Raw genomic sequence first — 57,671 nt, 5'->3', positions numbered from 1 at the left:
GCGCGTAGGCGAAGAGGCGTCCGTGCTCCGGCGCCGCGATGACGTCGAAGGCGGCGTCGGCCTGCAGCGCGGCATGCCGCTCGCGCAGCGCCAGCACGGTGCGGACCCAGTGGTACAGCGATCCGTCGTCCGCCCGCTGGGCCTCGACGGTCGGCGCGTCGGGAGCCGGGTCGACCGGCAGGTACAGGTCGTCGGCATCGGCCGTGGAGAAACCGAGGTTGGGGCTCGCGTCCCACTGCATCGGGGTGCGGGTGCCGGTGCGGACATAGCCGCCCTCCTTGGTGGGCAGGTTGCGGTACCGCATGCCGATCTCGTCGCCGTAGTACAGGAACGGCACGCCGGGCATCGTCAGGATCATGCCGTAGGCGACGGCGAGCTCTTCCGGCGTCAGCCGCGGCGACAGCCGGGCCGTGTCGTGGTTGCAGGTGATCAGGCAGAAGTGGCCTTCGTCCTTGGTGGCTTCGTACTGCGGCAGGTACTGGTCGAGGAATCCGTGGACGCTGCCGCCGCCGTGCGCGGAGAAGTAGCTGTGGTCCCGCTCCCGGTCCAGCGGGTCGGGGGTGTTGCGGCAGAGCAGGTAATACCCGTTGCGGTCCCAGCTCCAGTCCAGGTAGAAGTCCATGTCGAATCCGGCCCGCAGCGCCTGCTCCGGCACGCCCCATTCGGAGACGAACGCGGCTTCGGGATACTCGTTCTTGACGGTGCCGAGCATCTGACGCCAGGCGGCGATGGTGGCGGTTTTGCCGGCGTCGTCGTTCTTGACCAGCGAATTGGCCATGTCCACGCGGAAGCCGTCGCAGCCCTGGCCGAGCCAGAAGCGCATGACGTCGACCATGGCCTGGCGGGTGTCCTCTGCGGCAGGGGAGTCCACGTCCATCTGCCAGGGGCGTTCGGGGTGTGCGAAGCCGTAGTTGAGCGCGGGCTGGCATTTGAAGAAGTTCAGCACGTAGGTGCCGTTGCGCGGCGCCTCCCCGCCGACGAACGGCAGCCCGTCCGCGCCCGACATCCACGAGTCGGTCCAGATGTAGCGGTCGGAGTACTGGTTGCGTTCCGCCCGGCTGCTGATCCGGAACCAGGGGTGCTCCTCGCTGGTGTGGCCGGGGACCAGGTCGAGCAGCACGTGCATGCCGCGTCGATGGGCCGCGTCGAACAGGGCGACGAGGTCGTCGTTGGTGCCGTAGCGTGGGGCGACCTTGAGGTAGTCGCGCACGTCGTAGCCCGCGTCCTTGAACGGTGAGTCGAAGCAGGGGTTGATCCACAGGGCGTTGCATCCGAGGTCGCGGATGTAGTCGAGCCGGGAGAGGATGCCGGGGATGTCGCCGATGCCGTCGCCGTTCGAATCGGCGAAGCTCTGCGGGTAGATCTCGTAGAATCGCGCGTCGGCGAGCCACTGGGGGCGTGGGAGGGTGCTGGACATCATGGATCCTTTCCGTCGGTCGGCGTCGGTGGGGTGCCGGTCGTGGGCCCCGTCCCTCGCCGGGGGTGTCGGCATATGCGGTATCGACGCCGTAGGGGCATCGGATATGCGAACGTTTACAACAGTGTAGGGCCAATCTCGGGAGAGACGTGCCGTAATGGCTGGAATTATTGGTGTAATCCTGATGGGAACATCCGGTTGCGAACGTTTGCAATATGGTGTATACTGTCAGGCAGCAACACGTCGTGTTGCCCCGCGTTTCCGAGTATGCCGTGCAATCGTTGTCATCCAGTATTGACGTCGAAACGACCGACGTGCCCGGGGGGGGGGTATTCGATGCGTTGCGGGTTCGGATACCGCAGTCAGAACCCGAAGAAAGGAATAAATCAACGATGATTGCGCGATGGAACAAGGCCTTGGCGGCCTTGGCGGCATGTGCGCTGTTCGCAGGAGGGCTCTCCGCCTGCGGCACGGGCGCATCCGCCAACGGAGACGCCGAGAACATCACCCTGGTCGTCTGGGCATCCCAGGAGGACCAGGCCAACGAGGACTCCTGGCTCCAGGAAATGGAGAAGGCATTCCAGGAGGAACACCCCGAATACAACATCACCTGGAAGAACCAGGTCGTCGCCTCCGCCGACGCCGCGGGCGTGGCTAAGCAGGACCCGACCGTGGCGGCCGACGTCTACTCGTTCGCCTCCGACCAGCTGGGCACCCTGCTGGACGCCGGCGCGATCGGCCAGGTCAGCGATCCGACGATGGCGCAGCTGGAGGAGCAGACCGAAGGCAGCGAGACCATGCTGGACACGGTGCGCGGCGAGGACGGCAACGTCTACGGCGTGCCGTTGGCCGGCAACACCTGGTTCATGTACTACCGCAAGAGCAAGTTCACCGAAGAGGACATCACGTCGCTGGACGCCATGCTGGCCAAGGGCAAGGTCTCCTTCCCACTGACCAACTCGTGGTACGTGCCGGCGTTCTACATGGGCGCCGGCGGCGAGCTGTTCGGCCCCGACGGCACCGACGGCGCGGCCGGCGTGCAGTTCGGCGGCGAGATCGGCGCGGCCGTGACCGAGTATCTGGTCAACTTCCGCAACAACCCGAACTTCGTGCTGGACCAGAACGGTTCCGGTCTGGCGGGATTGAAGGATGGTTCGGTGGATGTGGTCTTCACCGGCAATTGGGACGCCGCCACCGTGCGCGCGAACCTCGGCGACGACTGGGGTGTGGCGCAGCTGCCCTGCTTCACCCTGAACGGCCAGCAGGTGCAGATGAAGGCGTTCGCCGGATCCACCGTGTACGCGTGGAATCCGTACAGCAAGCACCCGAAGGCCGCTGACCAGTTCGCCGCGTTCCTGTCCGGCACCTACTCGCAGGAGAAGCACTACACGATGCGCTCGGTCATCCCCTCGGACGTCAAGGTTGCCGCGACCCCCGAGGTCGAGGCCGACGCCGTGGCCCAGGCGCAGATCGATACGATCGCCAACACGTCGGTGGTCCAGCCGTCCATCTCGGAGATGAACAACTTCTGGGTCCCCTGTGAGAACTTCGGCAAGGCCATCTACAACGGCGAGGTCACGCTGGACAACGCGGCCGAGCAGACCGAGCGGTGGATGGCGTCCTACGAGAGCCTGATGTGACGCAAGGAAGGGTTTGAACATGGAAGCAACCGTTTCGCCACGCCCCGCCAAGCGTGGCCTGATCCGCCGCAAGACAGACTATATCCCGCCGTCGCGCTACACGCTGCGCGCGGCCGCCAAGGACGGCGACGCCCTGACGCGCCTGTCGTTCCTGATCTTGGGCGCGGGCAACCTGGCCCGCAAGCAGATTGTCAAGGGCCTGCTGTTCCTGGCCGTCGAGATCGCCTACATCGTCTACATGGCGACGGTGGGCGTCGGCAGCCTCGGCACGCTCGTCTCATTGGGGTCGCGCACCCAGACCCGCCAGAAGATCGACGGCTACTGGTACTACGACGCCGGCGACAACTCCGTGCTGCTGCTGACCGCCGGCGTGGCCACGGTGTTCATCACCGTCCTGTTCGTGGTGTTCTGGTCGTACGCGGTGCGCAGCGCCCACAAGGCGCAGGTGCTCCAGCGCGAGACCGGCGCCGTGCCCACGCTGCTGGACGACTGGCGCAACCTGACCGACCGCAACGCGCAGGTCTCGATGATGTTCCTGCCGGTGGTGGGCATCCTGGTGTTCACCGTGCTGCCGACACTCATCATGATCTGCATCGCGTTCACCAGCTACGACTCCGACCACGTGCTGCTGTTCGACTGGGTGGGCTTCAAGAACTTCGGTTCGCTGTTCGCCGAAACCGGCGCGGTGACCGCCAACCAGTTCGTGCGTGTGCTCGGCTGGACGCTGATCTGGGCCATCTTCGCCACGTTCCTGAACTTCTTCTTCGGCCTGTTCCTGGCGATGATCATCAACCGCAAGACCACGCGCTTCAAGGGCATGTGGCGGTCGATCTTCTCCCTGTCGATGGCCGTGCCGCAGTTCGTCTCCCTGCTGGCCATCAACCAGATGCTCCAGCCGGAGGGCGCCATCAACAGCACGCTCGAATCCTGGGGCTGGATCACCGAACCGCTGCCGTTCTTCACCGATCCGACCTGGGCCCGCGTGACCGTGATCGTCGTGAACCTGTGGATCGGCATCCCGTTCACGATCATGCAGATCACCGGCATCCTGCAGAACATCCCCGCCGACCAGTATGAGGCCGCCAGGATCGACGGCGCCAACTGGTGGCAGACGTTCACCCGCATCACGATGCCGTATCTGGTGTTCGTGCTCACCCCGTACCTGATCACCACGTTCACAGGCAACGTGAACAACTTCAACGTCATCTACCTGCTGTCCGGAGGCAACCCGACCGCCGTCGGCGACACCGCCGGCTCCACCGACCTGCTCATCACCTGGCTGTACAAGCTCACGGTGGATCGCGGCGACTACAACCTCGGCGGCGTCATCGGCATCTTCACATTCGTGGTGCTGGCGATCGTCTCGCTGATCACCTACCGCAGCAGCGGATCCTATAAGAACGAAGGAGGCTTCCGGTGAGCCAAGCAACCCAGTCGGCCACTGTCAAGGCCGAAAGCAATCCGTTCCTGCACGACCAGCGCAAGCGGCGCATCGTGGGCGATGTGCTGAGCCACCTGCTGCTCGTGGTGCTCGCCGTCATCTGGATCATCCCGATCGCGTGGGTGGTCATGGAGAGCTTCAATGCGAACCCGGGACCGTACAACCCGTCGTTCTTCCCGGAGGAGTACACGCTGGACAACTACATCCAGCTGTTCACCGACACGCACATCCTGAACTTCCCGAAGATGTTCATGCACACGTTCATCATTGCGGTGATCTCGTGCCTGATCAACGTGTTCTTTGTGCTGTGCGTGGCGTTCTCGATGAGCCGTCTGCGCTTCCGCTTCCGCAAGTCCTTCATGAACGTGGTGCTGGTGCTCGGCATGTTCCCGAACATCATGTCCGTGGTCGTGATCTACTTCATCCTGAAGTCGCTGGGCCTGACCCAAGGCATCGGCGTCACCGTCGCGCTGATCCTGGTCTACTCCGCCGGCGCTGGCGCGGGCTTCTACGTGATGAAGGGCTACATGGACACCATCCCGATGTCCCTGGACGAGGCCGCCGCGCTCGACGGCTGCACCCGCTGGCAGACCTTCCGCCTCATCATCCTGCCGGTGTGCAAGCCGATGCTCGTCTACCAGGCCCTGACCGCGTTCCTCGGCCCCTGGCTCGACTTCGTGATGGCCAAGGCCATCTGCCGCACGCAGGACAACTACACGGTGGCGCTGGGCCTGTACCAGATGCTCAGCCGTGAGTACCTCAACTCCTGGTTCGCGCGATTCGCGGCCGCCGCCGTGATCATCGCCATCCCGATCGCCATCCTGACGATCGTCATGCAGCGCTACTACCAGGAGGCCATGTCCGGCGCCGTCAAGGGCTGAGCCGGCACATCCGATCACACATCCGCCAGGCGGGCGGAGGCGGGAACCCGCTCCCGCCCGCCGCGGAGGACCCGGGGCAACGGCCGTTGCCCCGGACCTGTACCATCGTTGTCATGCAAGGAGTTCCGATGACGCAACCCCGTGATTACCAACGTTCCACGGTCAATCCGATCTCCATGTTGTCCGCGTACGACGGCGAACTGGGCGCACGCCTCACCGCCGACGGCACGGCGTTCACCGTCTGGGCACCCACCGCCGAATCCGTGACGCTGCGACTGTTCGCCACCGGTTCCGACGACGAGTCGGGCGCACGCACCATCGCCGAGCGTCCGATGGCGTCCGGCCCGCGCGGCACCTGGCACGCGGAGATCCCGGAGCGGCTGGCGGGCGTCTACTACGACTTTCTGGTCGCCTTCCCCGACGGCACCGTGAACCGCGCCGCCGATCCCTGGGCGCGCGCGGCCGGCGTGAACGGCGCGCGCAGCATGGTCGTGGACCTGGCCCAAACCAACCCCGAGGGATGGGGCAAGGACCGCGGCCCCGATATCCCCGACGGCGAACTGGTCGTATGGGAGACTCATATCGGCGACTTCAGCAACGACCTGGACTGCGGGGTGCCCGCGGAACATCGCGGGCGGTTCCTGGCCTTCACGCACGATGGGACCCACATCACGGGCGATCCCGCATCGCCCACCTGCCTGAACTACCTCAAACGCCTCGGTGTGACCTGCGTGCAGCTGCTGCCGTTCTACGACTACGGCTCCGTAGACGAGACCCTGCCCGAGGACGGCCAGTTCAACTGGGGGTACGACCCGGTCAACTACAACGTGCCCGAAGGCTCCTACAGCACCGACCCCTACCACGGCGAGGTGCGGATCCGCGAATGCAAGACGATGATCCAGGCCCTGCACCGCGCGGGGTTCAAGGTCATCATGGACGTGGTCTACAACCACATGTACTCCGCCGACAACTGGTTCGAACGCATGGTGCCCGGCTACTTCTGCCGCCGCACGGACGATGGGGCGCTCGCCAACGGTTCCGGCTGCGGCAGCGACACGGCCAGCGAACACGCAATGTTCGGCCGGTACATCGTGGATTCGGTGACGTACTGGGCCCGCGAATACCACATCGACGGCTTCCGCTTCGACCTGATGGGCCTGATCGACGTGGAGACCATGAACGCCGTGCGCGCCTCGGTCGACGCGCTGCCGAACGGGCGGGGGATCCTGCTGTACGGCGAGCCGTGGTCGGCCACCGACTCGGCCGTGGAACCCGGGACGATCCTGGCGAACAAGGGCGGCGTGTCCCGGCTGGGCCGCCGCATCGGCTGGTTCTGCGACGCCACTCGCGACTCGATTAAGGGACACGTGCTGTACTCCGATCAGGCCGGGTTCGTCAACGGACTCGGCCGGGCGTTCGCCCCGTCCGTGCACAAGGCGGTGGACGCCTGGCACGGCGCGGTGGGCGAGCCGAAGGACCCGATGCAGCTGGTGCAGTACGTCTCCGCGCACGACGACCTGACGCTGTGGGACAAGCTGTGCGCCACGATGTGCCCGGGCGGGCCGACGGAGGCGGATTACGCGGCTTGCGGCGCGTGCGGCGGGGTGGCCGGGGAAGCGGCGGGTCCTGTCGGTGGCGGCGCGGCGGACGATGCGGTCGGCGGCGAAACCGGCGGATGCCACGGTGACGTCGCGGACATGATGGCGGCCAACGCCATGGCCGCGGGCCTGGTGATGACCGCGGCCGGCTTGCCGTTCCTGCTGTCCGGCGAGGAGTTCGCCCGCACGAAGCTCGGCTGCTCCGACTCCTTCGACCGGCCGGCCTCGCTCAACCTGCTGGATTGGCGGCGCGCCGTGCGGATGGCGCCGCTGGTCGACTGGTACCGGACGCTGATCGCGCTGCGGCGGTCGCATCCGGAACTGTGCCGGGGCGCGCACGTCCCGCTGCCGTCCGCGGACGATGTGGTGGCGTACCGTGTCGGCGATTTGGTGATGGCGGCCAACGCAGGGTACGGGGAGTCCGCGCTTGATATGACGGGCGGGGCCGCCTCGGACGGCGAATGGGCTGTTGTCGCCGATTCGACCGACGCGCTGGCCGGGCGGGCCACGCCGCCGGATGCCGGTGCCGAAACCGGGCACGGCGCCCGCGGGACGGCCACGGTGACGCTGCCGGCACGGTCGTTTACGGTGTGGCAGCGGTGCGTCGACGATGCACAATAGGAATGCCGGCATAGGGCGCGATGGACTGACGGACAACGTTGACGGAAGGACATGTGAACACGATGAACGAATCTGTGGCCGGGCATGATGCCTCGCTGGACAACGCCAAAGGCATCACCACGTTCGCGATGAAGATCGTCGCGCTGCTGCTGGTCATGCTCGGGTCGTTCAGCACCGCGGTGCTGCTGCCCGGCGTCGTCGACCTGGCCACGGCGGATATGGGCGCGCTGACCGGCGTGGTGGTGACCGACGCGTTCTCCTGGTGCGCGGTGCCGCTGTATGCGTGGATGCTGGTCAACGGATTCCGCCGCACGCACGCCGCCGGATGGTACCTGGCCAGACTGGCCGTGCTGGCGGCGGTGTCCGAGGTGCCCTACGACATGGCGACGTCGGGGCGGTTCTTCGATATGACCTCGCAGAATCCGGTGTGGGGGCTGTGCATCGCACTGATCGCGCTGATGGTGCTCCGCGCGTTCCAGGGGCGCCGCGACGTGGCGTCATGGGCGATCCGGATTGCGGTGCTGCTCGCGGCCACGTTATGGGCGTACCTGTTCAATGTGGGGTTGCGGCTCGGTCTGGTCGGCGAGGGGCTGATGACCCTGGTGTTCGCCGTGATCTTCTACACGCTGGCCAGGCGCGAGAACACGATGATGCTCACGGCGGGCGCGTTCGGCGCCTGCATGTTCATCCTGCCGGTGCTGGGCGTGATGCTGCTGCACTGGCGCTCGCGGAGGGAGGGATATCCCGCCCCGTGGGTCAAATGGTTGTTCTACGTGCTGTATCCGCTGCAGCTGCTGGCATTCGGGCTGGTCGGCATGGCGTAGCCATTCGCTTGCAAACGTTAGCATCATGCGGTAGGCTGTGGCGTGTACCTCCGAGAGTGTTGTGGCTTCGGTCGCAAGGCGTATCGGGCGGGTGTGATGTTCCGAGAAAACACGAAAAACATGGGATTGGTGACGGTTGCCCCTGACGTTTCGTCGATGCGACGCTCTAGAATCTAAGCGGATAGATTTATAATGCAAGCGCTAGCATCACGAGGCCGTCCTCGCTGGCGACGCATCATCACATCACTGCAGAAAAGGTGAGAACCGATGACTGATAGCAATGAAGCTCAGAATCAGACGCAGACCGCCCAACGGGAGGAAAGCCCGGCGCGCCTCAAGCGTCCGCTCATCCGCCTGGCCAAGGCGTGCGGCGTCTCTACGTCGTATATCGACCAGCTCGGGGCCTACGTCGAAATCCGTGACGAGGTGCTCGTCGCCGTACTGGCGTCGCTGGGCGTGGACGCCTCGAACCCCGCGGCCATCAGCAAGTCGCTGCTGGAAACCGAATGCCGTCAGCGCGAACAGCTGGTGCCCCCGACCGTGCTGGCCATCACCGGCCGGGCGAACAACGTGCCGCTGCGCTGCTCGGCGGACGCGCTGGTGGCGCTGACACTGGCGTTGGAGGACGGAACCGCCTACGCCGGCGACCTGCGCGCGAACCTGCGCGTGCACAAGGACGCCGACTTCGGCGAACAGCTGGAACTCACGCTGCCGGACGACCTACCGATCGGATACCACACACTCAACGTGCAGGTCGGCGGCGTGCAGCGTCGCGCCACGGTCATCGTCGCCCCGCCCCGCATCGAACTGCCCGAAGCGGTGCGTCAGCGGCAGCGTTGGGGGTGGATGACGCAGATGTACTCCGTGCGGTCGGCCGATTCCTGGGGTGTCGGCGACTACGGCGACCTGAAGCGGTTGGCCGCCGACGCCGGTGAGAAGTCGCACGCCGACTTCATGCTCATCAACCCGATCCACGCCGGCGCCCCGGTGCCCCCGCTGCAGCCCTCGCCGTACCTGCCGGAGTCACGCCGGTTCCTCAACGTCACCTATATCCGGCCGCAGGACATCCCCGAATACGCGGCGCTTGACGACGCGGCCCGCGCGCAGGTCGAGGCGCTGCACGCCTCGGTGGCCGCCGCCAATGACAGCGCCGAGCCGATGGACATCAACGCCTCGTGGGACGCCAAACGTCAGGCGCTGTGGCTGATTTTCTCCGCGCCGCGCTCCGGGGAGCGCGAGGCGGCCTTCGCCGAGTTCAAGCGCGCGGCGGGGCCGGACCTGGACGCCTTCGCCACCTGGTGCCTGGCGTTCGAGGTGTGGGGCGCGCCGTGGGAGGAGAACTCGTGGTTCTTCCGCACCGACAAGAACTCGCCGGCCGTGGCGGCCCTGGTGCGTGACCACCATGACATGTTCGAATTCCAGCGCTGGCTGCAGTGGATTGCCGACGAGCAGGTGGCCGCCGCGCAGCAGGCCGCCAAGGACGCCGGCATGGCGCTCGGCCTGATGCAGGACATGGCGGTGGGCGTGCACGCCCTCGGCGCCGACGTGTGGTGGAGCCCCGAACGGTTCGCCGACGGCGTGACTGTCGGCGCCCCGCCGGACTTCTACAACCAGCTCGGCCAGGACTGGGGGCAGCCGCCGTTCAGCCCGCAGTATCTGGAGTCGACCGGCTACCGCGTCTACCGTGAGATGGTGCACAACATGTTCGCGCACGCCGGCGCCCTGCGCATCGACCACGTGCTCGGCCTGTTCCGCCTGTGGTGGATTCCGCGCGGCTGCACCGCGCGCGACGGCGCCTACGTGACGTACAACCACGAGGTCATGCTCTCCATCCTGTCGATTGAGGCCTCCCGGGCGAACGGTGTGGTCATCGGCGAGGATTTGGGCACCGTACCCGAATACGTATCCAAGGTGCTGGCCGAACACGGCGTGCTGGGCACGGCCGTGGAATGGTTCTCCCGCGTGGACAACTCCCCGAACGCCGGCGATCCGTACGCCCCGCCGGAGGACTACCGCAAGTACGCGCTCGCCTCCGTGACCACGCATGACCTGCCGCCGACGGCGGGCTATCTGAAGCTGGAGCATGTTGACCTGCGCGAGGAGCTCGACCTGCTCAACGAGCCGGCCGAGCAGTTCCGCGCCGAGGTGCAGGCCGAAATCGATCAGATGCTGGCGCTGCTGGTTTCACGCGGATATCTGCCGCGGGAGGTGGCCGACGGGTTGAAGGCCGCCTGTGCGCCGGACGCCGACGATGCCGAGACGGCCGACCGCGAGGCGCTGATCCAGCGCGTGGTGGAGGCCATGCATGTCATGCTGCGGGATGCGCCGAGCGTGCTGGTGCAGGCCGCGTTGGTGGATGGCGTGGGCGAGCATCGTACGCAGAACCAGCCGGGCACCAGCTGGGAGTACCCGAACTGGCGCATCCCGCTGGCCGACGAGACCGGGCGCGTGGCGCATACCGAGGAGGTCTTCGACCTGCCGCGGGTGCAGTCGTTGGCCGCGGCGCTGAACCGCTGAGACGGGCTTCGCACTACCTCGGGTTTGAAATTTCAATCGCCGGAATATCAACCCTCCGGCATAGAAACCCCGAGGTAGTGCGAACCTGCCTCTGCGCTACTGGAGGTCTTCCCCCAGAAGCCAAGCCGCATATAAGGGAATGCTGCGGATACCGTTGCCGACACCGAAGTTACGTGCACTGACGCGCACGAGATACGGCGGATGGTAGCGTTCCCGGAATGATTCGAGGCTTCTGGCGGTGACGTTGCGTCCGGACTTGACCTCGATGGGGATGACGTCGCCTTGTTTGGCGCGGGCGATGAATTCGACCTCTGCTTTGCTGGTAGTACCCCAGTAATATACGGATGAATCCGAGGCGACGAGCTGCTGCAGCACATAGTTCTCGGTGATGCCTCCGCGGAATCCGGCTGCCTTGTCCGTCGCCGGTTCCAGATCCTGCGGGATGGCTTCATACTGCGCCGACAGCAATCCGACATCAGCTGTATATATCTTGAACGAGCTACTGTTCTCGAAGGTTTTCAGCGGTGCCGTGGCCTCGGTGACTTGGGTGCATCGCATGATGATGCCCGCAGCGTCCAGCCATGCGATGGCATTCTCGTATGTTGCAGCCCGGCCCCCCGACTTGATGAGCTTGTACTGAAATTTATGGTTCTCCTTGGCCAGTTGCTGGGGAATGCTGTTCCATACGGCCATGATGCGCGGCGTTTCCGTGGGTGTGGCGTACTTGGCCATATCCGCGAGATATGCCACGTTGATTTCCTGCTGCTTGTTGCGCGCAGATTCCATTGCGTCGATGCCGGGGGCATCATTGGCGACGTATGCCGAGACGATTTCCGGCATGCCGCCGATGAGCTCATATTCATGGACAAGCTGCATGGCGCGATCATGCAGGGCGAACGCCTGATCTGGGGCGTTCTCATACGCGTCGCGTATGGCGTCGGCCAGACGTGTTTCTCCGCGTGCCCACAGGAACTCTTCAAAACTCAATGGGCGCAGCTGCAGTAAATCGACCTTGCCGACGGGGAACGAGTACAGCTCGCGTTTGAGGGCGACGCCTAGTAAACTACCGGCTGCCACGACGTGGTATTGCGGTGCGTCATCGCAGAAATATTTCAACGAGGTCAACGCTCTTTCGCACAACTGTACTTCGTCGAAGACTATCAATGTGCGATCGGGGTCAATGAGGGTATGCAGAAAAACCTCCAGCTTGGGCACGAGCTCGGCTGGCGCGAGTGAAGCGTCGAATAAGGCCGCTGCTCGGGCGTCCCGGGAAAAGTCGATGTAGGCCAGAGAATCGTAGCGGTCTGAGGCAAGCTGTTTGATGGCGTAGGTTTTCCCCACCTGCCGTGCGCCGAAAATCACCAAGGGCTTGCGGTGCGATGACTCGCTCCATGCCTGAAGCTTGTGGCTGATGGCGCGACGCATGTTCGGCATGGGATCCTCCTTGGCTATGAACAGAAATTAGTGTAAAAGTATACACTTTTTTCCGTGAAAAAAGTGTAGAACTTGACATTATTTTCCGCTGAGGTGGTTGATGAAGTGGAGTAAATGAAGGCGGTGTTCGCACTACCTCGGGGCTGAAATTTCACGTGGCGGAATATCAACCCGCCGCCATTGAAACCCTGCGGTAGTGCGAACCTGCAACACGGATGATAACGTTTGCACTATTTGCTACACTGATACTCGGATTACGGTGCATTTGCGTCGGATCAGATGTTGACAGCGCTGTACATCATGTGTGGCCGAAAGGAGCTGTATATGACCCTGAACAACACCCATGCGGACTGGTGGAAACAAGCGGTGGTCTACCAGGTCTACCCGCGCAGCTTCAAGGACGTGAACGGCGACGGTCTGGGCGACATCGCCGGTGTGGCCGACCGTATCCCTTACTTGAAGGAACTGGGCGTGGACGCCATCTGGCTCTCGCCGTTCTATCCGTCCGAGCTGGCCGACGGCGGCTACGACGTCATCGATTACCGTGACGTGGATCCGCGTCTGGGCACCATGGACGACTTCGACGCGATGGCCGCCGCCGCGCACGAGGCCGGCGTGAAGGTGATCGTGGACATCGTGCCGAACCACACCTCCGATGGACACGTCTGGTTCCAGGAGGCGCTGGCGGCGGAGCCCGGTTCCCCCGCCCGCGACCGGTACATCTTCCGGGATGGCCGGGGCGAGCACGGCGAACTGCCGCCGAACGACTGGCAGTCGATCTTCGGCGGCGGCGCGTGGGAACGGGTGCCGGACGGCCAGTGGTACCTGCACATGTTCGCCAAGGAGCAGCCCGACCTCAACTGGAAGAACCCGGAGGTCCACGAGGAGTTCAAGAGGACCCTGCGCTTCTGGTCCGACCATGGCGCCGACGGCTTCCGCATCGACGTGGCGCATGGTCTGGCCAAGGACCTCGACAGCGCCCCGCTGACCGAGCTGGCGTTGAGGGGCAACCCGTTGGAGGGGCTGTGCCATGACGGCACGAATCCGTTGTGGGACCGCCCCGAGGTGCATGACATCTACCGCGAATGGCGCGAGGTCTTCAACGAATACGACCCGCCGCGCTTCGCCGTCGGCGAGGCCTGGGTGGTGCCCGAACACCAGCACCTGTACGCCTCCGAGGAGGAGCTGGGGCAGGTGTTCAACTTCGAGTTCGCCAAGGCCGACTGGTTCGCAGAGGACTTCCGCACCGCTATCCGCGAAGGTCTGGAATCCGCCGAGGAATCCGGCTCCACAACCACGTGGGTGATGAGCAACCATGACGTGGTCCGCCATGCCAGCCGATACGGCCTGCCGCAGGTGAAGACGCAGTGGTACCACCAGCTGGCCGATGCGTGGCTGTTGCGCAGCGGCTCGAACTTCATCGAGGACCGCACGCTCGGCACCCGCCGCGCCCGCGCCGCCATCATGATGGAGCTCGGCCTGCCCGGCTCCGTGTACGTGTATCAGGGCGAAGAACTGGGCCTGTTCGAGGTGGCGGATATACCGTGGGACCGCCTGGAGGACCCGACCCCGTTCCGCACCGACCACGGCCGTACGGCCAAAGGGCGCGACGGCTGCCGTGTGCCGTTGCCGTGGGTCGCCGCCGATACGCCGACCCCGGCGCCGTGGGACGCGAAGTTCGGCACCGGTGCCTCGTTCGGGTTCTCGCCTGCCACGCGCCCCGACGGTACGCCCGCCGCCGATCCGCATCTGCCCCAGCCGCTGTGGTACAAGGACTTCGCCGCTGACGTGGAGGATTCCGATCCGGACTCGATGCTCAACCTGTACCGCAGGGCCATCGCGTTCCGTCAGCGGATGCTCACGCCGACCGGCGACACGTCGATCCGTTGGATCGGGGAGTCCGAGTTCGGCGACAAGGCGGGCCAGGTGGTGGCGTATTCGCGCGTCAGCGCCGATGAGGGCGGCGACCGCTTCGCCAGCATCACCAATTTTGGGCCGGATCCCGTGGAGCTGCCGGCCGGCGAGATCATCTTTTCCTCGGAGCCGATCAGCGGGTTCATCCTGCCCGCCGATACCACCGTGTGGATGATGATCTGAGCCAGAGCGCTTCCCGCGCCCCGCGCGCTCAGGCGCGCGGGGCGGCGGTGGAGCTGCGTAGCATCAGCTGCACGGGTGCGGTGATGTGGCGGTGTTCGGGCGTCCTACCATTGATGAGGTCCAGCGCCATGCGCGCGGCGGTGGCCGCCATGTCCCGGGGGAGTTGGCGGACGGTGGTCAGCCCGACCTCCTCGGCGAAGTCGCTGTCGTCGAATCCGGTGACGGACAGGTCGTCGGGGATGCGGATGCCGTAACGGGGCAGGCGGAAGAACAACGGAATCGCCCAGGAATCCTGATGCACGCAGATGGCGGTCGGCGGGTTCGGCTGGCTGAGCAGCGTCGTGACCGCCACATTGGCGCAGTCGTCGCCGTGCCTGACGGCGATGGCGGTGCCGGTCACGCCATCGAGCTCGTCGCACAGCTGGGTGAACCCGGTGACACGCTGGTGGGAGCTGAACCGGAGCGGGGAGATGGCCTCCTCGTACAGGTAGGCGATGCGACGGTGGCCGAGGGCGACCAGGTGCCGAACCAGAATCTGGATGGCGGCGGTGTCGTCGATGCTGATTGAGGCATCGAACTCGCCCGGCGAGACCGCGTTGATGCCGACGATCGGGATACCCATGGCGTGCAGTCGGTCGGTTTCGTCCGGGCTGAGGTTGAACGAGGAGACGATGATTGCGTCGGCGTTGCGGCGCACCGGCAGCTGCTCGAAGAATCGCGCGCGCTCCTCGTCATGGGTGATGGCGTAAATCGAGAAGTCATAGCCGGTGTCGTGCAGCACCGAGTTCAGCCCTTCCAGAATCCGGGCGGAGAACCAGTCGATATGCCCGCCCGCCAGCAGTGCGATGCGGAAGGTTTGGCCGCGTTTGAGCGCAACGGCGGAGCGGGAGACGGAGAAGTTCAGCTCGTCGGCCACCTGCAGCACCTTCTTCCGGGTGCGTTCGGAGACCAGCTCGGGGCGGGTGAATGCGCGGGAGACCGTGGAGACGGAGACGCCGGCCCGTTCGGCCACATCGTTGACGCTTGCTTTCATACGTCCTCTTTGCAATCGGTGGCAATGCCGCTGCGGGGCAGTATGGCGCGGTATTGCGGACTTGGTTTATGCAGTGCATGGTTGGGTGACTGCATGTTGCAATTCTATCGTACGCGAGTCAAGGTGTAGCGGCGGGTGTCCGAGCGGTCTGCGGTGAGGTTCGGCGACGGGGGCTGCGGGTCGGGTCCGCCTTGGGTGGGATCCGCGCGAGGTCTGGGATTGACGCGGCGGAATGCTGAGGCCGTGTGCGGGATGCGATGGTTTCGGCGGAGCCTGATCCTTGATCCGCGGGCCGCAGGCTGTGTATGCAGGTGCGACACGCCGGAGGATGTGAGCCGAACCGGTTTTATGCCGAAGAATTTTCCAAGTATTGCAACGGGTTGCAGAACATAGTCAAATTAGTTGAGTAAAACAAGTGTTTCCAGTGGTTCAACCGGTGGCATATACTGGTGTTGTCCATAATGAAAGTCTTACGAAGGAGTAAGCGTCCATGAATATCAAACGCATGGTGGCGGCACTCGTTGCAACCGGTGGCATCATCGGTTTTGCCGGTTGCGGTGCCGCCGAAGACTCTCCTGTGGTCGATACCCAAGCGGACAAGGGCCTCGAGGTGATGGGCGACGCCATTACCTACGACCCCAACCATTTGGTTAATGACGGACAGCCGATCACCGTGGAGTACTGGACGTGGGGGCAGGCCGCCACCGACCCGATCTACCAGATGATTCAGCAGTACGAGAAGATCCATCCCAACGTCCGCATCGACGTCAACGTGGTGGCATGGGACGACTATTGGACCAAGCTGCCGCTCTCGCTCAAGGGCAACAAGAACGCCCCGGTGCTGTTCAACGTCCACAACTCCTATGACGCGCTGATCCGCCCGCATATGGAGCCATACGACATTCCGCTCGAGGACCTTGAGACCGACTACACATTCGTCGACACCCATGTCGACGAGAACGGCGAGGTCAAGTACATCGACTCGGTCATCAACACCGGCGCCATCTTCTACAACAAGGACCTGTGGGCCGAGGCCGGACTGACGGAAGCCGACATTCCGACCACGTGGGACGAGCTGATCGAGGTGGCGCAGAAGCTCACCAAGTTCGACGGGGACACGATGGTGCAGGCCGGTTTCAACATCAACGGCAGCTACAAGGCGGCCTGGCAGGGGCTGAACTACCAAAAGGGCGTGCTGATGTTCCAGGAGGACGGCCACACCGCCAACTACGATTGCGAGACCACCAAGGAGAACCTCGAATTCCTGCAGTCCCTGTACGACGAGTACCAGGTGGGCGCGGTCAACTTCGGCGATGACCGCGAACTGAGCTTCGGCAACAACCAGACCGCGATGATCTACGACTGGGGCTCCTACGTCGGCACGTTGGCCACCAACTATCCGGACGTGAACTACGGCGTCTTCCCCACGCCGGCGTTCAGCGAGGAGACTCCGTTCGCGTACGACCGGTACAACGGCGAGTCCACCCCCGGCATCAACGTCCACCAGAGCGATGAACAGAAGGCCGTCGCCCAGGATTTCATCCGTTTCATCCTGGCCAACGACGACTACATGCGCATCGCCTCCGACGTGTTGAATTCGTTCCCGGGCAAGAAGTCCCTGCAGGACGATCCGGAGATCCTCGACAACCCGATGATGGCCGCCATCGCCCCGCGCCTCGATCGTCTGATCTGGCCGGGCCCGACGCCCTCCACCCTGGAGACCAGTCCGCAGATCGCGTTCGAGAACGTGTTGCAGAAGGGTCAGGATGTCGATTCGGCCGTCGCCTACTCGCAGGAGCTGATCATGAGCGACATGGAAGACAGCGACTTCACCTCGATGGAAAGCCGCTACGCGCACTATGACGAGCGCAAGGACTAAGGAGGAACGCACATCATGACCAACGTCAATCACAGTGCGGTGCGCGCCGCACAGCCGGCCTCCGGGGAGGTCTCGAGCGCCAGGCGGATGCTGGGCCGCATCTTCACGATGCGCAACATCGCCGTGGTCTCACTCGTCGTCTACTTCGCCGTGTTCATGGCATACCCGATCTTCAGCGCCTTCGCGGGCAGCCTGCACGACTGGAACCCGCTGATCGACAAGTACGACTGGGTCGGGTTCGACAACTTCGTCAACGTGCTGACCGACGGCCTGTTCTGGAAGTCGCTGTGGAACACCGCGATCTACTCGTTCTTCTCCATCCTGTTCCGCGTGGTGCTGGGCCTGGCGCTGGCGCTGCTGCTGAGCTCCAAGCTCGTCAAGTGCAAGGACACGCTGCGCGGCCTGTTCTACATGCCGACGATCACCCCGCTGGTGGCGGTCTCCTTCGTGTGGATGTGGATGTTCGATCCGCAGTTCGGCATGATCGACAAGATCACCGGACTCGACATCAGCTGGCTCAACGATTCGCGCTACGCCATGCCGGCGGTCATCATCATGACCATCTGGAAGGATTTCGGCTACGCCACCGTGCTGTATCTGGCAGGCATCATGGCGCTGCCGCGCGACGTGTATGAGGCGGCGCAGATCGACGGCGCCAACTGGTGGCAGACCTTCCGGTCGATCACGCTGCCGCTGCTCAAGCCCACCACGCTGCTCATCGTCATCACCTCGCTGATCTCCTACCTGCAGGCGTATGTGCAGATCCTCGTGATGACCAAGGGCGGCCCCGGCACCGACACCTACACCATCAGCTACCTGATCTACGACCAGGCGTTCCAGAAGTACAACTTCGGCACGGCATCGGCGATGAGCGTCATCCTGTTCGTGCTGACCGGCATCCTGACGATCCTGATGTTCAAGGCGTCGGGTGACAATACGGAGGCGTGACATGTCCAAAAGCACCAAGAAGGTAATCTCCATCGTCGTCACCATCCTGCTGTTCGCGCTCTCGCTCGTCACGATCGTCCCGTTCATCTGGATGTTCGTCTCGTCGTTCGCGCCGAACAGCGAGATCGTCAAGATCACCGGCGGCATCTTCCCGGCGCCGACGACACTCGACAACTACGCCAACATCCAGAAGACCTTCAACTTCTTCCGGCTGTTCGCCAACTCGGTATTCATCGCCACGGTCAAGACGGTGCTCGTCATCTACATCAGCGCCGTGCTCGGCTACGTCTTCTCCAAGATGCACTTCCGCGGCCGCAACGTGCTGTTCGGCGCGGTGCTCAGCACGATGATGCTGCCGTGGGCCGTCACGATCATCCCCCAGTACGAGATGATGGTGCAGTTCGGCTGGCTCGACACCTACCGTTCGCTCATCGTGCCCGGCCTGGTCTCCGGCTTCGGCGTCTTCCTGTTCCGCCAGTCCATCGGCTCGATCTCCGACGAGATCATCGAGGCTGCCAAGCTGGACGGTGCCGGCGACGCCCGCATCTTCCACCAGATCATCCTGCCGATGAGCCGCAACAGCATCGCCGCGCTCGCGATCTTCACGTTCCTGTGGAACTGGGAGGACTATCTGTGGCCGTTCCTGATGATCACCGATAGCGACAAGATGCTGCTGTCGGTGGGCCTGAAGATGTTCAACGGCCAGTACGGCACCGACTACGGCGGACTGTTCGCGGCCACCTCGCTGGCGATTATCCCCGTGATCATCGTGTACATGGTGTTCCAGAAGCAGTTCATCGCCGGCATCGCCACCGGCAGCGGCAAGTAAGCCGCCCCTCCCAGGCGGATGGGGCGGGCCCAGGGATGGCCAAACACCGGAAGCTTAAGCCCCGCGGCCTCGGTCGGACGGGCGGACGCCATCCGGGTCCCGTCCCTTGTGTCCGAATCGGGGGATTCTTACGTTTTGGCCCTATGATTGCGCTAACAACGAAAGAATCCCCCGATTCGGGCACAAGGTGGGGCGGGCGTGCCCCGCTGTGACGGCCTTCACCGGAGGGCGCGGCAAGCGTGGCAATTTCTGCGCATGACAGTAAGGCGTGTTTTGCGAACGTTTGCACTATACTTGCGTGCAAGCGTAATCATCCATTGAAACACAATGAAACAAAGGAGTTGGAAGCACATGTCTTCTCAGGACTTTCAGGGTTTTGACCACTTCCTGCGGGGCATGCATCCCGCAATGAATCCGGCCACCACGCTGCAAGGTGAGCACTGGCGCATCGGACTGATCACCGAATCCCTGATCCGTTTGGAATGGTCCGACAGCGGCGAGTTCGAGGACCGAGCCACGCTGATGGCCGTCGACCGCGCCTTCCTGCCGTCTGGTGCCGTGGATTACACCACCGGCGAACGCGACGGGATGCTCGTCGTCGAAACGCCGGCGTTGCGTCTGACCTACGACCGCAAGCCGTTCAGCAAGGAGGGGCTGACGATCGTCGTCAAGGGCGTGCCGGACTCGCAGTTCAACACCTGGCATTACGGCGACGATCCCAAAGGCAATCTCGGCGGCACCGCACGCACGCTCGATGAGGCCGACGGCGCGATTCCGCTCGGACAAGGCGTGATCTCCCGCGATGGCTGGGCCGTGCTGGATGATTCCGCGTCGAACGTGTTCGTCACCGCCGACGCGGACGGCAACCTGCCCGACGGCGTCGTGGCGTACGGCGGCATCGGCGTTGCCCCGCGCGACCATCGCGAAACCGACATCTACTTCTTCGGCTACGGCCGCCGCTACCGTGAGGCCGTCCACGACTTCCAGAAGCTTTCCGGGCCGGCGCCGTTGCTGCCCCGCTATGCGTTGGGCAACTGGTGGAGCCGCTACTACCGGTACTCCGAGGAGGAGTACCTGGACTTGATGGACCGGTTCAAGCGCGAAGGCATTCCGTTCACCACGTCGGTGATCGACATGGACTGGCATCTGGTGAACGACGTCGACCCCAAGTACGGCTCCGGCTGGACTGGCTACACGTGGAACCCCAAGCTGTTCCCCGACCCCAAGCGCTTCCTGGACGGCCTGCACGAGCGCGGCCTGCGCACCACGGTGAACATCCATCCGCGCGACGGCATCCGCGCCTTCGAGAAGCCCTACGCCAAGGCCGCCGCCACGGTCGGCGTGGATGCGGAGGCCCGGGAGCCGGTCGAGTTCGACCTGACCAACCCGAAGTTCGTGCAGGCGTACTTCGACATGCACCACGACCTGGAGGCCGACGGCATCGACTTCTGGTGGATCGACTGGCAGCAGGGCGGCGTGACCCGCCAGCCCGGCCTGGACCCGCTGTGGGTGCTCAACCACATGCACTACTGCGACTCGGCCCGCGACGGCCGTTGGCCGCTGACGTTCTCGCGCTTCGCCGGCCCCGGCTCGCAGCGCTACCCGGTCGGCTTCTCCGGGGACACCGTGATCACCTGGAAGTCGCTGAAGTTCCAGCCGTATTTCACCTCAACCGCGAGCAACATCGGCTACGGCTGGTGGAGCCACGACATCGGCGGCCACATGTTCGGCTACCGTGACGAGGAGCTGGAAGCCCGTTGGTACCAGCTGGGCGCGTTCAGCCCGATCAATCGCCTGCATTCCAGCTGCTCGCCGTTCTCCGGCAAGGAACCGTGGAACTTCCACGAGCCGGTGCGTTCGGCGATGGTGGACGTGCTGCGGCTGCGCCAGGCGCTGATGCCATACCTGTACACGATGAACTGGCGTGCCGCCGTGGACGGCGATCCGATCGTCGAACCGATGTACTGGGCCAACCCGAATCTGGGCGAGTCCTACGAGGTGCCCGACGAGTTCCGCTTCGGCACCGAGCTGGTGGTGGCGCCGGTGGTCGATCCGATGGACAAGGCCTCGATGCGCGGTAAGGCCGATGCCTGGCTGCCGCAGGGCGACTGGTTCGATTTCTTCGACGGTCGCCGCTATACGGCTGCCGATCCGGCGGGCCGCCGCCTGGCGGTGTGGCGCACAATCGACCGGATTCCGGTGTTCACAAAGGCCGGCGGCATCGTGCCGATGCAGTCCGATCCGCTTTCGGATATGACCGTGAACCCGCGTGCGTTGGATGTGGTGATCTTCCCCGGTGCGGACGGCTCGTTCGCCATGCGCGAGGACTCCGGCGAGTTCTGCGATGTGTGCGCCGATGCCGCTGCAGCGCAGGAATCCGCCACGGCCGTGACCGCCATGACCTGGCAGTGGGATGATGGGCGCTCCCCGCAATTCGTCATCGAAGCGCCGACCGGCAACACGTCGGTGGTGCCGGAACGGCGTGACTGGACCCTGATCTTCCGTGGCGTGGCCCGTTCGGCCATGCAGGTGATCGTCGGCGGCGAAGCCTGGGACAAGGACCTGGTCGGCACCACGGTGGTGGATTACGATGCGGAGACGATGAGCCTGAGCGTGAAGCTGGTCGACGTGCCCTCCTCGGCGCGGATCCAGGTGCTGTTCCCGCAAGGGCTTGCCCTGGCCGAATCCCCGGTCGAGGCGGACTGCGAACGCATCCTGTTTGACGCGCAGATGCTGTACACCACCAAGGAGCATGCCATGGCGCAGATCAGCCGCTACGGTGTGGCCGCGATTCCGGGGCTGCGCACGCTGGAGCGCGAGCAGCGCAACGAGCGTGACTTCTTCCAGTCGCATATGCCCGAAAGCGTGATCGGCGCCTTGGAAGAGGTACTGCTGAGGGGTTGATCCCCAGCGGTGGTTCGCACTACCTCGGGTTTCACATTCAGGACCGGCGGAATTCCGCCGGTCCTGTTTTAAAGTTGGAGGTAGTGCGAAGCTGCTCCACGCTTCACAACGAGTTCTTTGACCGTTAGCTCCAAACGTCCGTGTTGTCGCATGGCTGCGACAACACGCCGTCTAGCGTTGTGCTGCCATTGTTCCAACCAGTTTTGGTGGTGGATTTGCCACTTTTCCAACTTTCAGTCGACGAGGACCGCAATCCCGCATGTAACACCGAGGCCCGGATACGTAGTCGCTTGCGGTTCATGGAGAGTTCGTCGCCCATTGCGATTGTTCACCATTGCGTGGCGATTCCGTCAGCTGGGCGACGGTTTGGCGTCCTATCGTGCGTGGTGGAGAAGCCGGAAGGGTCGGGAAGCCTGACATGACCGGAATCCCGAGGGCGGTCGTAACCCGTGGGGAACGCGGCCGGCCTCGTCGTGAAGCCAACGAAAAGAGGCATGAAGTGAACAAGCATCACGTGTTGAAGGGAACCGTGGCGGCGCTCGTCGCCACCGCCATGCTCGCTGGCGTCAGCGGCATGGCCTATGCGACCAACGGCAAGCCCGCCGCCGAACTGGCCGGCCACGGCGCCGCGCAGCGCATCGCCGGCATGTACGGCAACCAGAACGCCAAGAACGTCATCCTGTTCATCGGCGACGGCATGGGCGATTCTGAGATCACCGTCGCCCGCGACTACCTGCACGGCGCGAACGGCTCATTCGACGGTCTTGACAAGATCGGCCAGCCGTCCTCGTACGGCGACACCACCGTCGGCACCGGCCAGTACACCACGTTCTCGCTCGGCAACGGCATCCAGGACAAGGGCAAGCCGACCGTCACCCCGGTGACCGACTCCGCAGCCTCCGGCTCCGCATGGGCCACCGGTACCAAGACCTACAACAACGCGCTGGACGTGGATGTCTACGGCACCCCGCAGATGAACCTGACCGAGTTGGCCAAGGCCGCCGGCAAGGCCACCGGCAATGTGACCACCTCCGAAATTCAGGACGCCACCCCGGCAGCCCAGATGTCGCATTCCACGCTGCGCTCCTGCTATGGACCGCAGGGCAAGACCGACGGCTCCAGCAACAACGCCGCCGACCAGTGCGAGGTCGCCCAGCTCAAGGAGAACGGCGGCATCGGCTCGATCTCCGAGCAGATGCTCGACACCCGCGCCGACGTGACGATCGGCGGCGGCGCCAAGTATCTGCACCAGACCGTGCAGGGCGGCGAGTACGCCGGCATGACCGTGTGGGATCAGGCCAAGGCGATGGGCTATGAAACCGTGGAGAAGGACGTCGACGCGCTCAACGCCCTGCAGTATGACGGCAAGCCGGTGCTGGCCCTGATGGCCGACGGCAACCTGCAGACCCAGTTCGCGCCGAGCGTGGCCACCAAGAAGGACCCGGCCAAGGACGAGAACCCGATCAAGTGCTCCACCAACCCCGACTGGCTCGGCAACAAGAACGCCAACGGCAACTCCGCCTCCCTGGCCGACATGACGCGCAAGGCCATCGACCTGCTCGAGGCCAACCCGAACGGCCAGAGCAACGGCTTCTTCCTGCAGGTCGAGGGCGCCTCGATCGACAAGCAGGACCACAACGCCAACGCTTGCGGCCAGATCGGCGAGACCGACGACCTGGACAAGGCCATCTCCGCCGCGCTCGACAAGGTGGACCTGAACGAAACGCTGATCATCGTGACCGCCGATCACGCGCACACCAGCCAGATCGTGGAGGAGCAGCCGAACTACGCGCTGAGCACGGTGCTCAAGTCCCCGATCGACGGCGCCAAGATCACCGTGGCCTACGGCACCTCGCCCGACCAGATGTACGCCAACGATGATGCCCCGAAGTTCGACGAGGTCGAAAGCTCGATGTCCCACACCGGCACCCAGCTGCGCATCGCCGCCTCCGGCCCCGGCGCCCAGCGCGTCAACGGCCTGACCGACCAGACCGACAACTTCTACACCATCGCCAAGGCGTTGGGGCTTGCCTCCACCGCCGACGACTACAAGAACCTGTCCGCCGGCATGGATTACGCCGTCAACGTCAAGGACGGCAAGGTTTCGCTCGACGTGACCGGCCTGAACGGCGACGCCTCCTTCTCCTACGCGGTCACCGATGCCGCCACCGGCCAGGTGGTCGCCCAGTCCGTTGACGGCGACCCGGTTTCCGGTGAGCGCGTCCGTACCATGCAGACCACGTCGGTGGAACTGACCGACAAGGTCACGGAAGGCAAGACCTACAAGGTCACGGTGACCGGCCGCCAGACCGGTGTGGCGCTGGACAAGGAGATTCAGATTCCCGCCCAGACGACCTCCGAGGTCATCCCCGGCAAGCCGACCGGCGGCAACGCCAACGCCGCCGGGAATGCCTCGGCCGCGAGCCCGCTGGGCAAGACCGGTGTGGCCATCATCGGCGTGGTGGTGCTGGCCGCGGCTCTGGTCTCCACCGGCCTGGCGGTTCGGACGATCAAGTCCCGCCGCTTTGGTTCTGCCGAAAGGCGTTGATGGTTTCTGACTGTCCGTCTTGAATGCGCCCCGCGACCGTAAGGGTAAGGCCGCGGGGCGCATTCGCATCGAACCGTCGGATCGTGAGTCGGGCCAGGCGCGAACTGATGCCGCAGGGCTTTTCGCGCGCTTGGCCGGCAGCGGCACGCGCCGGACCGTCGTGTCCGCGCGAACGCCATGCAGGACGGCCCTCGCCTGGTCCGGTGGCGCGGTGAAGCGCTCGCCCGTGCGGATGCCGGAGCCGGTGAGGCGGACGGCGGTCTTTGCCGCCGTGCCAGAAAATTCCTCCCCAATCCGGGAATAAACACTTGCGCCGTAAAGTTGAGTGGTGTAGGCTCAAGTTTTGGAAGCACCCAGAACCTGGGCGTAGGACGTAACTGACAACGAATAAAGGAGCGAACATTATGGGACGTGCAGTAGGCATCGATCTGGGAACCACCAATTCCTGCATCGCCACGCTGGAAGGCGGTGAACCCACCGTCATCGTGAACGCCGAGGGCTCGCGCACCACGCCGTCGGTCGTGGCGTTCAGCAAGTCCGGCGAGATCCTCGTCGGCGAGGTGGCCAAGCGCCAGGCCGTGACCAACGTGGACCGCACCATCAGCTCGGTCAAGCGCCACATGGGCACCGACTGGACCGTCGAGATCGACGGCAAGAAGTGGACCCCGCAGGAGATCTCCGCGCAGATCCTGATGAAGCTCAAGCGCGACGCCGAGGCCTACCTGGGCGAGCCGGTGACCGACGCGGTCATCACCTGCCCGGCGTACTTCAACGACGCCCAGCGCCAGGCCACCAAGGACGCCGGCACCATCGCCGGTCTGAACGTGCTGCGCATCATCAACGAGCCGACCGCGGCCGCCCTGGCCTACGGTCTGGAGAAGGGCAAGGAGGACGAGCGCATCCTGGTCTTCGATCTGGGCGGCGGCACCTTCGACGTGTCCCTGCTGGAGATCGGCAAGGACGAGGACGGCTTCTCCACCATCCAGGTCAAGGCCACCAACGGTGACAACCGTCTGGGCGGCGACGACTGGGATCAGAAGATCATCGACTGGCTGGTCACCGAGGTCAAGAACAAGTACGGCGTGGATCTGGCCAAGGACAAGATCGCGCTGCAGCGCCTGAAGGAAGCCGCCGAGCAGGCTAAGAAGGAGCTGTCGAGCTCGACCTCCACCACCATCTCCATGCAGTACCTGGCCATGACCCCGGACGGCACCCCGGTGCACCTGGACGAGACCCTGACCCGTGCCCATTTCGAGGAGATGACCTCCGACCTGCTGGGCCGCTGCCGCACCCCGTTCAACAACGTGCTGGCCGACGCCGGCATCGGCGTGAGCGGCATCGACCATGTGGTGCTGGTCGGCGGTTCGACCCGTATGCCGGCCGTCAAGGACCTGGTCAAGGAGCTGACCGGCGGCAAGGAAGCGAACCAGTCCGTGAACCCGGACGAGGTCGTGGCCGTCGGCGCCGCCGTGCAGTCCGGCGTCATCAAGGGCGACCGCAAGGACGTCCTGCTGATCGACGTGACCCCGCTGAGCCTCGGCATCGAGACCAAGGGCGGCATCATGACCAAGCTCATCGACCGCAACACCGCCATCCCGACCAAGCGTTCCGAGGTGTTCTCCACCGCCGAGGACAACCAGCCGTCCGTGCTCATCCAGGTCTACCAGGGCGAGCGTGAGTTCGCGCGCGACAACAAGCCGCTGGGCACCTTCGAGCTGACCGGCATCGCCCCGGCGCCGCGCGGCATCCCGCAGATCGAGGTGACCTTCGACATCGACGCCAACGGCATCGTGCACGTGTCCGCCAAGGACAAGGGCACCGGCAAGGAGCAGTCGATGACGATCACCGGCGGCTCGGGCCTGCCGAAGGACGAGATCGACCGCATGGTCAAGGAGGCCGAGGCCCACGAGGCCGAGGACAAGAAGCGCCGCGAGGACGCCGAGACCCGCAACCAGGCCGAGTCCTTCGCCTACCAGACCGAGAAGCTCGTCAACGACAACAAGGACAAGCTCTCCGACGACGTGGCCAAGGAGGTCACCGACAAGGTCAACGAGCTCAAGGAAGCCCTGAAGGGTGAGGACATCGAGGCCATCAAGACCAAGCAGACCGAGCTGATGACCGCCGCCCAGAAGATCGGCCAGGCGCTGTACGCCCAGCAGGGCGCCGCGGATGCCGCGGGCGCGTCGGGCGCCGCCGACAACGGTGGCGACGACGACGTGGTGGACGCCGAGGTCGTGGACGACGACAAGGACAACAAGTAATAAGGGCCGGTAATCATGGCTGAGTTCAACAAGGACGATTACCTCAACGACCTGCCGGACGCCGACGACTTCGCGGACAAGACCGCGGCGTCGGCCCCGGCCGGGTCGGCCCCCGCCGACGGCACGGCCCCGGTCGACGGCCAGGCTGCGCCGGGTGCGGGCGATGCCGGAGACGGCTCCGAGACCGGGGCGTCGGTCCCGGCCGACGGCGACGCGCAGACCGAGCAGGATGCGGCCGCCGGTGCCGACTCCGGCGACAAGTCCCAGTCCGAGTCCGGATCCGAGCCCGCCGAGGACACGCTGACCCCGCTGGGCAAGGCCAAGCAGGAAGCCGCCGAATACCTGGAGGCGTTGCAACGCGAGCGTGCGGAGTTCATCAACTACCGCAACCGCGCGGCCAAGGAGCAGGAGCGCTTCCGCCAGCACGGCATCATCGACGTGCTCACCGCACTGCTGCCCGCGCTCGACGACATCGACCGCATCCGCGAGCACAGCGAGATGGACGACTCCTTCAAGGCCGTCTCCGCCAAGATCGACAAGGCCTTCGAGAAGTTCGGCGTGGAGAAGTTCGGCGAGAAGGGCGAGGACTTCGACCCGACCCGTCACGACGCGATCCTGCACAGACCGGACCCGACCGCCGACAAGGAGATCGTGGACACCGTGGTCGAGGCGGGCTACCGCATCGGCGATCGAGTGATTCGCGCCGCGCGTGTGGTGGTCGCTTCTCCACAGGCCTGAGTGATCGGCAGGGCGGCCGCTGAGGCGGATGACCCGTGCGGCCGGCCCTACCGCCCCTACTGATTTACGCTACGTGTGGCCGGGCGCCTCTCCCATTCGCGGGGCACCCGGCATCTGTACAAACTCATGATTTTCGCAACGAAAGGAGGCAGCGAGAATGGCTGAGAATGAATGGCTCTCCAAGGATTTCTACAAGGTCCTCGGTGTCTCCAAGGACGCCAGCGACCAGGAGATCACCAAGGCCTACCGCAAGCTCGCTCGCCAATACCATCCGGATCTGAACAAGACCAAGGAGGCCGAGGAGAAGTTCAAGGACATCTCCGAGGCCTACGATGTGCTGAGCAACAAGGACAGCCGCCAGAAGTACGACGCCATCCGCCAGTTCGGCATGGGCGGGGCGCGCTTCGCCGGCGGTGCCGGGGGCGGCGGGTTCGATGCCGGCGGCTTCTCCGACATCTTCGGTTCGATGTTCGGCGGCGGCAACGGCTCGCACATCCGCTTCCAGACCAACGGCGGAGGCCCGACGAACATCAACGACATCTTCTCGATGTTCGGTGGCGGTGCCGGACCTGCCGGCGGCGCCTATGGCGGGTCGCCGTACGGTGGGTATCAGGAGGCGTCTCGTCCCGAGAACGGCGAGGACCGCAACTCGAAGGTCACGCTGACGTTCCGTCAGGCGGTCAAGGGCGCCACGGTGTCCCTGAGCGTGGACGGCAAGAAGTTCAAGACGCACATCCCCGCCGGGGTCAAGGACGGTCAGAAGATCCGACTGGCCGGCAAGGGCAAGCCCGGCCGTAACGGTGGCAAGGCCGGCGACCTGTATCTGGAGTTGAGCGTCAAACCCGATGACCGCTTCATGCTGCGCGGCCATGACCTGGTCATGACCTTGCCCGTGACCGTGGGCGAGGCCGTGTGCGGCGCCAAGGTCGAGGCTCGGGATATCGACGGCGAATCGGTGACCTTCAAGGTTCCTGCCGGTTCATCGAGTGGCACGGAGGTTCGCGTGTCCGGCAAGGGCGTGCAGGCCTCACGCGGCACCGGCGATCTGATCGGCCGCGTGGAGATCCGTGTGCCCGCCAAGCCCGGCATGGGACTCAAGCGGGCGGCCAAGGAATTCGACAAGGAATCCGGCGGTTTTGCGGACGAACTCGCCTCGCAACGGTAAGTAACTAGGAGGGCGTATGGCACGGGTGGCGCAGCAGGTGCGGCAGCTGTATGAGATGTGCGCCGTGGCGCTGGTCTCCGGACGCGCGCACCTCGACGGTGCCAGCGAGGTGGGGTTCGATGTCGAGCTGCCTGTGTTCACGGTCGGCCGCGCCGCCGAACTGGCCCACATTCACCCGCAGACCCTCCGCCAGTACGACCGTCTCGGACTCGTGGTGCCGCAGCGGACCGATGGCGGCGCCCGTCGCTACTCCCTGCGCGACGTCTCGCGTCTGGCGCATGCGCAGCAGCTCAGCCAGGATGAGGGCATCAACCTGGCCGGCATCACCCGCATCCTCGAGTTGGAGGAGGAGAATCGCGAGCTGCGCCGGCAGGTGGCCCGTCTGCGCAAACCCTCCGGCTCCAGCGTGTTCGCCGCGGACGCGGACGGCGGCATCGTGGAAATCGAACGCAGCGGCAGTGCCCGTCGGTGGCGTCGGCAGATTCACGTCGACCCCCGGGCGCTGCCCGCGCGCCGCGAACGGTATGACGACGGTGGGACGGACGACGGCAGCGGGTCCCAGGCCGTGGTCGTCTGGCGCATGGCGTAAGCGGTGGAATGCGGGCAAGCCGCGAACGCGGCGTGAATGGGACTTACCTTCGAATATGCGATTAGTTGCGGATCGGCAACCAATCGCATATTGCGTATGCAATGCAATGTTTTTGGGCGCGATGGTGCCACCCGCCCTGCGGCGAATCGTCCCGGACCTCTGATGAGATGGCGTTGAGAACACGAACATCGGAGGGCAATGATGGAGCTGAAGGCCGTATTCTGGGATCTGGATGGCACCCTGATCGATTCGGAGCCGCTGTGGCATCAGGGTGAGATCGAGATCGCCCACGCCAACGGCGGTGAATGGAACGAGGACGACGGCTGGGCCGGTTCCGGCACGCCCGTTCCCGACGTGGCCCGCCGCATGATCGCCAAGGGATGCACGCTGTCCGTCGAACAGATTGACGTGCAGCTCAAACGGTACGTCTACGAATCCGAATTGAAGGGTCTGCCGTGGATCGACGGCGTGCTGGACGTGCTGCATGCGCTGAAGGATGCTGGCGTGCCGTCGATGCTGGTATCCACCTCGCCCAGGCCGATTGTGGAGAACGTCATACGCCAGTCGGAGGGGCTGTTCGCCGGGTACGTGTGCGGCGACGACCCCGTGGCGCATAAGCCCGATCCCGCGCCGTATCTGGAGGCCGCCAGCCGTCTGGGACTGAGCGCCGACGATATGCCGCGTTGCGTGGTGTTCGAGGATTCATCCTCGGGCCTGCGTTCCGGCGTGGCGTCCGGCGCCACCGTCATCGCGCAGACCGGCTGGATTCGCACCGATACCTCCGGCCTGGGCCAGTTCCTGTCCATCGACTCCTACGACGGCATCGACGCCGCCGCACTGGACGTGATCGTGCGCAGGCGGCTCGCCACGCGGTGAGTCGCGTCGCATGCTGAGAGTTAATGAGAGTTATGAAGACCTTATTGACAAGTTCTCATCTAAGTCGAGCTCGACGCATTTGCTAGAAGTTCAACGGTGTCCTATGATTCCCTCGACTGCAAACGTCTAGCGAGGCGTGGGATTGGGGCGAAGAATCTCCGGATTCCGTTGTTGACGGGGATTCTTCGGCACCTATAATCTCCTGTGGGAGTTAAGACTTAATTCTCCATGTACACGAAAAAGAAGGCGATGATGATGGTTCGAGAGAACCGCGGGGATGGGCGGATTCCGAATCGGAAGACGCCTCGCACTTGGATTCGTGTGGGCATCTCGACGCTGGTTTTCATTGTGCTGCTTGCTCTCGTCGAATTCATGCAATATGGCGGCGCATTGTTTACGGTCAGGGGAATTGCCGGTCTGATTGTCAAGGCCGTTATATTCGCCGTTCTTGTGGCCAGTGTCGGCGGAACTGACTTGTTCGATGTCAAGACATCGCATCCCAAAGGTTAGCGTGAATAATGCTTGCGATGGAATTGCTCCACCGCAAGCCGTGCTATCAACATGCGCAATCGTATCCACTAGAATGGCGCTGTTGGCTGAGGCGCCGCTAACTTCCCCAAATCAGGTGGGCATGCACGATGTTCGGGGATGGCTGAAACCGGTCGGCATCTTTCGGTATGCCGCTTGTATGACAGGCGTTGGGCCGGTGTCTTCGGACACCGGCCCTCTGCGTCAAAACCACCGTGTCACGCCTACCGTCTCAAGTTCAACCCAATATTAGGCAAACACGTTCAGTTCCTATATGCCCATATAGGCCGTTCCTACGGGTTTTTCCGCCCATCAAGTCTCATCGGCTGCGACCATAACATGCGTTTTCCGCCGAGACACCGCCAGCCCCGCGTGCGACAACACGGCCTTCGGACCGTAGCGTAGAAGAGGCCCGATTAGGCGGGTATTATCACGCGTGTTTCAGTGAGGCGTATGCCGCCGTTTCCGATGTTCTTGCCCGTACGAACGATCTGCTCCTGCTGAAGGAACAAGGTCAAAGTCTTCTGATTGACGGTCTTCTGCTGACGTTGCGCAACACGGACCGGCCGACCGTCAGCGAGGACGATTTCAAGAACCTGTCCGGTGCGGGGACCTCCAGCGCAAGCCGATTTAGGGATGGTGAGCTGGCGGAGGCCGCACTCGACTATCTCGCAAGGAACATCAACACGGATGTGTTCCCTTGGGTGGCTTCCGGCATGGAACCGACCGACGAGCAGCGTCATGCCGCTTGCGTCGCGATCGCGGCACTGGTGGCCGATCAGAAGACGAAAACGTATATGCGCGGCGGATCAAGCAAGGCGCAGGAAAACATCGTCAGGGAGACATTGGTGTCGGAATGCGGCATGAGTCCTGTCGAAGGACATGATTTCCGTCTGTCTGCCGATGGGCCCGCACGCGGGCAAGTGTTCGAGCGGGAGACGAAGGTGGCGGGGACCAAGGCGGACATCGTGCTCGGCCTTTTCGACGGTCGCATCATGTGCCTTGAATGCAAGGTGTCGAACAGCGAGGTCAACTCGTTCAAACGGTTGAATCACGAGGCGGTGGACAAGGTATTCAAATGGCGTGCCGCATTCGGGGAGCAATGTGTGTCCGGTGCCGTCCTTCAGGACTGTTTCAAGACGGCTAATCTCGTCTCCGCACAAGATGCGGGCGCGTTCCTGTTCTGGTCATCGGATTTGTCTCCGTTGGTTGAATTCGTCAACTCGACGCGATTGTGAACCCAGCGATACCGCTATGCGGCAGATATGCGGTGGCGCGTGCATGCCAAGAAACAGCCGAACGGCGGAACCTGTGTAGAAGGCTGCGGAAGACGGCCGTTTCCTGATGTTCGTCGCGTACCTATACGTGTACTTGAACTCTTCAGTCGTGTCAATATTGCGAATATGTGAGTAGCGATACATCCGGCTTCTGCCTGAGGGGAGGATTGCGGTGGGCATGTGGAAAAAGAAAACCCTCCGGGGTGGAATCCGGAGGGTCCTCGTGGAGCTGATGGTAATCGAAACCACGACCTCTTCGATGCGAACGAAGCGCTCTACCAACTGAGCTACAGCCCCGTGGATGTTGTCTTGCTCCGCAGGACAACATCGGCAACTATAGTGCTACCCCTGCCCAAATGCAAATCCGCAGCGTCGTGGCGTCGTCCCTCGGACTTGGATCTATTGTGACCGTGAACTATTCCCGATAAATCGTGGGATTGGATTGTGAAGATAGGGGAGGAGTAAGAAATGCATCGCAGTCCAGGCAAGGCGGCGTGGCCGGGTGTGGCGGTGCGAAATAAGGCGGGGCTCCCGGTTGAACGTCCGGGAGCCCCAGAGGAAGGAGGGAGATGAAGTCTGCGGTTGCGCCCGTTACAACGAGGCGCTGCTGTTGACGTAGGTGGGCTGCTCCATGGCCTTGGCCGGGTCGGAGAATTTGTCGAACGCCTTGAGGAACACCAGCGACTTGGCATAGGTGATCCAGGAGAAACCGAAGATGACGGCCAACACGCGCACGAACGGCACGAAGAAGAAGATCGCCAGGAAAGCGACCTCGATGACCACGATGACGAACGTATCGCGCTGTGCGGTCCAATCGGCGATGGTGCGGTAGAGCGCCGTCGCCTGGGCGTCGTACCGGTTGACGGCGATTTGCAGCGACCAGTACGCTCAATAGTCGGCGAGTGTGCGGAACGGGTAGAAGCCCGCGGAGTACATGTCCGTCATGCCGTATCGCTCGATGAACGCGGCGAACAGACGCTTAAACCTGGGGCCGTTGTAGGCGAGTCCCGCTGCGGTCGACAGCACCGCGCCGGCGCCGATCAGGATGTGGTCGGCGCGGCGCAGCGCGTCGCGTGCGGCGGCGAATGCGGGATCGGACGGGATCTCGTTCCTCGCCGCAGGTGCCGCTTCGAAGGGTGACGTCGAGGTTGGGTCAACGGTCAAGCAGGTCATGATAGAGCTCCTCATCGCGGTCGGTGAATACGGTGAAGATGACGAACGGCACGCCGACCTCGTCACCGTGGAAGCCGGCGTGGGCGGCGCGTCACTGGCCAAGGATCCCGCGGATATCACCATGCTCGATGTGTTCCGTGCCGTCGATTCGCTGGATGGCGGCAACCTGTTCGACTTCCACACCCATCCCAACCCGGACTGTCCGGTCGGCGGCCATATCCACGAGGTGCTGGACGGAGAGCTGGCCGACGCCCAGGCGGCGTTGGAACACCGTCTCGCACAAACCACACTCGCCGACCTGTTGAAACGCCTGAACTAGCTCACGTCGAGCAACGACCGCGGGCCGGCGCATCGACCGGTTGCGGGATACTGGATGGTATGGAAGACGTGCAGCACCTGACATATGCGATGACCCCCGACGGTTCCGACGACTCGGCCGCAGCCATGGACCATACGACTGCCATAACCGGTACTGACGATTCCGCGGCCGACGTTGGCGACTCCCGGTCGTCGGAACGCACCGCGACGCGTGCGATTGCCATTCCCCGGGGCACCGTGGTGCTGGCCGCCACGCCGATCGGCAACGACGGCGACGCCTCCGCGCGTCTGATCGCCCTGCTGGAGCACGCCGACATCGTCGCCGCCGAGGACACGCGACGGCTGTACGCGCTCGCCAACCGTCTCGGCGTGCACGTCGGCGGCCATGTCGTCGCCTACCACGACCACAACGAACGCGAGAAAGCCGACGGCCTGCTCGACCGGGTGGAATCCGGCGCCACGGTGCTCGTCGTCTCCGATGCGGGCATGCCGACGATCAACGACCCCGGTCTGGCGGTGGTGCGCCGGGCCATCGAGCGCGGTCTGCCGGTGACCTGCGCGCCCGGCCCCTCCGCGGTCCTGGACGCGCTCGCATTGTCCGGCCTGCCGACCGACCGGTTCTGCTATGAGGGATTCCTGCCGCGGAAGCACTCGGAGCGGATGCAGTACCTGCGCACGATGCGCGCGGAACGCCGCACGATGGTGTTCTATGAGACGTTGCACCGCATCGACGAGTCGATGGCGGACCTGCTGGAGGCGTTCGGACCGGACCGTCCGATGGCGCTGTGCCGCGAGCTGACGAAGGAATACGAGCAGGTGCGGCGCGGCACGATCGGCGAGATTCGGCAGAGCGTGGTCGATGACCCGCCTCGCGGGGAGATGGTGCTGGTGGTGGGTGGCGCATCCGAGACGGACGTGCAGGCCGCCGCTCCGGCGTCGCTGTCGGTGGCGGATTTGGCGGTGTTGGCGGTCGACCGCGCGCTGGAGGACGGGCTGCGCATCAAGGACGCCATCATGCAGGTGGTGGAGGAGCATCCGCTGCCGGACGGCTCCTTGGCGAACCGCAAGCAGGTGTATGCCGCGGTGCTGGCGATGAAGTCGTGACGGGACCGGGCTCAGGTCTCATGCGAGCGAGGCGAGCAGGATATCCAGTGAGCGCCTGACATGGGGGCCGCCTTGCTGCGAGATGTATTCCAGGAGATCGGCGTCGGCATTGGGGTTGGCCACAATCCAACGTCGCAGCTCCGGATGGCTGCGGGCTATGGCCCACAAGGTCTCAACCGGCGTGTCCGGTGCGCAGGCGATGGCCGGCGTGGGCTGCAACGGCGGCGGGGGAACCGCGGCCGTTGCCTGTCGGATGCGCTGCAGTGTGAGGGCGTGCAGCCGTTCTTGTGTCGTAGATGCGCTGCGCTGCTGCGTGTGCGTCTGTAGTCGTGCAAGTCGGGCGGTCATGGGGGGCTTCGGTGCTGTATGCGGTCGGGGGTGGTCGGGCGTAGTTAGAAACAGGGTGCGAGATATTCGAAGAATGTGCGGGCGCGAGGGGCGTTGGCCCAGTAGCGGTTCTCGTCGAGGATGTCCAGGCAGTCGCGTGGTTTGCAGCGTCCGGAATCCATCATGGCGTAGATCATGGCGGCGGCTTCCCTGCCGGGGTGCTCGGTGGCGGGGAGCAGCGCCAGATCGCATGCCGTCCGCGCCGGCGTGGTGACCTGCAGCGAGCCTATGGTGGCGATGTGGTCGCGCGGGGCCTTGCGGTTGAACACCCGGACCCGTCGTCCGCGTATCGGGGCGCGGTAATGCGAGGTGGAGATGACGTCGATGGTGTCGGGGAAGCGACCGCCCAGCCAGACCCACGCGGCGCTGACGGCGCAGGACACCGTATTGAACGGCTTGAGGATGTTGGTGATGTTGGCCCTGCCGAACAGCGTCTCCGCGTCCTCGGACAGGTAGGCGCTGTCGTCGTCGAGCTGGTGGATCGCGCCGATCTCGGCGAGTCGATGCATGCTCATGGGGCCCGGAAGCGCGTCGTCGCGGAGCAGCGGGAACATGGCTGCCGTGGTTGGTGATGTCGTATCCATGGTTCGACGGTACGCGTCGGCAGTGGTCGGTGCCAGCGCCGGAGGGAAAGTTGTGGATATGTGGATAATCGCCGGTGGACCGCGCTGTATGGTGCGTAAGTCGGGGTTGACGAACTGTCCGCGCTGAGCCTGATAATCGGGGCTATGACTCATGTACTGGTGAATGTTGCCTGGCCGTATGCGAACGGCCCCCGCCATATCGGCCATGTGGCCGGATTCGGCGTCCCCTCGGACGTGTATGCGCGCTATGAGCGTATGAAGGGCAATGACGTGCTGATGGTGTCCGGCACCGACGAGCACGGCACCCCGATCCTGGTGGAAGCGGAGAAGGAGGGGCTGAGCGCCCAGGAGCTGGCGAACCGGTACAATCGCGTGATCGCCAAGGACCTGTGTGACCTGGGCCTGAGCTACGACCTGTTCACCCGCACCACCACCGGCAACCACGAACGGGTGGTGCAGGAGCTGTTCAAGCAGTGCCTGAAGAACGGATACATCTATAAGGGCACCCAGAAGGTGGCGATCAGCCCCTCCACCGGGCGCACGCTGCCCGACCGCTACATCGAGGGCGAATGCCCGATCTGCCACACCGACGGCGCGCGCGGCGACCAGTGCGACGCTTGCGGCAACGAGCTGGATCCGGACGAGCTGATCAACCCGGTCTCGAAGATCAACGGCGAGACCCCGCGCTTCGAGGAGACCGAGCACTTCTTCCTGGACCTGCCGGCGCTCGCCGAGGCGAACCTGGCGTGGCTCAAGACCCGCACCGACTGGCGCACCAACGTCATCAACTTCTCGATCGGCCTGTTCAAGGAGGTCAAGCCCCGCGCCATCACACGCGACATCGACTGGGGCATCCCGGTGCCGGTGGATGGCTGGATCGACAACCCGAACAAGCGCCTGTACGTGTGGTTCGACGCGGTGATCGGCTACCTGTCGGCCTCGATCGAATGGGCCCGCCGCTTCGGCGAGACCCCGGAGGACTGGCGCAAGTGGTGGTGTGACCCCTCCACGCCCGGCTACTACTTCATGGGCAAGGACAACATCACCTTCCACTCGCAGATCTGGCCCTCCGAGATGCTCGGCTACAACGGTGCCGGCTCCAAGGGCGGCGAGGCCGGCAAGCTCGGTCCGCTCAACATGCCCGAACAGGTGGTGGCCAGCGAGTTCATGACGATGGAGGGGCGCAAGTTCAGCTCCTCGCGCGGCATCGTGATCTACGTGAAGGATATCCTGGCGCGCTACCCCGTGGACGCCGTGCGCTACTACATCTCGGTGGCCGGTCCGGAGACCTCCGACGCGGACTTCACCTGGAGCGAGTTCGTGCGCCACAACAACGAGGAGCTGGCCGCCAGCTGGGGCAACTTGGTCAACCGCGTGGCCAACCTCATGCACAAGAACTTCGGCGAGATCCCTGCGCTGGACGAATCGAAGATGACCGACGAGGACCGTGCCCTGCTGGAGGAGACCCGGACCGCGTTCGCCACGGTCGGCGACCTGATCGAACGCCACCGCCAGAAGAACGCGCTGACCGAGGCGATGCGCGTGGTCGGCGACATCAACAAGTACATCTCCGCCACCGAACCATGGAAGATCAAGGACGACCCGGCGCGACTGGGCACCGTGCTGCACGTGGCCGCGCAGGCTGTGTCCGACGCGAACCACCTGCTGGCCCCGTTCCTGCCGCACTCCGCGCAGAAGGTGTGGGAGGCGCTGGGCGGCACGGGCGTGTTCTCGCCGCTGCCGCGCATCGAGGAGGTCGAGGATCTGGACAAGCCCGGCTTCACCTATCCGATCATCACCGGCGACTACAAGCTCGGTGAGACCGTGCGCCCGTGGGCCAGCGAGCCGATCGTTCCCGGCACCCCGGTGGCCAAGCCCACGCCGATCTTCGCGAAGATCCCGAAGGAGGCCGTCGAGGAGGAGCTGGCGCGCTTCGAGTCCGAGCTGGCCGCCCGCCGTGAGGCCGAGGCCCAGCGCCTGGCCGCCGAGAAAGCCAAGCTCGCCGCCGAGTGAGTTTGGCGGGTGGTTGACTCCGGTCGTCCGTCGTGCAACGGATGACCGATCGACGCTGCTACGCCGTCGGCGTAACGGTAGTCAGTTGTTAAAAAGGTGGCGCTGGACCCTTCGTCCGCGCCATCTTTTCAACAGTTCACTTGTTTGGACGACGGAATGACGAAACCGCTACGGAGAACAGGTGGCTGATGTGGCGGTGTACATCCGTTACAGTTTGATGATGCGGTCGGCGTCCGCGGCGTCCTCTTCGTTATGCGTCGTGTAGATTACGATTGCCCCGTCGTCGGCGAAGCGTCGTAGGTGATGCATGACCACGGCCCGGTTGTCCGCGTCCAATGCCGCGGTCGGCTCGTCGGCCAGCACGATGCGCGGCGAACGGATGACGATCCGCGCGATGGCGACGCGCTGCTGCTCGCCGCCGCTCAACGTGTACACGAGCCGCTTGTCATACCCGTCCAGATGGACGACGTGCAGCGCGCGTCGTATGAGCCGGCGTCGTTCGGACGCTGCCACGCCGACGCAGCGCAAGGCCAGCTGCAGGTTCTGAGCGACGGTCCATTGTTCGACCAACGCGTAGTTCTGGAACATGAACCCCATGACGTTGCGGTGCATGAGCCGCCGTGTCCGAGGGCTCCCGTCGGTCAGGTCGCGTGTGCCGTAGGTGACGACCCCGCCGGTGGGCCGTTCCAGCAGACCGAGCACGTTGAGTAGTGTGGTCTTACCGCAGCCACTTTGGCCGGTGAGCGCCGTCATCTGCCCGGGCAGGAATTCCAGATTGAGACCGGACCACAGGACCCGTTCGCCCATGCGTTTGGTTAAGCCGCGCACGGCTAGGGTTTTGTTGGGAATCTGTGATGCTGCTGACATGGTGATGCTTCTTTCGGAATATAGTGATGTGAATTGGCAGGATTGCCGTGGGGCAGACGTGTCCGGTCATGCCGACTCCGGCTGGCCCGGCATTACGGATGCTTGATGCTGTCTGCACGGAGCCGTGAATCGTAAACCATGGTGGTGGCCATCGTTGTGATGGCGAAGGCGACTGGGGCCGCCACCAGACAGATGACGTTGAGCTGCATCAGCGCACACGGCAGCACCGCCGCCGCGCAAAGAGCCAGCATCAGCAGTACGATGGCGCTGTACCGTAGCCGCGACGTGGCACCGTGAATAAATTCGACGAACATGACTTGACGCCGCAAGGTGCACATGATCAGTGCCAGCATGACGCCGATGCCGAGGGAACAGGCGAAGGCGATCGCTGCGACAATGGTGAAGAAGATCGTCTCTTGTTGATCGATGGCCAGTTGGTTGGCAATCTCGTCGCGGGGCCGAATAGCCGACGATACCAGTGGAAGCGTGTCGGCGTCGCGCAATGCCGCGATGATGGCCCGGCGGGATTGATAAGTGAACGTCATGCCGCCAGTGCTGGCCATCGCCGTCGTGGTGCTCCCGCTGAGCGATTGCGCGTCTAGGACGACGACTGGGACGCCGGTGGTACGGTCTTCCGGCGTTGCGTTGAACGCCCATGGCGTCGCCTTTGTGGGCATGGTTGTGACGGTTACGTCCTGTGTAGTGATGTCCGGCAGAGATTGATGGTTGCTCGCTGCGACTTCCTGTTCAAATGCATAGGAAAATAGTGCATTGGTCTTGACAGATGAGGGGACATAGGTGCCTCCCGTAGGCATGAGCACGGTGACCGGTGTTCTGTCTGACGGAGTAAGGAGATGCTGTTGCTCCGCTGTGTCCGGATCCATGATGATGCATGTCGAATTCGGCATCTGCCCGCCATCGATCCATGTGCATCCCGTTTGGAACGAGGAGAACCGTATCCGTTTGGCATTGGCTGCATGATCAATGAATGTATTCCACTTGGGCATATATTGCGCTTGTGTCTGATCGCTGACGAACCATAGCAAAAGCTGGAAACCTGGCTGTGATGTACGTAACTGCGTCAGAGATGTTGACTCTGCCTCAGTGTTAGCGCGTTGTGTGATGGCGTTGTTCATGCTGGTCATAGTCAAACTCAGCACCACTACAGTGGCTAGACAGCTTGCCACCATAAGAAAACGCAATGGGCGCTTTCCATTGATTTGGGCGATGATGCCGGGTACGGCGAGTCGGACAATGATGATGGCCGCAAGTGCTGCAAGCATTGTGAGCATGGTGGTTATCGACATGATGCCTAGGAACACTCGGCCGGCAAAAACGAATGGTGAAGCGTGCGGCCAACAGATAAGCCCGATGCCGATCCACACCAGCCATCCGATGAGCATGGTCCCTAGCGCAAACAGCATATGCCGCAATCCTTGACGGGCAATGACACTGATGTGCCGCCTGCCGTGGAACTCCTGGACCACGCTGATTCTGGACGAGGCCGACGCGGATACCGCCGCGGCGATGAACGTCATGACAATCCCGGCGAAGATGATTTGCGAGATACTGTTCGAGAAGAAGCTCCCGATTCGCTCGGAAGCGCTGATGGCGGTGCGGTTGACGAATTCAAATCCCCTGGCGTGGATTGCGTCGGCGGCTTGCTGCGCATCGTCCGCCTGGCCATAGATGAGCCAACGACCGAGCGGATTGGTAAGGTCATCGCCCTTTCGCACAACGGTGTGAGCATTGAACCCGTAATCCGGATATGTTGCTTTCTTGACAAAAGAGGCATACGTATCGGAGGGCCCGAATATCGTTATCTGTCGTTCGAAACCGCGTTCCGCATTGGATTCCGATGTGACCTTGGCAAGCATGACGTGGTTCTTTTTCGCTATGTTCAACATGTCGGACAGCGTGTGGCCGTGTGCATCGGAAATGCCGATGCACTGGCTAGGGCCCGAAGGGTAGGTGTCCTCGCAATTTTGCGCATACAACCCGCCTGTCGCAATGACGAGAATCACAGCCAGAATCGAAGCGATCTTATACACCCAATGCATATTGGATTACTGTGCCTTTCGTTGATGGGTGCGACCTTGTGGTCGTGGTTACCGACGCTAATGGTCCGCGGTTGCGCGAGAAAGCCGGTGTGACGGGAAACGTCACAGTGGTATGGTTGGGGCGAATGCCGGAAAGCGATGCGATAGGGGGCGTATGGAACGAGATCGTAGTTCGGGATTACGTATCGCCGTGGTGGACAACGACCGCTGTTCGGCCGACATGATGACGCTGTTGATTGGCAGGGCATTGCATGGTGATAGGTTGTTGTGGTCTACGGACAACCCTGCGCTGGCGTTGGAGCGATGCCTGTTCGACGTCGTCAAACCGGACGTGCTCATTGCCGACCTGATCATGGACGGGCTGGACGGGGTGCAGCTGACGGCACGGCTCCGCCATCGCGAATCGCCGATCGCCGTATTGATCGTCACCTCGTATGATCCGTCGGCCTACCGGGAAGACATCGTGGCGTGTGGGGCGCAGGGGATGATCCCGAAACGGGACTTCGCCCGTGATGCGTGGCGCGCGATCCGGGCCATTGCCTCCGGATCAACGTACCCGAGCGATGGTGGTTTTCCGAATGTGTGCAAGGCGAACCGTCTGGCCGTGGACGCGAATGGGAATGGCGGTTTACTGGAACATCCTCCGTTCTCAGAACGGGAGCTGTCAATACTCCGCCTGTACGGCCGCAGACTATCGACGACGCAAATTGCGGACCGGCTTGGTATCGGCGTTGAAACTGTGTACAGCCACGTCAAACGCGCCATGCGCAAGATCAATGTGGCGAATCGCCGCGAACTGCTCGATTACTGTGACCGGTACCATGTGCTGTGACGCGAGCAGACGAAGGAGTCTTCCCGCGAGCGGGCGCGTGCGCGGTTCCACGGACGACGGTGATCTGCGTGTCGTCATGCTCGCCTGCACGTTGTTGGCTGCGATCGATTCGGCAATCGAGCTGTTCGCCGCGCCGGTATTCGACTGGCGTACAGCCGTCGCCGAGGCGGTGCTGCTGGCCGCGATGGCGGCGGGTATCGCCCGGCCTGTGGCGGGCAGCGTGCTACTGGGGGTCACGTGGTGCGTGGCGTTCCCGTTGCCGGTAGGGTTGTCGATGTCCCTGAGCGTGGTGATTGCCCTGCCGTTGGTCGTGCTGTCGTACCGGCGCACGGTGTGGGGCATTGCGTTGATGGGGGCTGCCATGGCGTCGCGGATTGTGCAACTGTGCAGCTTAGACGCGTTCCCGGATCGACCGATGTGGTGGCGGGTGCTGACGGTGATGCCGTGGTTAGCGATGCCGCTCGTCGTGCCCGTGATGGCGGGGGTGCTACTCAGATGGCGGCGCATCCGACGGCAACGTGCGGCGGAGGCGCGCCGTCGCACCGAGGCTATGGGCGTGGCGGCCAGACTGCATGATTCGACGACCAACGAATTGTCGTATCTCATCATGGACATCGACCATCTCTTGGGGACGCCGGAGGCTGGAGCGACGGTGGCCGATTCCCTGCGACGGATGCGCGCGACGGCCGGTCGTGCGCTCGAACAGACCCACGCCGTCATTGCGATGCTCCGGGAGGGCTCCGCTGACACGGGTGGTGTGGTCGGGGCGGGCGATGATTCCCTACGTGAGGGTCCGGCGTCTGTCAGTTCAGGGGAGGGTGCCGGGGCGGTATCGGCGAGGGGACGGGCGGATTCCGTGCGAGGCCTGGTTGACCGATGCCGGCGGGATGCAGCGGCGCTCGGCATAGCCGGCGAAACGGTGGTGACCGATCCCCGGTGGTGCCTGGATCGCTTGGATGCGGCGACGGGGGAGCTGATCCGTGCGGTGATTCGGGAACTGTTCGCGAACATCATGAAACACGCCAATCCCGCTGCCGGCTACGTTGTGGCCGTCACCGCTGGTCTTGACAAAGTGTGCGTCTCCTGTGCCGATGTTCCCCAGCGGGACGTGGGTGGGAATGACGTGGCGACGCAAAACAATCGTGGAGGTCTGGGCATGGGCTTCGGCCTCGACCATCTTCGAGCCAGCGTAGAGGCGCGCGGAGGACGATTCGAGGTCCGAGATGATGCGGGGTATTGGAGTTGCGCGGTAACCGTGCCGTTCCTGACGGGGCGTGAGGTTCGTCAGGAGCGTGGGGCCTCGCTCGCTGGCGGCCCTGCCCCTCGCGGCCGGCTGGGAGGGGCAGAGGCGGTGACTGGTCGCTGATGAGGCCGGATGCGTCGCTGAATGGAGCGGTGGCATTCGGTGGCAGCCGTCATTGTTCGGCTATGTTGGCGGTTCGTTTGCGATTGCCGCTGCTCGACTGTTGAAGTATTAGCGCTAACCGCCGTGTTTGCGGCATGTATTCAACTGTTGGGAAGTTGACGTCGGGTCGTCTGGGATTATCTGCCGGGGCACCTGTTGAAAAGTATGTGCCAACTGCCTCGTTTGCGCAGGGTATTCAACTGTTGAGATATTGACGCTGGGCCGACTACGGTTGTCCGGCGGATTACCTGTTGAAAGTATGCGCCAACCACGTCGTTCGCGCCGACGCTTCAACTGTTGGGAAAACGGCGAATCACACAGTGTCGTCGGCGTTGTCTGGCCCTCACATTCCCGCCACATTCCTCTCAGGGAGCTTTGAGGGAAACGCGGATTTTCCTCCAAGCAACGGGCGGTTATATGGATGTCGTCAGCAGTTACGGCTGGTGGCGAGGTTCCTGGCAGAACCCCATAACTGAACCCTTCTTCTCTCTTCTCTCTCACCCGGCGGCTCCCTCCGCCGGGTTTCTCTTTGTTTCAGTGGGATCCAACATAAACGCTACGCCGTTTGCGTGCAGCCGTATAGCTGCGATAGACTAATCTGCAAGAAATTAGTCTATATTCTAGTCTATGGGGGCTTATGATCAGGGATTTGTCGGAAATGCCAGCGCTTGTTCATTTCCTACTGGGGGATGTGGAAACCGAGGTTGTTGAATACAAGGAAGCAAAACGAAATTTTGATTTCGAGAAGCTGGGCAAATACTTTTCAGCGCTTAGCAACGAAGCGAATCTTCGCGGCATGGAGTGCGGATGGCTTCTATTCGGGGTGACCAATAAGAGGGAGATATGCGGCACTGCTTATCGGCAGGAGCAACGACATCCGAGTGTCGGGCTTCGTAGCCTTAAACACGAAATCGCGGAGAACCTCAACAACGGTCTTACATTCGAAGAGATTTACGAGTTCGACGTAGACGGGAAACGTGTGGTGGCGTTTCAGATACCGCCGTGCGAGTTTGCCTCTCCGACAACGTGGCGCGGTATTCCGTGGTCGCGGGAGAATAAGTCGCTTGTGCAGATGCCCCGGTTCAAACTGGAGGCGATTTGGGGACAGTCGCGCCCCGACTGGTCGAAAAAGGTGTCATTCGAGGCGAATCTCGACGACCTCGATCCTGAGGCGATTCGATTCGCATGCGAGCGTTACGTTGACAAGTACGCCGTGAAGCAACCTGCCGTAAAGTCGCTTGACGAGGGGGAGATGCTTCGCAAGATGGGTTTCCTCGTCCACGGCCACATCACAAACGCTGCGATTGTGCTTCTTGGACGCCCCGAGTCGACCGTCTTCCTCGGAGGGGCGGCCCCCAGAATCACGTGGACTCTTTACGCCTCCGATGGACGCGTGGAGACATATGAGCATTTCGATCCGCCGTTCATCCTTCAGGTGGACAAGGTGCTGGGGAAAATCAGGAACGAGCGGTACCGCTATTTCGATAGTCGGGTCACGCTATTTCCTACCCTCGCCAACAAATACGACCCTGAGGTCATCCGTGAGCTGTTGCATAACGCCATCGCCCATCAGGACTACCGAAATTCAGGCAAGATCAACGTGTTGGAATACGAGGACCGCCTCGTGTTCAAGAATGAGGGTTCCTTCATTCCCGGAACCATTGAAAGGGCGCTGGAACCCGGCTATAAGCCGCCGTATTACCGGAATCGCCTGCTTGCGGACGCGATGGTCGATACGGAGATGATTGATCAGAACGCTATAGGTATCAGGAACGTTTACGAGATCCAGCGTGGCAGGATGCTGCCTTTGCCCACCTACGACCTTTCGGAACGAAATCGTGTCTCGGTCACCATTTATGGCAGGGTTCTTGACGAAGCGTATACGCGATTGCTCGCTGCGGAGCCGGAGATGGACCTTGAGACAGTCTTCATGCTTGACCTCGTTCAGAAGAGAAGTCCTATCACTCGGGAACAAGCGAGGGTTCTTCGCAGCAGGGGCCTTGTCGAGGGCCGCTATCCGAAGCTTACGCTCTCGTCGAAAGTCGCGGGGATTATCGGTACCCATGAGGAGTATGTGCGGCGGAAGGGGTTAGACGCGAGCATCTGCAAAGAGCTCATCATAAAGTTTCTGCGTACTCGTCCATGCACGCGGGCGGAAGTTGTTTCCGCCATATCGCACGCACTCCCGGAAGACATGAACGACGCACAGCGCAAGAAGCATGTGAGCTATTTGCTTCAGGAACTACGCAAGGAGCGCCGCATCAGGCCTGACGGCGCACGGGGGAACGCACAGTGGATGTTAGACGAATAGACTAGAGAATAGACTAATAGTTTGCGTTTCCAGTCTGCTCGGCGGGCTCATCAAGCTGCATGCGTGCATTTCCTTCGCTATTTGGAATGTCATCGAGGCGTATTCCCAGATTGGCGCGTGTCCTCAGTTGACTCTGGCGGGCAAACCGGCGGTATCGTGTTTCGTCTTTTCGATGGAGGGTGGGTTGAAGAAAGGTAAACGATGTACTATGGTGGTGGGCACAACAGTGGGATATCGCAGCGGATACCGGCCCGACGATGAGGATTGGGGAGCGATTCCCGCATGTGAAAGGAACCGTACATGCAGTATCGTAACGTCGGCAAGGCCGGCATCAAGGTCAGCGAGATCGCGCTGGGCAGCTGGATGACCCGGCTCGAGGACACGGCGGCCGTGGAGAACGCGGCGCAGATCGTACGCAAGGCATGGGAGGCCGGCGTCAACTTCTTCGACTGCGCCGACGCCTACTCCGGCGGCGACGCCGAGATCTTCCTCGGCCGCGTGCTCAAGGAGTATCCCCGTGACGAGGTCGTGGTGTCCAGCAAGGTGTTCTTCCCGACCGGCCCCGGTGCGAACCAGCACGGCCTGTCCCGCAAGCACATCCTGGCCAACTGCGAGCGGAGCCTGAAGAACCTCGGCATGGACTACATCGACTTGTACTACTGCCACCGCTTCGACCCGACCACCCCTATGGAGGAGACCCTGCAGGCGTTGAGCGATCTGGTGGATCAGGGCAAGATCCTGTATTACGGCGTCTCCGAGGAATGGAGCGCCGCCCGCCTCGAGCGCGCCCAGCGCATCATCTCCGAGCGCGGCCTGCACCCGATGACGGTGGTCCAGCCGCAGTATCACATGCTGGACCGATATATCGAGCATGAGATCGTAGAGACCTGCGAACGCTACGGCATCGGCATCACGCCGTTCTCTCCGCTCGCACAAGGCCTGCTGACCGGCAAGTACCGCAAGGGCCAGCCGCTGCCCGCAGGCTCCCGTGCCACCTGGCAGGCCGACCGCCAGATCAACGACCTGCTCACCGAGGAGAACCTGGACAAGGTCGAGGTGCTGCGCAAGGTGGCCGACGGGCTGGGCCTTGCGATGCCGGTGCTCGCGCTGGCATGGATTCTGCGCTTGCCGGTCATCAGCTCGGTGATTGTCGGCGCCAGCAAGCCCAGCCAGCTCGAATCCAACCTGGCGGCCTCGGGCGTGGAGCTGCCGGCGGACGCGCTCGCCGAAATCGATCGTATCCTCGGCTTCCGCCGTTTCGAACGCCACATCGGCTGACGGTTAGGGGAGCGGACAAAAATGGTGTGGCCCAAATTCGTTTGGGCCACACTTAAGTGGTCTTTTTGATGCACGGTGCCGGTACTGGTGCGCCATATGGACCTGACGGGGGCAGGCAATCACGAAAAAACCATATACGTCCGCATGGGGCTGAGCAACCGGAAAACGTTGTGATGGTGCGGCAACACGCGGATGTGGTACAAGGTTGCAGTCGGTGGCGGTTGTTCTAGAATGAACCGCGTTTGCGAATCCGAACAGGGGGTTCGGCCGGGAGAAGAGCCGGTGACGGGACTACTCGAAACACGACGGACGTGAATCGTAGCGGCCGCGGAATGGCCGCACCACAAAACCGAAACCGAAAACCAAGCAAACACAATCCAAGAGTCAGCCGGTGACCGTCGAACGAGACGGTGGCGTAGCCATGCCACCGGATTCTGCGCGGACGTGTCCGTCCAGCGGCGCCGACGCCTTGCGGATTGCCTACCTACCACAGGAGTGAGGGTTCCCATACCATGTATGTCGATCCGAACCGCAACCAGCAGGCCAGCAACCTCCGTTGGATCCTGCCGTACTGCAAACCCGACCTGCCACGAGTGCTCGGCGCGGTGCTGCTGTTCATCGTCAATGACACGATGGCGCTGATCATCCCGCTGATCACCGGTGTGATCGTGGACCAGGTCATCACCGGCGGCCACGCCGACATGCTGACACGGCTGTGCCTGATCATGATCGTGTTCACGCTGATCCGCGTGGGCTCCCGCTACGGCTACCAGATGTTCATGGAGCGTTTCGGGCAGAACACCATCTTCCGTCTGGTCTCCGACCAGTACGAGAAGCTGCACCAGCTCGACTTCACCTACTTCAACCACACCCGCGTCGGCGACATCATGAGCCGCATGACTTCCGACACGGACGCGATGCGCCACTTCCTGTCCTGGACCACCTACAACATCCTCGACTGCGTGGTGATGTTCGTCGGCGCGATCTGCGTGATGTTCGCCATCGACTGGCGGCTCGCCCTCGCGCTGGCCTGCGTGACGCCGTTCATCTGGATCTTCGCCCGCCAGCTGTCCAGCCATGCGCGGCCGCTGTTCCTCGACATCCGCAACTCCCTGGCCTCGCTCAACTCCATGGTGGAGGAGAACATCGAAGGCAACCGCGTGGTCAAGGCCTTCGTGCGCGAGGATCATGAGACCGAGAAGTTCGACGAGCGCAACGACGACTACATGCAGCGCAACATGGCGCAGGCCTACAACTCCCGCCGCTATCTGCCCTGGCTGGACGGCTGCTCGTTCTCCCTGCAGCTGATCACGCTGGTGTTCGGCGGCTGGCTCGTGATCAACGGATACATGACCCTCGGCAACCTGGTCAGCTTCAACAGCTTCTTGTGGATGATCGACGGCCCGGTGCGCCAGTTCGGCTGGCTGCTCAACGACCTGCAGCGTTTCAACGCCAGCTGCGTGAAGATCCGCCGCCTGCTCACCGCCAAGTCGCGCATCGTGGAGAAGCCCGACGCGGAGGAATCGGTCAAGCAGGCCGTGACCATCCAGAGCCAGGTCGGCCAGCAGCGCGCGGCCGCCCCCGACCGCATCAGCGGCGAGATCCGGTTCGACCACGTCAGCTTCGCGTTCCCCGACGACCCGAACACCCCGATCCTCAAGGACATCGACTTCTTCGTGCCCGCGGGCACCAAACTCGGCATCCTCGGCGAAACCGGCGCGGGCAAGTCCACGCTCGTCAACCTCATCTCCCGGTTCTACGACCCGACCGTCGGCCACGTCGTCATCGACGGCATCGACGCGCGCGACTGGCCGCTGACCACCCTGCGTTCGCAGGTGTGCGTCGTCGCGCAGGACACGTTCCTGTTCTCCGATACGATCGGCGGCAACATCGCATTCGGCGCCGGCGACAACCGTGACGAGCGCTACATCCGTCGCATGGCCACCATCGCCGGCGCCGACGGATTCATCCGCTCGATGCCCGACGGCTACAACACCGTCGTCGGCGAACGCGGCGTCGGCCTGTCCGGCGGACAGAAACAGCGCCTGTCGCTCGCCCGCGCGCTCGCGGACGACCCGGCCATCCTGATCATGGACGACACCACCAGCGCCGTGGACATGGAGACCGAGGCCGAGATCCAGCGGCATCTCAAGGAAATGGGCGGGTCGAAGACCATCATCACCATCGCCCACCGCATCTCCTCGATCAAGGATGCCGACCTGATCCTCGTGCTCGAACACGGGCAGATCGTGGAACGCGGCGACCACGCCAGCCTGGTCAAATCGCACGGCCGGTATTGGGAGATCTACAAGAAACAGCTCGGCATGCAGTCCGGGCGTTCGCAGGGATACGACGAGTAAGGAAGGAGGATTCGACCATGGCACAACGCAATACCTACCGCGAGGACGAGGCGCTTGAGGAGCAGATCAACCTCAAGGACATCCTGCGCATCGGCGCCTATCTGAAGCCCTACAAGGCCGACGTGTTCCGCATCCTGGCCGTCGTGATCTTCATGAGCTGCATCGCCGTGTCCATCCCGTACATGACCAAGATCATGATCGACCAGATCATCCCGGCCGGAGATATGACCGGACTGCTGATCCTGGGCGGTGTGTTCCTGGCGGCGATCGTCGTATTCGAGCTCTGCCTGCGGTATCGCACGGTGGCGATCACGCGCGTGGGCCAGCTGATGCTCAAGGACATGCGCCGCGACATCTTCACCCACATCCAGACCCTGCCGTTCAGCTACTTCGACTCGCGTCCGCACGGCAAGATCCTGATCCGCGTGGTCAACTACGTGAATACGCTGTCCGACACGCTCTCCTCCGGCCTGATCAACGTGATCTCCGACGTGTTCACGTTCCTGATCACGTTGGTGGTCATGTTCGTGATCGACTGGCGGCTGGCCCTGTTCAGCCTCATCCTGTTCCCGCTGCTCATCATCTGGGTGCGCGTGCTGCAGTACTTCCAGCGCAAGGCCTACCAGAAGCTCTCCAACAAGCAGAGCAACCTGAACGCCTACATCCACGAGTCGATCGCCGGCGTCAAGACCACGCAGACCTTCGCTCAGGAGCAGGCCCAGTACCGGACCTTCCAGGAGCAGTACGCCGACCAGCGCACCGCCTGGATGCACGCGGTGCACATCCAGTTCCTCATGTGGCCCGGCGTGCAGACCATCTCCGTCATGACGATCTCGTTCATCTACTACGTGGGCGTGATGGGATTCGGCGGCGTGAGCGTGACCACCGGCGTACTCATCGCGTTCGTGGGTTACGCGAACAACTTCTGGAACCCGGTCATCAACATCGGCAACTTCTACAACCAGCTGATCACCTGCTCGGCCTACCTGGAGCGCATCTTCGAGACACTGGACGTGGTGCCGGAGATCCGCAACAAGGAGAACGCCTGCGACCTGCCGCAGATCCGCGGTCGCGTGGACTTCAACGACGTGGTGTTCCGCTACGAGGAGGGTGGCCGCAACATCCTGAACCTGGTGGACTTCCATGTGGAGCCGGGCAGGACGATTGCGCTGGTCGGCCCCACCGGCGCCGGCAAGACCACGATCATCAGCTTGCTCTCTCGGTTCTACGACGTCTCCGAAGGCTCGGTGACGATCGACGGGTACGATGTGCGCGACGTGACGCTCGAATCGCTGCGCCGGCAGATGGGCGTGATGCTGCAGGATACCTTCATCTTCTCCGGCAACGTGCGCGAGAACATCCGCTACGGCAAGCTGGACGCCACGGATGAAGAGATCGAGGCCGCGGCCAAGGCCGTGCACGCCCACGAGTTCATCATGGAGCTGCCCGACGGGTACGACACCGTGGTGGAGGAGCGCGGCTCGACGCTGTCGGCTGGGCAGCGCCAGCTCATCGCGTTCGCGCGTGTGCTGCTCGCCGATCCGCGGATCCTGATCCTGGACGAGGCCACGTCGAATATCGACACCCGCACCGAGGAAGCGCTGCAGGCGGGTCTGAACCACCTGCTCAAGGGGCGTACCTCGTTCATCATCGCGCACCGCCTGTCCACCATCGAGAACGCGGACGAGATCTTCTACATCGACCACGGGCAGATCATGGAACACGGTTCGCATGACGAGCTGTTGGCGCAGAAGGGCGCGTACTACCGCCTGTACGAGTCGCAGTACGCGATGATCCGCGCCGCGCACAACGCGGATCTGTGAGCCTCGGCCCCTGCTGGAACGGAACATCGCTTCAGTGGGCGGATGATGGCTTCAGTGGGCGCCTCGCGGGGGATTTCCTCCGCGAGGCGCCTTGATATTGCAAGGATTAACGGGCCGGGTCTCGGCTGTGGGGCGCCCACTGAAGCGTCAACCCGCCCAGTGAAGGAAGATCGAGGGCGGAGGGAGATGTGTTGCTGGCGAGGGACTTTGGCCGCTCCGGTTCGATTTCGCCAGTTGTGGAACGAGGCGAGATTAACACCTACCGTTATCCGAATATGCCGTGATGTTCGAAGAATCGGGTCTGAATCATTTGTAAAATCCAGTCTAACTAATTCGAAAAAGCCTTAGTGAATCATTCGAAAAAACCATAGTACAATAGTTGAAAAAGCAAGTTTGCATTGTTCTCATGTGTAGGATGTGCGCTAGGAGCCACCCGGTGCGCGCAGTCGTGGCAAGGGAGGGGTCATGTCGGAGTCATATGTTCCGCGCATCGTGGACGCTGCTGTCCGTGACTATCTTGAAGCGTTTCCGGCGGTCTGCATCGAGGGGCCGAAATGGTGCGGCAAAACCACAACGGCCAGTCAGCATGCGGCTTCGCAGTTCAGCCTTGCTGACCCCTCTGGCAGCTTCCGTAACCGGAGTATCGCGCAGCTTGATCCCGCGCTTGCGTTGGAAGGTGCGGAGCCGCGGTTGATTGACGAATGGCAGGAAGCTCCCGCATTGTGGGATGCTGTGCGGTTCGAGTGCGATAGAAGTGTGGGGCACGGGCGTTTCTTGCTGACTGGATCGGCCACGCCGAGAGCGGCGCAACGGCCGATGCACAGCGGTGCCGGGCGCATTGCCCGGCTGCACATGTCATCCATGACATTGATGGAGCAAGGAGTGTCCTGCGGCAAAGTTTCGTTACGAGGATTGTTCGCAGGCGAATCATATACGGCGAATTCCAGCCTTGACCTGGAGAGGATAGCTTCGCTTGTGGTGCGCGGCGGATGGCCCGCGAATCTGGGGATGGACGATTACCACGCCGAATTGACGGCCCGCAGCTATCTTGACGCTGTGGCGGATGACGACTTGTCTGCGGTCGACGGCGCGGCACGTGATCCTGCGAGGATCCGTCGGGTGCTGACCTCACTGGGACGCAACGAGGCTACGTTGTCCAGCAAGGCAGCGTTGCTGCGGGATACCGCCGAATATCTACCCGAGGACGCCGAGGGCAAAGGTGTCAAGCGCAGGGGAGGACGCGGCCCGGTTGCATTGTCCGAAACGACGCTGGACGACTATCTGGGTGCGTTGAACCGTATGCACGTTATTGAGGACATCCCTGCATGGCGGCCTGCCCTGCGTTCGCCGGTGCGCATCCGCGCGGCCATGAAACGGCATCTGGCCGACCCTTCGCTGGCTGCGGCGGCTATCGGCGGTACCGCGGAAACGTTGCGGACCGATCCGAAGACGTTGGGGTTCCTGTTCGAATCATTGGTGACGCATGATGTGCTGGTATATGCCCGTGCCATGGATGCGCAGGTGATGCACTACCGGGATGATTCTGGTCTGGAAGTGGATCTGATCGTGGAGATGCGGGACGGGACGTGGGGTGCGTTCGAGGTGAAGCTGGGTGCCGTGCAGATTGATGAGGGAGCCGCCAATGTGCTGCGGCTTGATCGTAAGATGAGCGAACGGGGGCAGCGTCCTGCTTCGGTGAAGGCCGTCATCGTGGGGGTGGGGAGCTTCGCATACCGTCGCGACGATGGCGTGCAGGTTATTCCACTGGATACGTTGGGCGTGTGAGCGGCGCTGATAGGTGTACGACGCCCATGGGTTCGCGCATTCGGCATACGCCGAGGACGGCGGTGTAGACTGAGCGGGAACGCATACGGTCACCATGGTGGGATGGAGGTGCTCGATGTCGGAGCGGAACGACGATGATATGGCCGGTACGTCAGATGGCGCCGAACGCCACGATGATCCCGGTGCGCGCGAGGGCATCGTCTTTACCGAAGAGCAGCGGGAGGCGCTGGCCGGGCTGGCCAGCGAGAACACCTACGCCAAGCAGTCGAAATGGCAGACGTTGCGCGAACTGCCGATGAAGGACAAGTGGCCGTTCTTCGCCCAGCATTTCCTCGGTGCCACCGTGGCCATTGTGGCGGCCGTGGTGGCGGTGATCGCGTTCGTGGTGAATTTCGTGACCCAGCCGCCGGATCCGCTGCTGTACATCGCCGGCGTGAATATGTCGCAGGGGTATACCGAGCCGATGGAAGCCCTGGAACGGCGGTTCGTGGCCGATGAGGGGCTGGACTCCGAGCTGGTCACCTACGATGCGAACTTCACCATCACCGAAACCGGTGTGAGCGGCGGCATGGTGGACGGCAGCTCCCGATTGTTCACGATGGCCTCCGTCGGGCAGGTGAACACCATCATCACCGACGAGGAGACGTTCTGTGAGTTGTGTCAGCGTGGATTGACGTCCGCGCTGGAGGAGGTGCTGCCCGCGGACCGGATTGAGGCGTTCGAGTCGGCGGGGATCACGGTCGATTCCGGTGTGAAGGATGCGCAGGGCGATCGGTTGCCGCTCAAGGGACTCGACCTGGACCGTTCCGCCGAATGGACGGCGGACGGCGACCTGCCCGAAGACGCGGTGCTGTGCTTCTCCAACGTGACGGAGACCGGCGTGGAATACCCGCGGGCGTTCGTGGAATTCCTCGATTTCGCCTGATTTCCGAGGTGTCTGGACCAGACGCCTCCGGTTACTGGGTTCCGGCTCGTTCAGTGGGTGCCGGGCCCTCGGCGATTGCCGGCGATGGTGGATTGACGGAGTCCAGTTGAGTTGTCCGCTGACGCAGGATGTGCGACGATGATTCCGCATCGGCGTGTACAGTCCACCGCATCGACGATTTGTCCACCTGCTGCCGGTGGCCATGTTCGCTATCGTGGACGGCATCCCATGCCGGAATATGATGCGCGAACCGATGCATCCGCGCCCGGAATGCACCTGTAAGGAAGGAAACCCCATGCAAGAGCACAACGCACAACACAGCCGTCCGCTGGAGGTGTCCCGCGTCACCGTGACCGACGCGTTCTGGCACACCGAACAGGAGTTGGTGCGCACCGCGGTCATCCCCTTCCAGTGGGACGCGCTGAACGACAACGTGCCCGGTGCCGCCCCCAGCTACTGCATGCACAACTTCAAGGCCGCCGCGCGCCAGAACGCGTCCAAGGCCGCCCAGGGCAAGGCGTTCGTGCCCCCGGCCTACACGTTCCGCGGCTTCGAGGCGCTGCCGGAGGATCCCGCGCACCCCGATCCGGACGCGTTCTATGGCTTCGTGTTCCAGGACTCCGACTTCTCCAAGTGGATCGAAGCGGTCGGCTACAGCCTGGCGCAGCACCCCGATTCCGAACTCGAGGCCACTGCCGACGCCGCCATCGACATCGTCTGCAACGCCCAGTTGGACAACGGCTACCTGGACACCTACTACATCCTCAACGGCATGGACCGCGCGTTCACCAACCTGAAGGACCACCACGAACTGTACTGCCTGGGGCATCTGGTCGAGGGCGCCGTGGCCTACTACCAGGGCACCGGCAAGGACAAGCTGCTCAAGGCCGCCTGCCGCTTCGCCGACTACGTGGACTCGGTCTTCGGACGCGACGAGGGCAAGCTGCACGGCTATCCGGGGCATGAGATCGCCGAGATGGCGCTTGTGCGGCTGTACGAGACCACCGGCGAACGCCGGTATCTGGATCTGGCGCGCTACTTCGTCACCGAACGCGGACGCTCGCCGCTGTATTTCGAGGCCGAGGACCGTCGTCGCGCCGAACTCGACGGCACGGCGGTCGAACCGAACACGAACCTGCCCAAGCCGTACGCCTACTATCAGGCGCACGAGCCGGTCGTCGAGCAGACTGAGGCCGTCGGGCATGCGGTGCGTGCCGCTTACTTCTACTCGGGCGTGGCCGACGTGGCCCGCCTGACCGGCGACTCCGACCTGCTGGCCGCATGCGATCGGCTGTGGCGCAACATCGTGGACCGCAAGCTGTACATCACCGGCGGCATCGGCGGCACACACATCGGCGAAGCGTTCTCCTATGACTACGACCTGCCGAACGACATCGCGTATTCGGAGACCTGCGCGGCGATCGCGCTCGCATTCTTCGCCCGCCGTATGCTGCAGATTCGCCCGGTGTCGGAATATGCGGACGTCATGGAGCTGGCCCTGTACAACACCGTGCTGGCGGGCATGGCGATGGACGGCAAGAGCTTCTTCTATGTGAACCCGTTGGAGGTGGACCCGACCGCCTGCCATCGTGACGAGCGCAAGTTTCACGTGAAATCCGTGCGTCAGAAATGGTTCGGATGCGCCTGCTGCCCGCCGAACATCGCCCGCATCGTCGAGTCGATCCAGCAGTACGCCACAACGGTGAGCGACGATTCGTCCACCCTGTACACTCATCTGTACGTGGGTGGTGAGGCAACGGTCGAGCTTGGCGGGCGGCCGGTGGCGCTCGTGATGGACGCGAACCTGCCGTGGCGGGGCGACGGCCGTGCGGTGGTGCGGATTGCGGACAAATCGGACATGCCTGCCAATGCTGTGACCACTGCCACGTTGGCCTTCCGCCTGCCGGCCTGGGCGGGCGGCGAGGCGGCGGCCGACGCGATCCGCGTTGAGGGCGCCGCCGGCAGCCGCCTCTCGCGCGAGGTGCGTGACGGCTACCTGTACCTCACCGGCGAATGGCGGGATGGCGATACGGTGACGTTCGACTTCCCGATGCAGGTGCGGATGCTCGCCGCGAACCCGAATGTGCGCGAGGACGCCGGCAAGGTGGCGTTCATGCGCGGACCGGTGACGTACTGCGCCGAGGGTATCGATAATGGCGCGGCGTTGCACCTGTTGCACGTGGACGCTGCGGCGGTCGCGGCCGACCCGGACGAGGTGCGCATCGAGCGGACCGGGTTCCACGCCGGAGCCGAAGGTCTGGATGAGCGAGGAACCGGCGAGGTCGAATCCGTCGAGCGTGACATCGTCCGACTGACGGTTCCCGGCTGGCGTGAGTCCGGTGACGTTCGGAGTGTTACCGGCGGCCCGCTGTATGCCGCCTGGCATCCGGCTGAGCGCGAGTCCGCGTCGATCACGCTGATCCCGTACTTCGCATGGGCCAACCGCGGCGAGACCGAGATGACCGTCTGGCTGCGTGTGTGAGCGTATGGCGGTGATGGTTGGGCGGCTGGATGGGCCGGTGGCGTTCCAATCGGTCGGGCGGTTCGTGTCCGGGCCGGGGTGGCGGCATATGCGGCGCACGATGGACCAGCATGAACTGGTGTTTGTGCGCCGGGGTGTGCTTCCGATCCGTGTCGGGGAACGCCGGATGCACATCGCCGCGCATGAGGTGGCGCTGTTCCCGCTTGGTGTGGAACATGCCGGCACCGAGTCCATCACTGCCGACCTGGAGTTCTATTGGATGCATTTCCGATTGCCCGTGTGCGCCGTTGCGCAGGCCGATGCCGGCCGGACGGTTGCGGGGTGTGCCGTCGGCATGGACACGGCAGCGGAGGTGGATGCAGGGCATCGCGCGGTCGGAGGAAACGGCGATGACGGGTTGCATCCCATGATGTCCGGCAGTGCGCTGCCGAAGGATGACCGGTATCTTATCCTGCCTGATCTGGCCGAGGTCGCGAATCCGGATCGACTGTCCGTCATGTTCGCCCAGATGGTCGATCTGTTCGCCGAATTCGGCCCATACCGTAACGCGTACTGCGATTACTTCGCCACCAGCCTGTTGCTGGAGGTCTCGGCGCAGGAGCGGGCGCGGAGATCGGGGCGGACATCGGATTCCGGGCTGGCGGCCATGCGGTCGGTACGCGCATGGCTGAGGGCGAACACGTATGAGGATGTCACCGTAGCCGGCGTGGCCGAACGGTTCCACTACACGCCCAGTTACTTGACCTCGCTGTACCGGCGGGTGTTCGGCATCGGCGTCGCCGAGCAGATCGCCGAATACCGGATCGACCGGGCGCGCGAACTGCTGTCGTCCACCACCAGCCCCGTGACCGATATCGCCGCCGAGGTGGGATACGACGACCCTAAGTATTTCATGCGTGTTTTCAAACGCCGTACCGGCCTGACGCCGACCCAATACCGTGAAGCCTTCCCCGCGCGCCTGTTCAACACGGAGTGAGGTCGGTGGATTCGCGGGCGATGAGGCGGTGGCCGACGATGGCGCGGGAGTCGGGGCGACGGTCTGTGCCATCGGCATGGTGTGTCTCGTCGATGCGCCGGATCAGTTGGCGAAGGTGTCCTCGATCGCCTCGTACTCGGCCTCGGTGATCGGCAGGATCGCGCCGTGGCGCTTCTTGAGCCGGCCGAAGTCGATGTCGTCGGCCGCCGCCCAATCCAGCGGGTCGCGTGACCCCAGATCCGCCGAACGGAACGGCGTGTACCCCTTGCCCTCCGCATACTGATCGCACATCAGGCCGTAGCGCATCGGACGTCCGTTCACCGTCGCCACGTCGTCGTCATTGAACACGAACAGCTCCGGCCCCTCCAGATAGTGCTCCGAATAGCGGCCGTTACCCAACAGATCGGTGAGCGTGCCGACGAAACTCCACTCGTTCGGGTCGTCGGTGCGCAGCACCTCGCGCGCGACCGCGTACGGGTTGCGGGTCCTCTCGATCGTGATCTCGGAATCCTTGGACACGCGGTACCACCAGCCGTCATCGTCGCGCAGCATGGTGGTGTCGATGATCACGTTCTTGCGGTCGATCCACTTGACCGGATCGGAGAACGTGCGGAAATCGGCGGTGGTGGGTTCTGAAGCGTTCATCTGGACTCCTCGTGCGGAAACGCGTATATCCCGCCGTCCTGCGCCGGGCGGCGGTGATTGCTGCCAGCGATGCTGATAGTATATCAACCGTAACGGTACAACGTTTTCGTACAGGTCGTCGCCGACCCGCGCCCAAAGGCGATCGGCGCGGCGGAAAGGGGAATCAATGAGCGCGGCAACCAAAGCATGGCGTCCGCCGATGGGCTGGAACAGCTGGGATTCATACGGCACCACCGTCACCGAGGCCGAGGTGCTCGCCAACGCGCGGTTCATGGCCGAACATCTACTGGACGCCGGG

43 protein-coding genes and 1 tRNA gene (2 of these 44 running past the window's edge) are annotated in these 57,671 nt (G+C 63.3%); 33 read left to right on the top strand and 11 right to left on the bottom strand.

Annotated elements, in window-relative coordinates; all coding sequences use genetic code 11:
• A protein-coding gene (locus BIGA_RS07380; RefSeq protein ID WP_033507006.1) for an alpha-amylase family glycosyl hydrolase crosses the window boundary here: on the bottom strand, positions 1-1,417 show its 5' portion. Its footprint begins 191 nt before the window's first position; the window shows 1,417 of its 1,608 coding nt (coding positions 1-1,417); the start codon lies at positions 1,415-1,417; its stop codon lies off the left edge, out of view.
• A gap of 392 nt (positions 1,418-1,809) precedes the next feature.
• Here BIGA_RS07380 and BIGA_RS07375 point away from each other — a divergent pair, with 392 nt between their 5' ends.
• From BIGA_RS07375 to malQ, 6 genes are all read left to right on the top strand, one after another.
• Entirely contained in the window at positions 1,810-3,057 is a 1,248-nt protein-coding gene (locus BIGA_RS07375) for an extracellular solute-binding protein (RefSeq protein WP_033507008.1), read from the top strand.
• A gap of 19 nt (positions 3,058-3,076) precedes the next feature.
• The gene (locus BIGA_RS07370; RefSeq protein WP_033507010.1) at positions 3,077-4,477 is read left to right on the top strand and encodes a carbohydrate ABC transporter permease; all 1,401 of its coding nucleotides are present in this window, start codon (positions 3,077-3,079) and stop codon (positions 4,475-4,477) included.
• A complete protein-coding gene (locus tag BIGA_RS07365; protein ID WP_033507012.1) occupies positions 4,474-5,379 on the top strand; it encodes a sugar ABC transporter permease in 906 nt (301 codons plus the stop codon). The genes BIGA_RS07370 and BIGA_RS07365 overlap by 4 nt, the downstream gene beginning before the upstream one ends.
• Positions 5,380-5,507: 128 nt before the next feature.
• Positions 5,508-7,598, top strand: a complete 2,091-nt coding sequence (locus BIGA_RS07360) for an alpha-amylase family glycosyl hydrolase (protein ID WP_237744083.1) — start codon at positions 5,508-5,510, stop codon at positions 7,596-7,598.
• Between the two features lie 62 nt (positions 7,599-7,660).
• A complete protein-coding gene (locus BIGA_RS07355; RefSeq protein WP_152596004.1) occupies positions 7,661-8,422 on the top strand; it encodes a TraX family protein in 762 nt (253 codons plus the stop codon).
• Positions 8,423-8,689: 267 nt separating this feature from the next.
• Positions 8,690-10,939 carry a 4-alpha-glucanotransferase gene (gene malQ / locus BIGA_RS07350; protein ID WP_033507014.1) on the top strand — a complete coding sequence of 750 codons (2,250 nt, stop codon included), beginning with the start codon at positions 8,690-8,692 and terminating at the stop codon, positions 10,937-10,939.
• Positions 10,940-11,035: 96 nt separating this feature from the next.
• Here the strand turns inward: malQ and BIGA_RS07345 are convergent, their stop codons facing one another.
• Entirely contained in the window at positions 11,036-12,373 is a 1,338-nt protein-coding gene (locus BIGA_RS07345; protein WP_051917164.1) for an ATP-binding protein, read from the bottom strand.
• Positions 12,374-12,697: 324 nt separating this feature from the next.
• On the opposite strand from BIGA_RS07345, the gene BIGA_RS07340 reads away from it, so the two are divergent.
• Positions 12,698-14,470, top strand: a complete 1,773-nt coding sequence (locus tag BIGA_RS07340; protein WP_033507016.1) for a glycoside hydrolase family 13 protein — start codon at positions 12,698-12,700, stop codon at positions 14,468-14,470.
• Positions 14,471-14,498: 28 nt separating this feature from the next.
• On the opposite strand, the gene BIGA_RS07335 is transcribed toward BIGA_RS07340, so the two are convergent.
• Positions 14,499-15,503 (bottom strand): LacI family DNA-binding transcriptional regulator, encoded by a 1,005-nt coding sequence (locus tag BIGA_RS07335; RefSeq protein WP_033507018.1) that lies wholly within the window; start codon positions 15,501-15,503, stop codon positions 14,499-14,501.
• A 490-nt stretch (positions 15,504-15,993) separates the two neighbouring features.
• On the opposite strand from BIGA_RS07335, the gene BIGA_RS07330 reads away from it, so the two are divergent.
• From BIGA_RS07330 to BIGA_RS07275, 12 genes are all read left to right on the top strand, one after another.
• On the top strand, positions 15,994-17,382 hold the full coding sequence (locus BIGA_RS07330; protein WP_033507020.1) for an ABC transporter substrate-binding protein: 1,389 nt from the start codon (positions 15,994-15,996) through the stop codon (positions 17,380-17,382).
• Between the two features lie 15 nt (positions 17,383-17,397).
• Complete coding sequence (locus tag BIGA_RS07325) at positions 17,398-18,330, top strand: carbohydrate ABC transporter permease (protein WP_051917163.1); 933 nt, start codon at positions 17,398-17,400, stop codon at positions 18,328-18,330.
• 1 nt (position 18,331) lies between these two features.
• Positions 18,332-19,159 carry a carbohydrate ABC transporter permease gene (locus BIGA_RS07320; RefSeq protein ID WP_033507022.1) on the top strand — a complete coding sequence of 276 codons (828 nt, stop codon included), beginning with the start codon at positions 18,332-18,334 and terminating at the stop codon, positions 19,157-19,159.
• 351 nt (positions 19,160-19,510) lie between these two features.
• Positions 19,511-22,063 (top strand): glycoside hydrolase family 31 protein, encoded by a 2,553-nt coding sequence (locus BIGA_RS07315; protein WP_033507024.1) that lies wholly within the window; start codon positions 19,511-19,513, stop codon positions 22,061-22,063.
• A 499-nt stretch (positions 22,064-22,562) separates the two neighbouring features.
• The gene (phoA, locus tag BIGA_RS07310; protein ID WP_033507026.1) at positions 22,563-24,611 is read left to right on the top strand and encodes an alkaline phosphatase; all 2,049 of its coding nucleotides are present in this window, start codon (positions 22,563-22,565) and stop codon (positions 24,609-24,611) included.
• 404 nt (positions 24,612-25,015) lie between these two features.
• Entirely contained in the window at positions 25,016-26,872 is a 1,857-nt protein-coding gene (dnaK, locus tag BIGA_RS07305) for a molecular chaperone DnaK (RefSeq protein ID WP_033507028.1), read from the top strand.
• Positions 26,873-26,887: 15 nt separating this feature from the next.
• Complete coding sequence (gene grpE / locus BIGA_RS07300; RefSeq protein ID WP_033507030.1) at positions 26,888-27,610, top strand: nucleotide exchange factor GrpE; 723 nt, start codon at positions 26,888-26,890, stop codon at positions 27,608-27,610.
• A gap of 157 nt (positions 27,611-27,767) precedes the next feature.
• Positions 27,768-28,775 carry a DnaJ C-terminal domain-containing protein gene (locus tag BIGA_RS07295; protein ID WP_033507032.1) on the top strand — a complete coding sequence of 336 codons (1,008 nt, stop codon included), beginning with the start codon at positions 27,768-27,770 and terminating at the stop codon, positions 28,773-28,775.
• Positions 28,776-28,791: 16 nt separating this feature from the next.
• On the top strand, positions 28,792-29,364 hold the full coding sequence (locus BIGA_RS07290; RefSeq protein ID WP_033507034.1) for a heat shock protein transcriptional repressor HspR: 573 nt from the start codon (positions 28,792-28,794) through the stop codon (positions 29,362-29,364).
• 201 nt (positions 29,365-29,565) lie between these two features.
• Positions 29,566-30,240, top strand: a complete 675-nt coding sequence (locus tag BIGA_RS07285; RefSeq protein WP_033507106.1) for an HAD family hydrolase — start codon at positions 29,566-29,568, stop codon at positions 30,238-30,240.
• A 228-nt stretch (positions 30,241-30,468) separates the two neighbouring features.
• Positions 30,469-30,750, top strand: coding sequence for a hypothetical protein (locus tag BIGA_RS07280; RefSeq protein ID WP_034259831.1), 282 nt, complete (start codon positions 30,469-30,471; stop codon positions 30,748-30,750).
• A 566-nt stretch (positions 30,751-31,316) separates the two neighbouring features.
• Complete coding sequence (locus BIGA_RS07275) at positions 31,317-32,006, top strand: XamI family restriction endonuclease (protein ID WP_051917162.1); 690 nt, start codon at positions 31,317-31,319, stop codon at positions 32,004-32,006.
• Positions 32,007-32,269: 263 nt separating this feature from the next.
• Here the strand turns inward: BIGA_RS07275 and BIGA_RS07270 are convergent.
• The 3 genes from BIGA_RS07270 to BIGA_RS09540 form a co-directional block, all read right to left on the bottom strand.
• A tRNA-Ala gene (locus tag BIGA_RS07270) sits at positions 32,270-32,342 on the bottom strand.
• A 294-nt stretch (positions 32,343-32,636) separates the two neighbouring features.
• The gene (locus BIGA_RS07265) at positions 32,637-32,828 is read right to left on the bottom strand and encodes a hypothetical protein (RefSeq protein WP_033507037.1); all 192 of its coding nucleotides are present in this window, start codon (positions 32,826-32,828) and stop codon (positions 32,637-32,639) included.
• 105 nt (positions 32,829-32,933) lie between these two features.
• Positions 32,934-33,218, bottom strand: coding sequence for a hypothetical protein (locus BIGA_RS09540; RefSeq protein WP_051917161.1), 285 nt, complete (start codon positions 33,216-33,218; stop codon positions 32,934-32,936).
• On the opposite strand from BIGA_RS09540, the gene BIGA_RS07260 reads away from it, so the two are divergent.
• Both BIGA_RS07260 and rsmI read left to right on the top strand, forming a co-directional pair.
• Positions 33,217-33,537 (top strand): Rrf2 family transcriptional regulator, encoded by a 321-nt coding sequence (locus tag BIGA_RS07260; RefSeq protein ID WP_051917160.1) that lies wholly within the window; start codon positions 33,217-33,219, stop codon positions 33,535-33,537. The two genes, BIGA_RS09540 and BIGA_RS07260, sit on opposite strands and share 2 nt — an antisense overlap.
• Before the next feature lie 59 nt (positions 33,538-33,596).
• Entirely contained in the window at positions 33,597-34,640 is a 1,044-nt protein-coding gene (rsmI, locus tag BIGA_RS07255; RefSeq protein ID WP_394295745.1) for a 16S rRNA (cytidine(1402)-2'-O)-methyltransferase, read from the top strand.
• 18 nt (positions 34,641-34,658) lie between these two features.
• Here the strand turns inward: rsmI and BIGA_RS07250 are convergent, their stop codons facing one another.
• Both BIGA_RS07250 and BIGA_RS07245 read right to left on the bottom strand, forming a co-directional pair.
• Positions 34,659-34,988, bottom strand: a complete 330-nt coding sequence (locus BIGA_RS07250) for a variant leucine-rich repeat-containing protein (protein ID WP_237744081.1) — start codon at positions 34,986-34,988, stop codon at positions 34,659-34,661.
• Between the two features lie 44 nt (positions 34,989-35,032).
• Entirely contained in the window at positions 35,033-35,611 is a 579-nt protein-coding gene (locus tag BIGA_RS07245; protein WP_033507038.1) for a hypothetical protein, read from the bottom strand.
• Between the two features lie 144 nt (positions 35,612-35,755).
• On the opposite strand from BIGA_RS07245, the gene metG reads away from it, so the two are divergent.
• Positions 35,756-37,624, top strand: coding sequence for a methionine--tRNA ligase (metG, locus tag BIGA_RS07240; RefSeq protein ID WP_033507040.1), 1,869 nt, complete (start codon positions 35,756-35,758; stop codon positions 37,622-37,624).
• Between the two features lie 207 nt (positions 37,625-37,831).
• On the opposite strand, the gene BIGA_RS07235 is transcribed toward metG, so the two are convergent.
• Both BIGA_RS07235 and BIGA_RS07230 read right to left on the bottom strand, forming a co-directional pair.
• Entirely contained in the window at positions 37,832-38,431 is a 600-nt protein-coding gene (locus BIGA_RS07235) for an ATP-binding cassette domain-containing protein (protein ID WP_237744080.1), read from the bottom strand.
• Positions 38,432-38,583: 152 nt separating this feature from the next.
• Positions 38,584-40,551, bottom strand: a complete 1,968-nt coding sequence (locus BIGA_RS07230) for a hypothetical protein (protein ID WP_033507044.1) — start codon at positions 40,549-40,551, stop codon at positions 38,584-38,586.
• A gap of 154 nt (positions 40,552-40,705) precedes the next feature.
• Here BIGA_RS07230 and BIGA_RS07225 point away from each other — a divergent pair, with 154 nt between their 5' ends.
• From BIGA_RS07225 to BIGA_RS07180, 10 genes are all read left to right on the top strand, one after another.
• On the top strand, positions 40,706-41,383 hold the full coding sequence (locus tag BIGA_RS07225; RefSeq protein WP_033507045.1) for a response regulator transcription factor: 678 nt from the start codon (positions 40,706-40,708) through the stop codon (positions 41,381-41,383).
• 37 nt (positions 41,384-41,420) lie between these two features.
• Complete coding sequence (locus tag BIGA_RS07220; RefSeq protein WP_051917159.1) at positions 41,421-42,749, top strand: sensor histidine kinase; 1,329 nt, start codon at positions 41,421-41,423, stop codon at positions 42,747-42,749.
• A gap of 676 nt (positions 42,750-43,425) precedes the next feature.
• Positions 43,426-45,099: an RNA-binding domain-containing protein gene (locus BIGA_RS07215; protein WP_033507046.1), complete on the top strand. Its 1,674-nt coding sequence runs from the start codon at positions 43,426-43,428 to the stop codon at positions 45,097-45,099.
• Between the two features lie 300 nt (positions 45,100-45,399).
• Positions 45,400-46,377: an aldo/keto reductase family protein gene (locus BIGA_RS07210; protein WP_033507047.1), complete on the top strand. Its 978-nt coding sequence runs from the start codon at positions 45,400-45,402 to the stop codon at positions 46,375-46,377.
• A 512-nt stretch (positions 46,378-46,889) separates the two neighbouring features.
• Positions 46,890-48,737: an ABC transporter ATP-binding protein gene (locus tag BIGA_RS07205; protein WP_033507048.1), complete on the top strand. Its 1,848-nt coding sequence runs from the start codon at positions 46,890-46,892 to the stop codon at positions 48,735-48,737.
• A 17-nt stretch (positions 48,738-48,754) separates the two neighbouring features.
• Positions 48,755-50,560: an ABC transporter ATP-binding protein gene (locus BIGA_RS07200; RefSeq protein WP_033507049.1), complete on the top strand. Its 1,806-nt coding sequence runs from the start codon at positions 48,755-48,757 to the stop codon at positions 50,558-50,560.
• 465 nt (positions 50,561-51,025) lie between these two features.
• Positions 51,026-52,345 carry an ATP-binding protein gene (locus tag BIGA_RS07195; protein WP_033507050.1) on the top strand — a complete coding sequence of 440 codons (1,320 nt, stop codon included), beginning with the start codon at positions 51,026-51,028 and terminating at the stop codon, positions 52,343-52,345.
• Positions 52,346-52,460: 115 nt separating this feature from the next.
• Positions 52,461-53,270, top strand: a complete 810-nt coding sequence (locus BIGA_RS07190; protein WP_051917158.1) for a hypothetical protein — start codon at positions 52,461-52,463, stop codon at positions 53,268-53,270.
• Between the two features lie 295 nt (positions 53,271-53,565).
• Entirely contained in the window at positions 53,566-55,752 is a 2,187-nt protein-coding gene (locus BIGA_RS07185; protein ID WP_033507051.1) for a glycoside hydrolase family 127 protein, read from the top strand.
• A gap of 4 nt (positions 55,753-55,756) precedes the next feature.
• Entirely contained in the window at positions 55,757-56,728 is a 972-nt protein-coding gene (locus BIGA_RS07180) for an AraC family transcriptional regulator (protein WP_051917157.1), read from the top strand.
• Between the two features lie 102 nt (positions 56,729-56,830).
• Here BIGA_RS07180 and BIGA_RS07175 read toward each other — a convergent pair whose 3' ends face one another.
• A complete protein-coding gene (locus BIGA_RS07175; protein ID WP_237744079.1) occupies positions 56,831-57,373 on the bottom strand; it encodes a glycoside hydrolase family protein in 543 nt (180 codons plus the stop codon).
• Between the two features lie 199 nt (positions 57,374-57,572).
• On the opposite strand from BIGA_RS07175, the gene BIGA_RS07170 reads away from it, so the two are divergent.
• Positions 57,573-57,671, top strand: the start of a protein-coding gene (locus BIGA_RS07170) for an alpha-amylase family protein (RefSeq protein ID WP_033507053.1). It continues 1,272 nt past the right edge of the window; the window shows 99 of its 1,371 coding nt (coding positions 1-99); it begins with the start codon at positions 57,573-57,575; the stop codon falls past the right edge of the window.

The sequence above is a fragment of the Bifidobacterium pullorum subsp. gallinarum genome, assembly GCF_000741215.1.
In the GTDB taxonomy this organism is placed as follows: domain Bacteria; phylum Actinomycetota; class Actinomycetes; order Actinomycetales; family Bifidobacteriaceae; genus Bifidobacterium; species Bifidobacterium pullorum_B.
This window is presented reverse-complemented; position numbering and strand designations above follow the sequence as displayed.

Coding starts and splice junctions, on each gene's coding strand:
- BIGA_RS07250 (WP_237744081.1), bottom strand. CDS start 34,988: ATGACCGCCCGACTTGCACGACTACAGACGCACACGCAGCAGCGCAGC.
- grpE (WP_033507030.1), top strand. CDS start 26,888: ATGGCTGAGTTCAACAAGGACGATTACCTCAACGACCTGCCGGACGCC.
- metG (WP_033507040.1), top strand. CDS start 35,756: ATGACTCATGTACTGGTGAATGTTGCCTGGCCGTATGCGAACGGCCCC.
- BIGA_RS07280 (WP_034259831.1), top strand. CDS start 30,469: ATGTACACGAAAAAGAAGGCGATGATGATGGTTCGAGAGAACCGCGGG.
- BIGA_RS07325 (WP_051917163.1), top strand. CDS start 17,398: ATGACCAACGTCAATCACAGTGCGGTGCGCGCCGCACAGCCGGCCTCC.
- BIGA_RS07340 (WP_033507016.1), top strand. CDS start 12,698: ATGACCCTGAACAACACCCATGCGGACTGGTGGAAACAAGCGGTGGTC.
- BIGA_RS07185 (WP_033507051.1), top strand. CDS start 53,566: ATGCAAGAGCACAACGCACAACACAGCCGTCCGCTGGAGGTGTCCCGC.
- BIGA_RS07260 (WP_051917160.1), top strand. CDS start 33,217: ATGATAGAGCTCCTCATCGCGGTCGGTGAATACGGTGAAGATGACGAA.
- BIGA_RS07230 (WP_033507044.1), bottom strand. CDS start 40,551: ATGCATTGGGTGTATAAGATCGCTTCGATTCTGGCTGTGATTCTCGTC.
- BIGA_RS07215 (WP_033507046.1), top strand. CDS start 43,426: ATGATCAGGGATTTGTCGGAAATGCCAGCGCTTGTTCATTTCCTACTG.
- BIGA_RS07330 (WP_033507020.1), top strand. CDS start 15,994: ATGAATATCAAACGCATGGTGGCGGCACTCGTTGCAACCGGTGGCATC.
- BIGA_RS07200 (WP_033507049.1), top strand. CDS start 48,755: ATGGCACAACGCAATACCTACCGCGAGGACGAGGCGCTTGAGGAGCAG.
- dnaK (WP_033507028.1), top strand. CDS start 25,016: ATGGGACGTGCAGTAGGCATCGATCTGGGAACCACCAATTCCTGCATC.
- BIGA_RS07195 (WP_033507050.1), top strand. CDS start 51,026: ATGTCGGAGTCATATGTTCCGCGCATCGTGGACGCTGCTGTCCGTGAC.
- BIGA_RS07315 (WP_033507024.1), top strand. CDS start 19,511: ATGTCTTCTCAGGACTTTCAGGGTTTTGACCACTTCCTGCGGGGCATG.
- BIGA_RS07355 (WP_152596004.1), top strand. CDS start 7,661: ATGAACGAATCTGTGGCCGGGCATGATGCCTCGCTGGACAACGCCAAA.
- BIGA_RS07235 (WP_237744080.1), bottom strand. CDS start 38,431: ATGGGCGAACGGGTCCTGTGGTCCGGTCTCAATCTGGAATTCCTGCCC.
- BIGA_RS07285 (WP_033507106.1), top strand. CDS start 29,566: ATGGAGCTGAAGGCCGTATTCTGGGATCTGGATGGCACCCTGATCGAT.
- BIGA_RS07205 (WP_033507048.1), top strand. CDS start 46,890: ATGTATGTCGATCCGAACCGCAACCAGCAGGCCAGCAACCTCCGTTGG.
- BIGA_RS07290 (WP_033507034.1), top strand. CDS start 28,792: ATGGCACGGGTGGCGCAGCAGGTGCGGCAGCTGTATGAGATGTGCGCC.
- BIGA_RS07210 (WP_033507047.1), top strand. CDS start 45,400: ATGCAGTATCGTAACGTCGGCAAGGCCGGCATCAAGGTCAGCGAGATC.
- malQ (WP_033507014.1), top strand. CDS start 8,690: ATGACTGATAGCAATGAAGCTCAGAATCAGACGCAGACCGCCCAACGG.
- BIGA_RS07360 (WP_237744083.1), top strand. CDS start 5,508: ATGACGCAACCCCGTGATTACCAACGTTCCACGGTCAATCCGATCTCC.
- BIGA_RS07175 (WP_237744079.1), bottom strand. CDS start 57,373: ATGAACGCTTCAGAACCCACCACCGCCGATTTCCGCACGTTCTCCGAT.
- BIGA_RS07320 (WP_033507022.1), top strand. CDS start 18,332: ATGTCCAAAAGCACCAAGAAGGTAATCTCCATCGTCGTCACCATCCTG.
- BIGA_RS07345 (WP_051917164.1), bottom strand. CDS start 12,373: ATGCCGAACATGCGTCGCGCCATCAGCCACAAGCTTCAGGCATGGAGC.
- BIGA_RS07295 (WP_033507032.1), top strand. CDS start 27,768: ATGGCTGAGAATGAATGGCTCTCCAAGGATTTCTACAAGGTCCTCGGT.
- BIGA_RS09540 (WP_051917161.1), bottom strand. CDS start 33,218: ATGACCTGCTTGACCGTTGACCCAACCTCGACGTCACCCTTCGAAGCG.
- BIGA_RS07245 (WP_033507038.1), bottom strand. CDS start 35,611: ATGGATACGACATCACCAACCACGGCAGCCATGTTCCCGCTGCTCCGC.
- BIGA_RS07190 (WP_051917158.1), top strand. CDS start 52,461: ATGTCGGAGCGGAACGACGATGATATGGCCGGTACGTCAGATGGCGCC.
- BIGA_RS07370 (WP_033507010.1), top strand. CDS start 3,077: ATGGAAGCAACCGTTTCGCCACGCCCCGCCAAGCGTGGCCTGATCCGC.
- BIGA_RS07375 (WP_033507008.1), top strand. CDS start 1,810: ATGATTGCGCGATGGAACAAGGCCTTGGCGGCCTTGGCGGCATGTGCG.
- BIGA_RS07225 (WP_033507045.1), top strand. CDS start 40,706: ATGGAACGAGATCGTAGTTCGGGATTACGTATCGCCGTGGTGGACAAC.
- BIGA_RS07335 (WP_033507018.1), bottom strand. CDS start 15,503: ATGAAAGCAAGCGTCAACGATGTGGCCGAACGGGCCGGCGTCTCCGTC.
- BIGA_RS07180 (WP_051917157.1), top strand. CDS start 55,757: ATGGCGGTGATGGTTGGGCGGCTGGATGGGCCGGTGGCGTTCCAATCG.
- rsmI (WP_394295745.1), top strand. CDS start 33,597: ATGGAAGACGTGCAGCACCTGACATATGCGATGACCCCCGACGGTTCC.